Raw genomic sequence first — 56819 nt, 5'->3', positions numbered from 1 at the left:
CGAGCGGCGGCCCGTTCCGCGGCCGCACCCGCACACAACAGCAGGACGTGACGCCGGAGCAGGCGCTCGCGCACCCCACCTGGAACATGGGGCCGGTCGTCACCATCAACTCGGCGAACCTGGTCAACAAGGGGCTGGAGCTGATCGAGGCGCACCTGCTCTTCGACGTCCCGTTCGAGGCGATCGAGGTGGTGGTGCACCCGCAGTCGATCGTGCACTCGATGGTCGAGTTCATCGACGGGTCGACGATCGCGCAGGCGAGCCCGCCCGACATGCGCATCCCCATCGCCCTCGCGCTGTCCTGGCCCGATCGCGTCACCGACGCCGCGCCCGCGTGCGACTGGACGACAGCCTCGACGTGGGAGTTCGAGCCGCTCGACAACGAGGCGTTCCCGGCGGTCGAGCTGGCCAGGGCGGCGGGGCAGCGAGGCGGCCTGGCGCCCGCCGTCTACAACGCCGCGAACGAGGAATGCCTGGCCGCGTTCGTCGCCGGCCGGCTGCCGTTCGTGGGCATCGTCGACACCATCGACCGTATCCTTGACGAGTACGGTGGTGGTGACGCACGCAGCGTCGACGACGTGGCGGCCGCGGAGCACTGGGCCAGGGCCCGGGCGCGCGAGCTCGCCGGATCGGAAGAGGAACACTGATGGACCTGCTCGCCGTCGTCGGCATCCTGCTGTTCGCGGTCGGGCTCGTCGTCTCGATCGCACTGCACGAGATCGGCCACCTCGTGCCGGCCAAGCTGTTCGGCGTCAAGGTCAGCCAGTACATGATCGGCTTCGGCCGCACGGTGTGGTCGCGCAAGCGGGGCGAGACGGAGTACGGCGTCAAGGCCATCCCGCTGGGCGGCTTCATCCGCATGATCGGCATGTTCCCGCCCGAACCCGGCGGCGACGGCAGCACGCTGCGGCAGTCCAGCACCGGCCTGTTCCAGACGATGGCCCGCGACGCCCGCACCGCGTCGCGCGAGGAGATCGGCCCCGGCGACGAGAACCGCGTCTTCTACCGCAAGGCGTGGTGGAAGAAGCTCATCATCATGCTCGGCGGCCCGGCCATGAACGTCGTGCTGGCGATCGTGCTGGCCGGCGGCGTGCTGATGACGTTCGGCAACCCCGACAAGCCGGTGTTCGCCCCGGTGGTCAGCGTCGTCAACGAGTGCGTCATCCCGGCGTCGGAGAACCGCACCGAGTGCGGCGACACCGACCCCGCGGCGCCCGCCGCCGCGGCCGGCCTGCTGCCCGGCGACCGCGTCCTCGAGATCGAGGGCAACGCCGTCACCAGCTGGACCGAGGTCTCCGCCGCCATCCAGGACGCCGGCGCCGGCCCGATGCCCATGGTCATCGAGCGCGACGGACAGCGCATGGAGCTCGCGCCGGACCTCATCATGGCCGAGCGGCCCGACCCCGACGGCGCCGAGGGCGCCACCGTCGACACCAGTTTCCTCGGCATCGCCCCCACGCTCGACCACTTCGAGCAGGAGGACGTCGGCGGCACGCTCGCGTGGACCGGCGGCTTCATCAGCAACACCGCCGAGGCCATGTCGCGCATCCCGCAGCGCATGGTCGACGTGTGGGACGCGGCGTTCGGGGGCGGCGAGCGCAACCCCGAGACGCCGGTCAGCATCGTCGGCGCGGGCCGCATTGGCGGCGAGATCGCGTCGGCCGACGGGCTCACCGCGGCGCAGCGGGTGGCCACGTTCATCATGATGCTGGCCTCGTTCAACATGGCCATCGCCATCTTCAACCTGGTGCCGCTGCTGCCGCTGGACGGCGGCCACGCGGCCGGCGCCATCTGGGAGGCCATCAAGCGGGCCTTCGCCAAGGTGTTCCGCCGGCCCGAGCCGCAGCCGGTCGACGTCGCCAAGGCGCTGCCGCTGGCCTACGGCGTCGCCGTCGTGCTGATCGGCATGAGCGCGCTGCTGATCTACGCCGACCTCGTCAACCCCGTCCGGCTACTGGGCTAGGAGAGAGTGAACCGCATGAACGTCGCCCTGGGGATGCCGCCGCTGCCGCCGCCGGTGCTCGCGCCGCGCCGGCCGTCGCGCAAGATCCGCGTCGGCAAGGTCGAGGTCGGCGGCGACGCACCCGTCAGCGTGCAGTCCATGACGACCACGCCGACCACCGACATCAACGCGACGCTGCAGCAGATCGCCGAGCTCACCGCGGCCGGCTGCGACATCGTCCGCGTCGCCGTGCCCAGCGCCGACGACGCCGAGGCGCTGCCGATCATCGCGAAGAAGTCGCAGATCCCGGTCATCGCCGACATCCACTTCCAGCCCAAGTACGTGTTCGCCGCCATCGACGCCGGCTGCGCGGCCGTCCGCGTCAACCCGGGCAACATCAAGAAGTTCGACGACAAGGTCGGCGAGATCGCGAAGGCGGCCAAGGACGCCGGCATCTCGCTGCGCATCGGCGTCAACGCCGGCTCGCTGGACCCGCGGCTGCTGCAGAAGTACGGCAAGGCCACCCCGGAGGCGCTGGTCGAGTCCGCCGTCTGGGAGGCGTCGCTGTTCGAGGAGCACGACTTCCACGACTTCAAGATCTCGGTGAAGCACAACGACCCGGTCGTCATGGTCCGCGCGTACGAGCTGCTGGCCGAGCGCGGCGACTGGCCGCTGCACCTCGGGGTGACGGAGGCCGGCCCGGCGTTCCAGGGCACCATCAAGTCGGCGACGGCGTTCGGCGCGCTGCTGAGCAAGGGCATCGGCGACACCATCCGGGTGTCGCTGTCCGCGCCGCCGGTCGAGGAGGTGAAGGTCGGCAACCAGATCCTGCAGTCGCTGAACCTGCGCCCGCGCAAGCTCGAGATCGTGTCCTGCCCGTCCTGCGGCCGCGCCCAGGTCGACGTCTACACGCTGGCCGACCGCGTCACCGCCGGGCTCGAGGGCATGGAGGTGCCGCTGCGCGTGGCGGTCATGGGCTGCGTCGTGAACGGGCCGGGGGAGGCGCGCGAGGCCGATCTCGGCGTAGCATCCGGCAACGGCAAGGGCCAGATCTTCGTGAAGGGTGAGGTCGTCAAGACGGTTCCGGAGTCGGAGATCGTCGAGACGCTGATCGAGGAGGCCATGCGCATCGCCGAGTCGATGGACGCCGGCGACGGCGGGCCGGTGGTCACCGTCGCCTGAGGGCGGCGACCGGGGGAAAGGGGGTGACGTGCTCGGTACGTCGACGGCGGTGCGGCCGCTGAGCCAGGCCGACCTGGACGACACCGTCGCGCTGCTCGGCCGCGACCCCTACGTGGACGTCTTCGTCGGTGCCCGCGTGCACGCGTCCGGCCTGGCGCCGTCGAGGCTGGCCGGTGAGCTGTGGGGCTACTACGAGGAGAGCCGGCTGCGGTCGCTGTGCTACTCCGGCGCCAACCTCGTCCCGGTGGCCGCGTCGGCCCGGGCCGCCCGCACGTTCGCCGACCTCGCCGTCCGCCGCGGCCGCCGCTGCTCGTCCATCGTCGGGCCGGCCGACGCCGTGCTGTCGATGTGGGACCTCATCCGCCCCGAGTGGGGCCCGGCCCGCGAGGTGCGTTCCTGCCAGCCGGTCATGGCCATCGACACGGCGCCGGCCGTCCCGGCCGACCCGCTGGTGCGCCCCGTCCGGCCGGACGAGGTCGACGTGCTGCTGCCCGCGGCCGTCGCGATGTTCACCGAGGAGGTCGGCGTCTCGCCGGCCGGCACCGACGGCGGCGCCTACTACCGGGCGCGGCTCACCGAGCTGGTCCGGGCCGGTCGCGCGTTCGCCCGGTTCGAGGACGGCGAGATCGTGTTCAAGGCCGAGATCGGCGCCGTCACCCCGCACGCCTGCCAGGTGCAGGGCGTCTGGGTGCGGCCGGACCGGCGGGGTGAGCGGCTGTCCGTCGGCGGCATGGCGGCGGTCGTCGAGTACGCGCAGCGCGAGATCGCGCCGGCCGTCACGCTCTACGTCAACGACTTCAACGCCGCGGCCCGGGGCGCGTATCGCCGGGTCGGCTTCACCGAGGTCGGTCGTTTCGCCACCATCATGTTCTGACCGCGGGCACACTGGACCGCGATGAACCGCCGCCTCGCCACCATTGCCGCTGCCGCCGTCCTGCTCGTCGTCGTCGGCTGCGGCGATGACGACCCGGGCGCCGCCCCGCCCAGCACCCCGGCCGACGCCACGACGTCGCCGTCCGAGCAGCCGAGCCCCACCCCGTCGCCGACACCCGACCCGCGCACGTTCACGCTGGTCGCGACCGGTGACGTGCTGCTGCACGAGCGGTTGTGGACGCAGGCACGCAACGACGCCGGGCCGGGCGAGGAGATGGACTTCGCGCCGCAACTGGCGAACATCGCGCCGATCGTCCAGGGCGCGGACCTCGCCGTCTGTCATCTGGAGACGCCGCTGGCGCCGGCCGGCGGTCCGTACGAGGGCTACCCTACGTTCTCCGGCCCGCCGCAGGTCGTCACCGCGCTGGCGGAGACCGGCTACGACGCCTGCACCACCGCGTCCAACCACACCTTCGACCAGGGCGCCGGCGGGGTCGACCGCACCCTCGACACCCTCGACGCCGCCGGGCTGGCGCACGCCGGCTCGGCCCGCACGCCCGAGGAGTCGCAGACCATCACGCACGTCGAGGCCGGCACCGACGGCGACCCCGTCGACGTCGCGCTGCTCTCGTACACGTTCGGCTTCAACGGCATCCCGGCGCCGGACGGCGAGACGTGGCGCGGCAACGAGATCGACCCGGGCCGCATCCTCGCCGACGCCGCCACCGCCCGGGCCGAGGGCGCCGACGTCGTCGTCACCGCGCTGCACTGGGGCGACGAGTACGTGCACGAGCCGAACGACCTGCAGGCATCGCTGGCGCCGGAGCTGATCGCGTCGCCGGACATCGACCTGCTGCTCGGCCACCACGCGCACGTCGTCCAGCCGATCGAGAACATCGGCGGCGAGTGGGTCGTCTACGGCATGGGCAACCTGATGGCCAACCACGCCGAGCCGGAGGGCCCGAAGGCCGAGGGCCTGCTCACCCGGTTCACCTTCACCGAGTCCGCGGGCGGCGCGGGAGAGTTCGCCGTCACGGCGGCCGAGTACCTGCCGCTGTACCAGACCTACCAGCCGCCGGTCGAGGTGCTCGACGTGCCCGCGGCGCTGGCCAGCGGCGACACCGGCACGGCGACGGCGGCCCGGCTGCGGCAGGCGCGCGACCGCACGACCGAGATCGTGCTCGGCCGGGGCGGCGCGGCCGCCGGGCTGACCTTGCTGAATCCGACGTGACCGGCCGGTATCCTCGTCCTTCGTTGCCCGTTCCGTCCGTGGAAGCCTGGAGAGTCCCGTGATCCTGCGCATGTCGACGTTGTTCCTGCGAACCCTGCGCGAGGACCCGGTCGACGCCGAGGTGCCGAGCCACAAACTGCTCGTCCGCGCCGGCTACGTCCGCCGCGCCGCGCCGGGCATCTACTCGTGGCTGCCGCTGGGTTACCAGGTGCTGCGCAACATCGAGGCGATCGTCCGCGAGGAGATGAACGCCATCGGCGCGCAGGAGGTGCACTTCCCGGCGCTGCTGCCGCGCGAGCCCTACGAGGCGACCGGCCGGTGGGAGGAGTACGGCGACAACCTCTTCCGGGTGAAGGACCGCAAGGGCGGCGATTACCTGCTCGGTCCCACGCACGAAGAGATGTTCACGCTGCTGGTGAAGGACCTGTACTCGTCGTACAAGGACCTCCCGCTGTACCTGTACCAGATCCAGACCAAGTACCGCGACGAGGCCCGTCCGCGGGCCGGCATCCTGCGCGGCCGCGAGTTCGTCATGAAGGACTCCTACACCTTCGACGTCTCCGACGAGGCGTTCATGACGTCGTACCTCGCGCACCGCGGGGCGTACATCAAGCTGTTCGACCGCCTCGGGCTCGACTACGTCATCGTCAAGGCGACGTCCGGCGCCATGGGCGGCTCGGCCAGCGAAGAGTTCCTGGCCACCGCCGAGAACGGCGAGGACACCTACGTCCGCTCGCCCGGCGGGTACGCGGCCAACGTCGAGGCCGTCACCACCCCGGTCCCGGACCCGCTGCCGTACGACGACGTCCCCGCGGCGCACGTCGAGGACACCCCGGACACGCCGACCATCCAGACGCTGGTCGACCACCTCAACGAGCGGTTCCCGCGCGCCGACCGGCCCTGGCAGGCATCGGACACGCTGAAGAACGTGCTGGTGGTCGTGCATCACCCCGACGGCACCCGCGAGCCGCTCGCCGTCGGCGTCCCCGGCGACCGCGAGGTGGACGAGAAGCGGCTGCAGGCGCAGATCGAGCCGGCCGAACTGGAGCCGTTCACCGAGGCCGACTTCGCGAAGCACCCGGCGCTGGCGCGCGGGTACATCGGGCCGGGCGTGCTGGGGGAGAAGAACGCGTCCGGCATCCGCTACCTGGTCGATCCGCGCGTCGTCGAGGGCACCCGCTGGGTCACCGGCGCCGACGCCCCCGGCCGGCACGTCGTCGACCTCGTCGCCGGGCGCGACTTCACGCCTGACGGCACCATCGAGGCGGCCGAGGTGCGGGCCGGCGACCCCGCGCCGGACGGCTCCGGCCCGCTCGAGACCGCCCGCGGCATCGAGATGGGGCACATCTTCCAGCTCGGCCGCAAGTACGCCGAGGCGCTCGGCCTGCAGGTGCTGGACGAGAACGGCAAGCTGGTCACCGTCACGATGGGCTCCTACGGCGTCGGCGTGTCGCGCGCCGTCGCCGCCATCGTCGAGAACTCCCACGACGACGCCGGCATCATCTGGCCGCGCGAGGTCTCGCCGGCCGACGTCCACCTGATCGCGACCGGCAAGGACGACGCGGTGTTCGAGGCCGCGTCCTCGCTGGCCACGGAGCTGGACGCCGCGGGCGTGCGGGTGCTCTACGATGACCGGCGCGGGGTGAGCCCGGGCGTGAAATTCAAGGACTCCGAGCTGATCGGCGTGCCGACGATCGTCGTGGTGGGCCGCGGCCTGGCCGACGGCGTCATCGAGATCAAGGACCGCGCCAGCGGCGAGCGTCAGGAGGTCCCCGTCGCCGAGGCCGTCGACCGGCTGCGGGAGATCGTCGCAGAATAGGGGCATGAACCTGGGCGAGTACCCGGCCGGCGCGGCGCACCCCGCGCTGGCCGGGGACGTCGTCGGGTACTGCGGGTACGCCGAGCACTCGGCGACGCCCGTGCGGCGGCGCGAGCTGCCCGGCCCACGCGTGCCGGTCATCATCAGCTTCGGCGACCCGCTGTCGGTGCGGTCGCCTGGCGTCAGCGGCGAGCTGACCTCGTTCGTCGCCGGGTTCCACGACACCTTCGCCGTCACCGAGTTCGTCGGCGCCCAGTGCGGGCTGCAGGTCGACCTCACGCCGCTGGGCGCGCACCGCCTGCTCGGCCTGGCCGGCGACGACCTGCGCGACGGCGCCCTGCGGCTCGGGGACGTGTTCGGGCGCTCCGGCGACGAACTGGTGTCGCGACTGGTCGAGGCGCCGGACTGGGCGGCCCGGTTCGCGCTGGCCGACGCGTTCCTGCTGCGCCGATCCGTCGCGTCGTCCGGCCGGGCCGACCCCGTCGACGCCGAGGTGGGGTGGGTGTGGGAGCGGCTGTGGCGCTCGGGCGGGCGGGTGCGCGTCGGCACGCTGGCCGCGGAGGTCGGGTGGAGCCGGCGGCACCTGGCCGGACGGTTCCGGCGGCAGGTCGGCCTCGGCCCGAAGGAGGCGGCCCGCGTGCTGCGGTTCGCTCGCGCCGTACGGCGCCTCGACACCGCGCCGTCGCTCAGCGACCTCGCCGCCGACACCGGCTACGCCGACCACAGCCACCTCGTGCGCGAGTTCCATGCACTGGCCGGCTGCACCCCGTCGCAGCTGGCGGCCGAGCGGCGCGGTACGTCCGTCGTTCCCGTATGATCCCGTTCATGCATCGGACTCACCCGATCACCCCGCCCCCCGCTCTCTAGCGGGGCGCGTTCCAGCGCGCCGGCTGCCCCTCTGACGGGCGGCCGGCTTCTTCGCGCACTCCTGCGTGTCCCGCTCCCGCGCGCCGTCTTCCCCTCGTCGCAGGAGCTGATCCGTGGAACACACTCGAACTCTGGCCCCGTCGTCGCGGGCCGACCTGATGTCCGTCATGGGCGCCGGGGTCCTCTGGGGCACCGGCGGCCTCACGGGGGTGCTGCTCATCGACCGCACCGGCCTCGGCGTGCTCGCCGTGGCCGCGTTCAGGCTGCTGGTGGGCGGCGGGCTGGTCGTCCTCTGGCTGCTGGCCAGCGGCCGCCTGCACCGGCTGCGGACGTCCGCCCGCGGCGTCCGCCGGCTGCTGCTGCTCGGCGCGCTGGCCGCGCTGTACCAGAGCTGCTACTTCGCCGCCGTCTCGCTGACGTCGGTCAGCCTGGCCACGCTGGTGACGCTGGGCGCGGCGCCCATCCTTGTCGTCGCCGCCGAGAGCGTGGTCGGGCGGCGGCGGCCGGACGGGCGCGTCCTGGCGGCCATCGTGACGGCGCTCGCCGGGCTGGCGCTGCTGCTCGGCACGCCGTCGGCGGGTGACCCGGCGCAGGTGCTGGCCGGGACGGCGTGCGCGCTGGCCTCGGCGTCCGGGTTCGCCGCCATCACGATGCTCGGCGCCCGGCCGGTCGACCACCTCGGGGCGCTGCCGACAGCCGGGCTGTCGTTCTGCGCCGGCGGGCTGCTGCTGCTCCCGCTCGCGGCGCTGGCCGGCGGCGTCTCCGTCGACCTCGACGCCGGGACGCTCGGCCTGCTGGTGTACCTGGGGCTGGCCCCGACGGCGCTGGCCTACGGGCTGTACTTCACCGGCCTGCGCACCGTCGCGACCGGCTCGGCGGCGCTGTTCTCGCTGCTCGAGCCGCTGACGGCGGCCGCGCTGGGCGCCGTCGTGCTGGACGAACGGCTCGGCGCGACCGGACTGGCCGGCGCGGTGCTCATCGGCACGGCGGTGCTGATGACGGTGAGGGGTCGCCCTCGATAGCGTTGAGGTACCGGCGAGCTGGAGCGTGTGCATGGACGAACCCGAGTACGACTACGACCTCCTCGTCATCGGCTCCGGCCCGGGCGGGCAGAAGGCCGCCATCGGCGCCGCCAAGCTCGGCAAACGAGCCTGCGTCGTCGAGCGCCGGAACATGATCGGCGGCGTGTGCGTCAACACCGGGACCATCCCGTCCAAGACGCTGCGCGAGGCCGTGCTGTACCTCACCGGCCTGTCCATGCGTGAGCTGTACGGCCAGTCGTACCGCGTGAAGCACGAGATCACCGTGCAGGACCTGCTGGCCCGCACGCAGCACGTCATCGGCCGCGAGATCGAGGTGGTGCGGGCGCAGCTGTTCCGCAACCACGTCGATCTCGTGGTCGGCACCGCCCGCTTCGTCGACCCGCACACCGTCGCCGTCGACGGGCCGGGGGAGCACCGGCAGATCACCGCCGCGAACGTCGTCGTCGCCACCGGCACGACACCGGCCCGCCCGGCCCACGTCGAGTTCGACGAGGGCCGGGTGGTCGACTCCGACGGCATCCTCACGCTGGAGCGCATCCCCGACTCCATGGTCGTCGTCGGCGCGGGGGTCATCGGCATCGAGTACGCGTCGATGTTCGCCGCGCTCGGCACCCGCGTCACCGTCGTCGAGAAGCGGGCGCAGATGCTGGAGTTCTGCGACCCCGAGGTGGTCGAGTCGCTCAAGTTCCACCTGCGCGACCTCTCGGTGACGTTCCGGTTCGGCGAGGAGGTCGAGAAGGTCGAGATCGGGTCGCACGGCACCGTCACGACGCTGGCCAGCGGCAAGCGCATCCCGGCCGAGACCGTCATGTACTCCGCCGGCCGGCAGGGCGTCACCGGCGAACTGGGGCTCGAGAACGCCGGCCTCTCCGCGGACGACCGCGGCCGCATCACCGTCGACGGCCAGTACCGGACGACGGTGCCGCACATCTTCGCCGTCGGCGACGTCATCGGCTTCCCGGCGCTGGCCGCCACCAGCATGGACCAGGGCCGGCTGGCGTCGCTGCACGCGTTCGGCGAGCCGGCCAACGAGCTGCGCGAGATCCAGCCGATCGGCATCTACACCATCCCCGAGATCTCCTACTGCGGCCGCACCGAGGTCGAGCTGACGCAGGACGCCGTCCCGTACGAGGTGGGCATCTCCCGCTACCGCGAGTTGGCCCGCGGGCAGATCGTCGGCGACTCCTACGGCATGCTGAAACTGCTGGTCAGCCCGGCGACCCGGCACATCCTCGGTGTCCACGTGTTCGGGACGGGCGCGGCGGACCTGGTGCACATCGGGCAGGCGGTCATGGGCTGCGGCGGCACCGTCGACTACCTCGTCGACACCGTGTTCAACTACCCGACGCTGTCCGAGGCGTACAAGGTCGCCGCGCTCGACGTCACCAACAAGCTGCGCGCGCTGGACCGCTTCGATCTCTAGCTCCGTTTGGTCTCCGAGACTCCGGCACTCGAACCGAGTTTTGAACGGGCGTCGGGTGGCGGCGCGTCACTGGGTGGGATCGCTGTGTTTGGTGGGTGGCGTTGCTGTTGCCAGAGGAACAGTGATCCACCCCAGCCGGCGCAGCGATCTCACACGGTGAGGTGGGTTCATGTAACGGTTCGCCGTTGTCCCGCAGTTCGCCGCCTTGCGGTAGTGGGCCGTCCCCCTGCTGCCCATTTTCTTAGCCGCGCACGTGCGCCTCAAGCGGACTTGTGGGGCGCTTCGCGCCGGCGAAGGTCCGCTTGACCCGCACGCGCGCGGCCAAGTACGGGCAGCTATCAGGGGGACGGGGGAAGTGCAGGCACAGGCCCGCCCGGATGCACCGTTCGCCTGGCTGGCTGGCGTTCGTCGTTCGTGCCGGTGCATGGTTTGGTGTCCTCGACTCCCGGAGTCGTCTTCGATGGCGGGAGTGGTGTTCGAGGCGTCGTTCGGACGGTTCTCACCATCGAAGACGTCGGCCGGCATCGAGGTGTGCCCAGTCTTTCCCCGTCCCCCTGATAGGTGCCCGTTCTTGGCCGCGGGACCGCGGGTCAAGCGGACACCCAGCGCGCGAAGCGCCATCCGGGTCCGCTTGAGGCGCGGTCACGCGGCTGAGAGAATGGGCAGCAGGGGACGGCCAACTGCCGCAAAGCGGCGAACGTGGTAGACCCGGGCGCACGGTCGGCCAGCCAACGAGAAGCCCGGCCCGACCGAGTCGACCGGCCACACGGGGCGCGCCGCCACGCGACGCCCGTTCAAACTCGGTTCGAGTGTCGGAGCTTCGGAGACCCAGCGACGTTAGATGCGGCCGTCGAGGCCGGGGAACGCGGTCGGCGCGCCACCCCAGGCCACGGCCTGGACGGTGGCCGCGACGACGCCGCGGACGGCGAGCTCGCGCAGCTCGGGCGAGGTGGCGGCGCCGACGAGGTCGGCGTACAGCGCGCCGAGCCGCTCCTCCAGCAGCACCCCGAGGGCCAGGGCGGACGCCTCGTCGGTGACGGGGGAGGGCAGCGCGTAGCCGGGCTCGGCCGCGACCGGCTCGGCGCCCGCGGCCGCGATCAGCGCGGTCAGTGCGTCGCGGCGGGCCCGGTGCGACGTCAGCGCCGCCAGCGCGGCCGAGGCGTCGTCGGGCAGGTGCGCGCCGGCCACGCCGTAGCCGTAGACGCAGGCATGCTCGCCGGCCAGCGCCGCCTGTGCGGCCTCGATCGCGGGCTCGGCGGAGGCGGCGGACGGCGGCGGCGTCGGCGCCGGGGTGGTCGTCACGCCAGCACCACCCCGTGACCGGCCTCGGACGCGGCGATGGACGCCAGCACGGCGGCCAGCCGCGGCCCGGCGGCGCCCAGCGCGGCCACGACGCACGCGTCGGCGGCGGCCCGCTCGGCGTCGGCGACGGCGGCCAGTGCGGCATCCGCATCGGCGGCGACGGACGGGGCGGCGGCCGGCGTGCCGGCGCCGGGGCCGGGGCCGTACGGCAGCGGCCCGTCGGCCCGCAACGCGGCCAGGTGCTCGTCGTGGTGCGCGGTCAGGGACTGCAGCCGCTCGGCGAGGCCCGGATGCGCCGCGACGGTGGCCGCGTGCAGCGCCAGCAACGTCTGCTCGCCGTGCACCGCGCGCCAGCGCAGCTTCACGTCGGCGTCGAGGGTCGCGCGCGGCCCGGGCGCCGCCTTCGGACGCGGTTCGGCGCCGCACGCGGCCAGTGCCACGCCGAGCGCCGGAGCCCCGGCGACCAGCATGAGCAGCCGCCGCCGGCCCTCGTCCACCCTCTGCTTCACGGAGCACACCGTAACCGGTGCGAACGTGCCGTTGGATCGCCGGTCCGGGCTGTAGTCTTGGCTACTCTTGACGGCAGGACGTCAAGAACACGGTCATTGCGTGAGACAACTCGACATCGAGGAAGGGGCATCCGATGACATCGGCCTCCCATGACCTTCTGCACCAGGTCATCGAGCCCGTGGTGGTGTCGGAGGGGCTCGACCTCGAGCAGTTGGACATGACCCAGGCGGGACGCCGCAGCCGGCTGCGCATCATGGTCGACGCCGACGGCGGGGTCGACCTCGACCGCTGCGCCGAGGTGTCCCGGCACATCTCCAAGGCGCTCGACGAGAGCGACGTCATGGGCGACCGCCCGTACACCCTCGAGGTCAGCTCGCCGGGCGTCTCCCGGCCGCTGACCCTGCCGCGGCACTGGTCGCGCGCCACCGGCCGGCTGGTGCGCGCCGTCCTGCACGACGGCGACGACGTCACCGGGCGCGTCGTGTCGGCCGGCGACACCTCCGTGGTGCTCGACGTCGACGGCGCCACCCGCGAACTCGCCTACGCCGACGTCCGCAAGGCGAAGGTGCAGGTCGAGTTCCGCAAGACCGACGACACCGATCTCGACGATTTCGAGGAAGAGGACTGAGAGCGTGGACATCGACCTTTCGCTCCTGCGAGCACTGGAGCGAGAGAAGGACATCTCCTTCGACCTGGTCGTCGAGGCGACGGAGCGCGCTCTGCTGCTCGCCTACCAGCGCTCCGAGACCCACCAGCCGCGCGCCCGCGTCGAGCTGGACCGCAAGAGCGGCCACGTCACCGTCTGGGCCCAGGAGGTCGACGAGGACGGCGCTGTCACGCGCGAGTGGGACGACACCCCCGACGGCTTCGGCCGCATCGCCGCCACCACCGCGAAGCAGGAGATCCTGCAGCGGCTGCGCGACGCCGAGGACCAGAACACGTTCGGCGACTTCCTCGACCGCGAGGGCGAGATCGTCTCCGGCACCATCCAGCAGGGCCGCGACCCCCGCACCGTCATGGTCAACCTCGGCAAGGTCGAGGCGGTGCTGCCGCCGGCCGAGCAGGTGCCGGGGGAGCGCTACGAGCACGGCAGCCGCATCCGCTGCTACGTCGTGCAGGTGCGCAAGGGCCAGCACGGCCCCGTCATCACCGTCTCGCGCACGCACCCCAACCTGGTGAAGAAGCTGTTCGGGCTCGAGGTGCCCGAGATCGCCGACGGCACGGTGCAGATCGCCGGCATCGCCCGCGAGGCCGGCCACCGCACCAAGATCGCCGTCTACTCGACGGTGCCGGGGGTCAACGCCAAGGGCGCCTGCATCGGGCCCATGGGCTCGCGGGTGCGGGCGGTCATGACCGAGCTGCACGGTGAGAAGGTCGACATCGTCGACTGGTCCGAGGACCCCTCGGAGCTGGTGGCCAACGCACTTTCGCCGGCCCGGGTGCAGCGCGTCGAGATCGTCGATCTGGCCGCCCGGTCGGCCCGCGTGACGGTGCCGGACTTCCAGCTCTCGCTGGCCATCGGCCGGGAGGGACAGAACGCGCGGCTGGCCGCGAGGCTCACCGGATGGCGCATCGACATCCGCCCCGACACCGAGCCCGAGACCCCCGATCCGGGCGCCGACACGCCCGCGTGACCGTTCAGGCCCGAGAGACGCTAAACTGTTCGAGTGAATGACCGCGCGCCCGGCCGGTCACCTGTGCGCACCTGCGTAGGATGCCGGTCTCGTGTGGTGAAGTCCGAACTGCTCCGCGTCGTCGTGGGCGGTGCCGGCGCCGATATGGCGCTGGTTCCCGACCGCGACGGCCGGCTCCCGGGCCGAGGTGCGTACCTGCACCCGCGTCAGGGCTGTCTCGACCAAGCCGAGCGTCGTCGGGCGTTCTCGCGCGCATTACGCGCCGAGGGGCCGCTCGACGATACTGGGCTGCGTCGGTGGCTCGCAGAGCACGAGGATCGACCCGATCGGCCGCGACGGCCGGACGGAATGGATGAAGGAGACACGACGTGACGCTCACGAGCGCTCGATGAGCAAGCAGCGATGAGCACGCGCACCACCTAGCCGGTCCGAGCCGACACGCCCGGGCCGAGAAGGAGAGCAGTGGCAAAGGTCCGGGTACACGAGCTCGCGAAAGAGCTCGGTGTGACGAGCAAGGATGTCCTCGGCAAGCTGGGCGACCTCGGGGAGTACGTCAAGTCGGCATCGTCGACTGTCGAGGCCCCCGTCGTCCGCAAGCTTCGCGAGGCGTTCACCAATCAAGGAACCGGCAAGGGAGCGAAGCGGTCTCCCGGTCGCCCTGGCCCATCGGCCAGGCCGGCAGCCCCGATCCCCAGCACGCCCAGTGCGGCCGCGGCGGCGCCCGCCGCGCCGTCGGCCAAGCCTGCCCCGCGCCCGGCTGCGTCCGAGCAGCCGGTAGCGCCGGAGCAGCCGATCGCGCCGGAGCAGCCGGCCGCGCCCGAGCAGCCGGCGGCCTCCGCGCCTCCGGCGTCGCGTCCGACCCCCGGTCCGCGACCCAGCCCGGCGCCCGCGCCGGGCCCGCGCCCGGGTGCCGGCGACGGCCGTGGCGGCGACGGCCGTGGCCAGGGCCAGGGTCAGGGCTCGCGCCCCGGCTCCGGTCAGGGGCCGCGTCCCGACGGCGGCCAGCGTCCGGCCGGCGACCGTCCGCGCCAGGGCGGTGACCGTCCGCGCCAGGGCAGTGGCCCGAAGCCGGGTCCGGCCGCGCCGCGGCAGGCCGGCCCGCGTCCGGGCAACAACCCGTTCGGCGGCGAGAACACCGGCATGGGCCGGTCTCGTTCCGGCGGCGGCCCGCGTCCGGGCAACAACCCGTTCTCGTCCGGTGGCTCCACCGGCATGCAGCGTCCCGGCTCGCGCCGCGACGGCGAGGGTCGTGGCGCGCCCGGTCCGGGTGGTCCGCGGCCCAATTCCCCGGCGCCACGTCCGGGCGGTGGTGCGGGCTCCGGTGGCCCCCGCCCCAACCCCGGCATGATGCCGCCGCGCCCGTCGCAGCGGCCCGGCGGCGGTGGCGGTGGCGGCGGTGACCGTGGCGGTCGTCCTGGTGGCGGCGGCGGTGACCGTGGCGGTCGTCCCGGCGGCGGTGGCGGCGGCGGTCGTCCCGGCGGTGGCGGCGGCGGTGGCCGTCCCGGTGGCGGCTTCGGCGGCGGTCCGGGCGGCGGCGGTCGTCCGGGCGGTGGCGGCGGCTTCGGCGGCCCCGGCGGCGGTGGCCGTCCGGGTGGCGGCGGTGGCCGCGGCCGCGGTGGCACGGCCGGCGCGTTCGGCCGTCCCGGCGGCAAGCCGGCGCGGAGCCGTAAGAGCAAGCGTCAGAAGCGCCAGGAATACGACAACATGCAGGCCCCGACGATCGGCGGCGTGCGGCTGCCCCGCGGCAACGGACAGGTCGTCCGGCTGCCCCGCGGTGCGTCGCTGGCCGACTTCGCCGAGCGCATCGACGTCGACCCCGCGCAGCTGGTCCAGGTGCTGTTCGGCCTGGGCGAGATGGTCACGGCCACCCAGTCCGTCGACGAAGACACCTTCCGCCTGCTGGGCGAGGAGCTCAGCTTCGAGATCCAGATGGTGTCGCCCGAGGACGAGGACCGCGAGCTGCTCGAGTCCTTCGACATCGACTTCGACGCCGAAGTGGGCGACGAGGACGCGCTGGCGGCCCGGCCACCAGTGGTCACCGTCATGGGCCACGTCGACCACGGTAAGACGAAGCTGCTCGACGCCATCCGCAAGGAGAACATCGTCGAGTCCGAGGCCGGCGGCATCACCCAGCACATCGGTGCCTACCAGGTCTCCGTCGAGCACGAGGGCGAGCAGCGGGCCATCACCTTCATCGACACCCCGGGTCACGAGGCGTTCACCGCCATGCGTGCCCGTGGTGCGCAGGTGACCGACATCGTCATCCTCGTGGTGGCGGCCGACGACGGCGTCATGCCGCAGACCATCGAGGCGCTGAACCACGCCCAGGCGGCCGGCGTGCCGATCGTCGTCGCGGTCAACAAGATCGACGTCGAGGGCGCGAACCCGGCGAAGATCCGCCAGCAGCTCACCGAGTACAACCTGGTGGCCGAGGAGTACGGCGGCGACACCATGTTCGTCGACGTCGCGGCGAAGCCGGGGCTGAACATCGACAAGCTGCTCGAGGCCGTCCTGCTCACCGCCGACGCGGCGCTGGACCTGCGGGCCAACCCCGACATGCCGGCGCGCGGCGTCGCGATCGAGGGTCACCTCGACCGCGGCCGCGGTCCGGTGGCGACCGTCCTGGTGCAGCGCGGCACGCTGCGCCCGGGCGACGCCATCGTCACGGGTCAGTCCTACGGCCGGGTGCGTGCCATGCTCGACGAGTACGGCAAGCCGGTCGAGGAGGCCGAGCCGTCGCGTCCGGTCCTCGTGCTCGGCCTGACGGCGGTGCCCGGCGCCGGCGACAAGTTCCTCGTCGCCGACGACGACCGCACCGCGCGCCAGATCGCCGAGAAGCGCGAGGCCATGGAGCGCAACGCCGCCCTGGCCAAGGCCCGCAAGCGGGTCACGCTCGAGAGCTTCATGGCCGAGAGCAAGGTCGAGACGCTGAACCTGATCCTCAAGGGTGACGTGTCCGGCTCGGTCGAGGCGCTCGAGGACGCGCTGCTCAAGATCGACGTGGGCGACGAGGTCAACCTCAACATCATCCACCGCGGCGTCGGTGCCATCACGGCCAACGACGTCAACCTCGCCTCCATCGACCAGGGCATCATCATCGGCTTCAACGTCCGGCCGCAGAGCCGGACGGTCGAGGACCTGGCCGACCGCGAGGGTGTGGAGATCCGGTACTACTCGGTCATCTACTCGGCCATCGAGGAGATCGAGGCGGCCCTCAAGGGCATGCTCAAGCCGGAGTTCGAGGAGGTCCAGCTCGGCACCGCGGAGATCCGCGAGGTGTTCCGGTCGTCCAAGATCGGCAACATCGCCGGTTGCATGGTGCTCAACGGCATCATGCGGCGCAACGCGTCGGCGCGGCTGGTCCGCGACGGCGTCGTGGTGGGCGACAGCCTCACGGTCGTGTCGCTGCGGCGCGAGAAGGACGACGCCACCGAGGTCCGCGAAGGGTTCGAGTGCGGTATCAGCCTCGGCTCGTTCAACGACATCAAGGTCGGCGACCGCATCGAGACCTACGAGATGAAGGAGAAGCCGCGCGGCTGACGGCCGCCCGCGGGGACTGATGTGTTCGTCGGGACCATCGTGTTCGACCTGCTGCTCGGCGACGTGCGCTCGTTGAAGCAGAAGCGCGCCGTGGTTCGGCCCATCGTGGCCGAGCTGCGGCGCCGCTTCGACGTCGCCGTCGCCGAGGTGGGTCACCAGGACCTGCACCGCCGCGCGGAGGTGGGGGTCGCCGTCGTCGCCGGCGACTCCCGGCAGTGCATCGACGTGCTCGACGCCGTTGAGCGGCACGTCGCGTACCGGCCGGAGATCGAGTTGCTCTCCACCCGGCGACGGATCCACAACGACGAAGACGAGGAGTAGTCATGGCCGATCCAGCGCGGGCGCGCAAACTGGCCGACCGCATCCGCGAGATCGCGGCCGAGACGCTGGAGCGCCGGGTCAAGGACCCCCGGCTGGGGTTCGTCACGGTCACCGACGCCCGCATCACCGGTGACCTGCGCGACGCCACCGTCTTCTACACCGTGTACGGCGACGAGGAGGAGCGCACGGCCACGGCCGCGGCACTCGAGAGCGTCAAGGGCCTGGTCCGCTCCGAGGTGGGCCGGCGCACCGGCGTCCGGTTCACGCCGACGCTGGAGTTCGTGGCCGACGCCATCCCGGAGAACGCCGCGAACATCGACGACCTGCTGCGCACGGCGCGCGAGTCGGACGAGCGGGTGGCCCGGACGGCGGCCGAGGCGCAGTACGCCGGCGACCCCGACCCGTACCGCAAGCCGGCCGACGAGGACGACGACGTGGACGACGCCGAGGACTCCGCGGCGGACTCCGGGGACGAGGACGACGACCACCGTGGCTGACCCCGACGGCCTCGTCGTCGTCGACAAGCCCGGCGGCTGGACGTCGCACGACGTCGTCGCCCGCATCCGGCGGCTGGCCGGCACCCGCCGCGTCGGCCACGCCGGCACGCTCGACCCGATGGCCACCGGCGTGCTGGTGGTCGGCGTCGGCAAGGCCACCAAGCTGCTCGGGCACCTGGCGCTGACGGCGAAGGAGTACGACGCCACCATCCGGCTCGGCGCCGCCACGGTCACCGACGACGCCGAGGGCGAGGTGACGGCGACGGCCGACGCGTCCGCGGTGACCGATGACGCCATCGCGGCCGGCGTCGCCGCGCTGACCGGGCCGATCCAGCAGGTGCCGAGCGCGGTGTCCGCGGTGAAGATCGACGGTGTGCGCTCGTACCACCGGGTCCGCTCCGGCGAGGACGTCGAGCTGCCGCCGCGCGCCGTCGTCGTCAGCCGGTTCGAGGTGCTGGCCACCCGCCGCGAGGGGGAGCACACCGACCTCGACGTGTCGGTGGCCTGCTCGTCCGGCACCTACGTCCGGGCGCTGGCCCGCGACCTCGGCGCGTCGCTGGGCGTCGGCGGCCACCTGACGGCGTTGCGCCGCACCGCCGTCGGCCCGTACCGCCTCGACGTCGCCCGCACGCTGGACCAGCTCGGCGCCGAGTTCACCCTGCTGTCGCTGGCCGACGCCGCGGCCGCCGCGTTCCCGCGGCTGGACGTCGACGCCGAGACCGCCGGGCGGGTCGCGCACGGCATGCCACTGCCGGCCACCGGGCTCGGGCCCGGGCCGGTCGGGGTGTTCGGGCCAGACGGTACGCTGCTGTCCCTGGTCGAGGACCGGGGTTCCCGCGCGAAGCACCTGGCGGTGTTCGTATGAGCGATCGACAGCAGGTCAACGAGCAGCTCGAGGCCGAGCTCGCGTTCCTCTGGCGCCGGGTGCGCCGGCTGTCCATCGACCTCGCCCGGCAGGTCGACGAAGGCCTCGAGGCGGCCGCGTACGGGCTGCTCGGGTTGCTCGCCGACGGCGGCGACATCCGCGCCGCCGATCTGGTCGAGCGGCTGGGGCTGGACAAGTCCACCATCAGCCGACAGGTCACGCAGATGGAGTCGATGGGCCTGATCCAGCGGGTGCCCGACCCGCAGGACGGCCGGGCCCGGCTGCTGCACATCACCGACGCGGGCCGCGCCCGGGTCCAGCAGCTGCGCGGCGCCCGGGGGCGCTGGTTCGGCGCGGCGCTGGAGGACTGGCCCGACGCCGACGTCGACACCCTTGCCGTTCTGCTCGAACGGCTGAACGAGTCGCTCGCGCAGGAGTAACCTCTCAGGAATAAGTTGGTTGCTGCAACCATTAACCCCTATAGTTGCAGCGACCAACCAACTGAGGCGGTGACGCGCGCCATGCGCAGCGATGTCTGGAGCGAGCTGGTCGACCAGGGACGTCTCCTGGTCCGGCTGGGGAAGCTCCTCACCCACCGCCACGTCGAGATCTACGAGGGCGTGGGTCCGACCCTGGGCGGCATGCTCGCCGCGCTGAGCAAGGGCGGCCCCATGCGGCTGACGGCACTCGCCGACCAGCTGCAGGTGGACACGTCCGTCGCCAGTCGGCAGGCGGCCGAGCTGGTGGAGCGGGGGCTGGTGGAGCGCCGTCCGGACCCGGACGACGCGCGCGCCGGCATCCTCGCCCTCACCGCCGACGGTCACGCGGTCCTCCAGCGTGCCCGCGAGCGCAGCGGCGAGATCGTCGCCGCCGCGCTCGAGGACTGGAGCGAGGCCGAGGCCCGGCAGCTGGTTGACCTGCTCACCAAGCTGAACGGCGATCTCCGCGAGGAGCTCTGCGGGGGAAGGGAACGCGTCCGATGACGACAGAGGCTGCTGCGCCTACGACGATGAACCATCGACAGGTGCTGGAGGCGATGTCCGGGCTGCTGCTCGCCATGTTCGTGGCGATGCTGTCCGGGACGATCGTCGCCAACGCGCTGCCACGGATCATCGGCGACCTCGGCGGCAACCAGGACCAGTACACGTGGGTCGTGACGGCGACCCTGCTCGCGGCGACGGCCACCACCCCGATCTGGGGCAAGCTGGCCGACCGCATGAACAAGAAGCTGCTCGTGCAGCTGTCGATCACCGTCTTCGTGTTCGGCTCCGTCCTCGCCGGGTTCTCGCAGAGCACCGAGCAGCTGATCGGCTTCCGCGTCCTGCAGGGCCTCGGCCTCGGCGGCTTGCAGGCGCTCGTACAGATCGTCATGGCGTCGATCGTCAGCCCGCGCGAGCGCGGCCGGTACATGGGGTACTTCGGCGCCGTCATGGCGGTGGCGACGGTGGGCGGCCCGCTGCTGGGCGGCTTCCTCGTCGACTCCAGCCTCGGCTGGCGCTGGTGCTTCTGGGTCGGCGTCCCGTTCGGCATCGCCGCACTGGTGCTGCTGCAGCGGACGCTGAAGCTGCCGGTGCTGTCGTCCGACACCAAGATCGACTGGCTGGGCGCCATGCTGATCCCCGGCGGCATCAGCGTGCTGCTGATCTGGGTCACGCTGGCCGGGTCGAACTTCGCCTGGCTGTCGTGGGTGTCGGCCGCGTTCGTCACCGGCGGTGTGCTGCTGATCGCGCTGGCCGTGCTGGTCGAGCGGCGGGTCGCCGACCCCGTCGTGCCGCCGCGGCTGCTGCGCCAGCGCACCATGATCCTGGCGATCATCGCCAGCGTCGCCATCGGCATCGCGATGTTCGGCTCGTCGGTCTTCTTCGGCCAGTACTTCCAGATCTCCCGCGGCTACTCGCCGACGGCGGCCGGGCTGCTGACGCTGCCGATGATCGTCGGCCTGCTGCTCGCGTCGACCATCACCGGCCAGCTGGTCACCCGGTTCGGGCGGTGGAAGAGGTTCCTCGTCATGGGGACCGGGCTGATCGTCGTCGGGCTCGGGCTGCTGGGCACCATCGACCATGCGACGTCGCTGGTCCTGATCGGCGTCTACATGGCCATCCTGGGCGTCGGCGTCGGGTCGAGCATGCAGAACCTCGTGCTGGCCGTGCAGAACGGCCTCGACTACCGCGACCTCGGCGCCGGCACGTCCACGGTGACGTTCTTCCGCTCGCTCGGCGGCGCGGCCGGCGTCTCCGTCCTCGGCGCGATCCTGGCGACGCACGTCACGAACCTCATCTCGGACGGGCTGGCCGGCATCCCGGGCGCGGGCGCCGCCACCCAGAACGGCGGGTCGACGTCGCTGGACCTGAGCCAGCTGCCCGGCCCGGTGCGGACCATCGTCGAGCACGCCTACGGCGACGCGACGGCGCTGGTGTTCCTCATCTCCGGGGCGATCGCACTGGTGGCGTTCGTCGCCGTGCTGTTCATGCGCGAGACGTCGCTGCGCACCACGGTGGGCGACGCCGAGCTGGCGGAGCTGGAGGAGGCCAGCGCGCGGGCATAATGTGTAGGCAATCGACATCGAGCCCGGGAGAACACGCGTGCACCGCTGGACCGATCTCGACCAGGTCCCTCCCGGGTTCGGCCCGTCGGTCGTCACCATCGGCAACTTCGACGGCGTCCACCTCGGCCACCGGCAGGTCCTGACCCGCATGGTCGCCGACGCCGCGGCCGCCGGCGCGCAGTCCGTCGCCGTCACCTTCGACCCGCACCCGCGCCAGCTGCACCGGCCCGAGGACGCGCCGCCGCTGATCACCGGCGTGCGCGACAAGCTCGAACTGCTCGCGTCCACAGGCCTCGACGCCGTGCTCGTCCAGCCGTACACGTGGGAGTTCGCCCGCCAGTCTCCGGAGGAGTTCGTCCGCCGCTTCCTGGTCGACGGCCTGCGCGCCGTCACCGTCGTCGTCGGCCACGACGTCCGGTTCGGCTGGCAGAACGCGGGGGACCTGTCGACGATGCTGGCGCTGGGGTCGCGGTACGGCTTCACCGTCGAGGTGATCCCCGAGGTCACCACCCCCGACGGCGGGCGCCGGTGGTCGTCGACGTGGGTGCGCGAGCTGCTCGCCGTCGGGGACGTGTCGGGCGCGGGGGAGATCCTCGGCCGCCCGCACCGCCTGCGCGGCCTCGTCGTCGAGGGCGACAAACGGGGCCGCGAGCTCGGCTTCCCGACGGCCAACCTGGCCGCGGACGCCGACGGGATGGTGCCGGCGGACGGCGTGTACGCGGGCTGGTTGTCGCGGGTCTCGGACCGGGAGCGGCTCGCCGCGGCGATCTCGATCGGGACCAACCCGACGTTCGACGGCGTGTCCCGGCGGGTGGAGGCGTACGTGCTCGGCCGCACCGACCTCGACCTCTACGGCGACGAGATCCTGCTCGAGTTCGTCGAGCGGCTGCGCCCCACGCTCAAGTTCGACTCGGTCGACGACCTCGTCGCCACCATGCACGACGACGCCGCCAAAGCTCGCGTCGTGCTTGGCGCCTAGGCGAGTCCTCTTGATCTTGGCTACGCGGCCTGGGTGGCCGACCGTGCGCCCGGGTCTGCCGCGTTGGCCGTCCCCCTGCTGCCCATTTTCTTAGCCGCGTGACCGCGCCTCAAGCGGACCCGATCGGCGCTTCGCGCGTTGGGTGTCCGCTTGACCCGCGGTCCCGCGGCCAAGAACGGGCAGCTATCAGGGGGACGGGGGCAGTCTGGGCACACCTCGATGCCCGGAGTCGTCTTCGATGGCGAGAAACGTCCGAAACGCGCCTCGAACACGACTCCCGCCATCGAAGACGGCTCCGGGAGTCGAGGACGACCCAACGGCGCACCGGCACGAACGACGAACGGCAGCCAGCCAGGCGAACGGGGACGGCCCACGAGCCGCAAAGCGGCGAACTGCGGGACAACGGCGAACCGTTACACGATCCCCAACGCCACTGTGTGGATCCGCTGCGTCGGGTGGGGTAGATCACTGTTCCCCTGGCAACAGCAATGCCACCCAACACGCACAGTGATCCCACCCAGTGACGTGCCGGGGGCGCACAAGTGGTCGCGGCCGAGATCGATGTGAGATCGCTGCGGAAGCGACGCGGCATCACTGTCGCGGACACGACAGTGTTCCCACATCGATCACGCAGTAGTAGTCCCACACCGCTGCGCCGGCCCGGCGACCGAACGTGGCTGGTCAGATGCTGCGTCTACACCTGCGCAGCGGGACCAGCCACCCGACGCCCACTCAAACTCGGTTCGAGTCGGAGTTTCGGAGGCCAAGCGAAGGCTAGGCGTCCCGGCCCGGGACTCGGCTCGGGCCGGGGAAGTCCGCCCGCACCGCGTCCATCAGCAGCTCGTCGCAGGATTCGCCGTACCACCAGCCGGCCTGCCGCAGCCGTCCGGCCGGCCGGAACCCGGCCCGCTCGTAGGCGCGGATCGCGTGGGCGTTCGGCTCCAGCACCTTGAGCCACACCATCCGCACCGCCGCCAGGTGGAAGCCCCAGTCCAGCGTCAGCATGGCGGCGTCGGCGGTGTACCCCTGCCCACGCGCCTCCGGCGCCAGCAGCATCACGAACTCCGCCGTCGCGCGCCTGCGCCTCGTACCCCGCCGTCCGCGTCTCGATGCTCTGCGGCAGCTGGGTGCCGTACCCGAGAACGGTCGCGGGGTCACGGAGGTCAGCCTAGGGTCGATTGGGTCCTGGCTGGGCCGCGCTGGTATCCTTGGCGCCGCCGTCAGAACGGCCGCGGTTTCATAGTGCACCGGTGGACATGCCCGGATGCGCCGCGCAACGATTCGACAAGGAGTTCCGTGCCGACCGACACGAAGACCAAGCAGGCCATCATCGCCGACCACGCTCGTGGTGACGGCGACACGGGCTCGCCCGAGGTTCAGGTTGGGCTGCTCACGCACCGCATCAACCACCTCACCGAGCACCTGAAGGTGCACAAGCACGACCACCACAGCCGCCGCGGGCTGCTGTTGCTGGTCGGCCAGCGCCGTCGGCTGCTCAAGTACCTGCAGCGGGTCGACATCGCGCGCTACCGTGCGCTGATCGAGAAGCTCGGCCTGCGCCGATGAGCTGACGCCGTGGGAGCGGACTCCGAGACCGGATCCGCTCCCTCGGCATTTCAGCGACAATTGAACAACGCCCAACCGATCAGGGCGGCCGACTTGAACGCGGCAGGCCGGTCCTCGGTTGTGGCCCTCGGGAACAGACCCGCGGGCTTCCATCGAAGACCGGCGCGTACGAGATCTCATTCGAGCGGCCTCCCGCCAGCTCCAGGAGGACGACCCATGACGGGTCCCCAGATTCACAGCGCCGAAGCCGTCATCGACAACGGCAAGTTCGGCACCCACACCATTCGTTTCGAGACCGGTCAGCTCGCCCAGCAGGCGGCCGGCTCCGCCGTCGTCTACCTCGACGACGAGACCATGCTGCTCTCCGCCACCACGGTGTCGAAGAACCCGAAGGAACACCTCGACTTCTTCCCGCTGACGGTCGACGTCGAGGAGCGCATGTACGCCGCGGGCCGCATCCCCGGCTCGTTCTTCCGCCGCGAGGGCCGGCCCAGCGAAGAGGCCATCCTCACCTGCCGGCTCACCGACCGGCCGCTGCGCCCGACGTTCGCCAAGGGCCTGCGCAACGAGGTCCAGGTCGTCATGACGGTCATGTCGCTGCACCCCGACCACCTGTACGACGTCGTCGCCATCAACGCGGCGTCCGCGTCGACCCAGCTCGCCGGGCTGCCGTTCTCCGGCCCCATCGGCGCCGTCCGGGTCGCGCTGATCGACGACCAGTGGGTCGGCTTCCCGAACCACTCGCAGCTGGCCGAGGCGGTCTTCGACATGGTCGTGGCCGGCCGGGTGCTGCCCGACGGCGACGTCGCCATCATGATGGTCGAGGCCGAGTCGACCGCCGAGACGTGGGGCCTGGTCCAGGCCGGCCGCACGGCGCCCACCGAGGACGTCGTCGCCGCCGGGCTCGAGGCCTCCAAGCCGTTCATCACCGCGCTGGCCACCGCGCAGAAGCAGCTCGCCGATGCCGCGGCGAAGGAGACGGCGGAGTTCCCCGTCTTCCTCGACTACACCGACGAGATCTACGCCGCCGTCGAGAACGCCGCCCGCGACGAGCTGGCCAAGGCGCTGACGATCGCCGCCAAGCAGGAGCGCGAAGAGCGCCTCGACGAGCTCAAGTCCGAGGTCAAGGAGCGGCTGGCCGAGCAGTTCGAAGGCGCCGAGAAGGACATCAGCGCCGCGTTCCGGTCCGTCACCAAGGCGGTCGTCCGCGAGCGCGTGCTGCGCGACCAGGTCCGCATCGACGGCCGCGGCCTCACCGACATCCGCACGCTGTCCGCCGAGGTCGGCCCCATTCCGCGGGCGCACGGCTCGGCGCTGTTCGAGCGCGGCGAGACGCAGATCCTCGGCGTCAGCACGCTGAACATGCTCAGCATGGAGCAGAAGCTCGACACGCTCGCGGCCGAGAAGTCCAAGCGCTACATGCACAACTACAACTTCCCGCCCTACTCGACCGGTGAGACGGGCCGGGTCGGCTCGCCCAAGCGGCGCGAGATCGGCCACGGCGCGCTCGCCGAGCGGGCGCTGCTGCCGGTGCTGCCGGCGCGCGAGGAGTTCCCGTACGCCATCCGGCAGGTCTCCGAGGCGCTGAGCTCCAACGGCTCGACGTCCATGGGCTCGGTCTGCGCCTCGACGATGTCGCTGCTGAACGCGGGCGTGCCGCTGCGCGCGCCGGTCGCGGGCATCGCGATGGGCCTGATCTCCGGTGAGATCGACGGCGAGACGCGGTACGTGACGCTGACCGACATCCTCGGCGCCGAAGACGCTTTCGGCGACATGGACTTCAAGGTCGCCGGCACCCGCGAGTTCGTCACCGCGCTGCAGCTCGACACCAAGCTCGACGGCATCCCGGCCTCGGTGCTGGCCGCCGCGCTGCAGCAGGCCCACGACGCCCGGCTGACCATCCTCGACGTCATGGCCGAGGCCATCTCCGAGCCCGACGAGATGAGCCCCTACGCGCCGCGGATCATCTCCATCAAGATCCCGGTCGACCAGATCGGCGCGGTCATCGGCCCCAAGGGCAAGGTGATCAACCAGATCCAGGACGACACCGGCGCCGAGATCGCCATCGAGGACGACGGCACCATCTTCATCGGCGCGGTCGACGGCCCGTCCGCCGAGGCGGCCCGGACGCAGATCAACGCCATCGCCAACCCGACGATGCCCGAGGTCGGCGAGCGCTACCTCGGCACCGTCGTCAAGACGACGAGCTTCGGCGCGTTCGTCTCACTGCTGCCGGGCAAGGACGGCCTGGTGCACATCTCCAAGCTGCGGACCCTCGCGGGCGGCAAGCGGGTCGAGAACGTCGACGACGTCGTCTCGGTCGGGCAGAAGATCCAGGTCGAGATCACCGAGATCGACGACCGCGGCAAGCTCGCCCTGACGCCGATCGTCGAGGACGAGGCTCCTGCCGCGGCCGGCGAGGCGAGCGAGTCCTGACGATCGCGTGACAACCACGTCGACGCGGACGCTGCTGGGCGAGGACGAGGGCGGACTGGTCCGCCGTACCGTCCTCCCCGGCGGGCTGCGCATCGTCACCGAGGCCGTGCCGACGGTCCGGTCGGTCGCTTTCGGCATCTGGGTGGGCGTCGGCTCGGTCGACGAGCTGCCCACCCAGGCCGGCGCCACGCACTACCTCGAACACCTGCTGTTCAAGGGGACGCCGAAGCGCACCGCCCTGGACATCTCCGCGGCCATCGAGTCCGTCGGCGGTGAGATCAACGCGTTCACCGCCAAGGAGTTCACCTGCTACTACGCGCGGGTGCTCGACGCCGACCTGCCGCTGGCGGTCGACGTCGTGGCCGACATGGTCACGTCGTCGCTGATCACGCCGGCCGACGTCGAGAGCGAGCGTGAGGTCGTCCTCGAAGAGATCGCCATGCGCGACGACGACCCGTCCGACGCCGTGCACGATCTGCTGGCCGGGCACATGTGGGGCGACAGCCCGCTGGGCCGGTCCATCCTGGGCACGGTCGACAGCATCACCGGCATGGCCCGCGACACCGTCGACGACTACTACCGGCAGCATTACCTGGCCCGGAACATGGTCGTCGCGGTGGCCGGGAACGTCCGCCACGACGACGTCGTTGCGCTGGTCGAGAAGGCGTTCGGAGCGGCCGGCTTCCTCGACAGCGACGACGAGCCGGCGGCGCCGCGCACCGGCGGGGTCGCGCCGCCGTCCGGTCAGGGCGTCACGCTGCTGCACCGGCCGACCGAGCAGGCCAACGTCGTGCTGGCGGTTCCCGGGCTGGCCCGCAACGACGAGCGCCGGTTCGCGCTCGGCGTGCTGAACGCGGCGCTCGGCGGCGGCATGTCGTCGCGGCTGTTCCAGGAGGTCCGCGAGCGGCGCGGGCTGGCGTACTCGGTCTACTCGTACGCGGCGCAGCATGCGGCGGCCGGGCTGCTCGGCGTCTACGTCGGCTGCCAGCCGAAGAAGATCGACCAGGTGCTGGAGCTGTGCCGCGCCGTGCTGGCCGAGGTCGTCAGCGGCGGCGTCACGACCGAGGAGCTGGAGCGCGGCAAGGGCCAGGCCCGCGGCGGGCTGGTTCTCGGCCTCGAGGACACCAGCGCGCGGATGAGCCGGCTGGCCAAGGCCGAGCTGGTCTACGACGAGCTGCCCAGCGTCGACCAACTGCTTGCCCGGGTCGACGCCGTCACGATCGACCAGGTCACCGACCTCGCCCGGGCGCTGCTGCCGGCCTCGCCGACACTGGCGGTCGTCGGGCCGTTCGACTCGGCCGGCCGGTTCGAGGCCGTGCTGGGTTGATGGCGCTGTCGCCGCGCGAGCTGCTGTATCGGTGGTACGCGCGGCGGCTGACGGCGTCGCTCGCCGCGGGCCGGCTGCCGCGGCACGTCGCCGTCGTCATGGACGGCAATCGGCGCTGGGCCCGTGCGGCCGGCTACGCGGACCCGTCGATCGGGCACCGGTTCGGCGCCGAGCACGTCGACGACCTGCTCGGCTGGTGTTCGGCCGTCGGCGTCGGGCACGTGACGGTGTACGTGGCGTCGGCCGACAACCTGCGCAAACGCGGGTCGGACGAGGTCGATCACCTCATGCGGATGGTCGAGGAGGTCGTCGCGCTACGGCTGGCCGATCCCGCGCACGAGTGGCGGCTGCACGTCGCCGGCCGGCTCGACCTGCTGCCCGACTCCACCCGGCTGGCGCTGAAGTGGGCCGTCGGGGAGACGGCCGGGCGGACCGGGCCGGCGCTGACGGTCGCGATCGGCTACGACGGCCGCGAGGAGATCGTCGACGCCGTCCGCTCGTACCTCGACGACGGCGGCGACCCCGACCGGCTCACGCCCGACGACATCGCCCGGCACCTGTACACGCACGGTCAGCCGGATCCCGACCTCGTCATCCGGACCAGCGGCGAGCAGCGGCTGTCCGGCTTCCTGCTGTGGCAGTCCACCCAGGCCGAGCTGTATTTCTGCGACGCCTACTGGCCCGGCTTCCGCCAGGTCGACTTCCTGCGGGCGCTGCGCACGTACGCGCGGCGAGCCCGCCCCTCCTAGCCTTCGGCGTGCAGCCGCCGGCCGTGGGCGACGACGTCGTCCACCAGGGCCTCGACGTGTTCGGCCTCGGTGCGGTAGCTGATCAGGCAGGCGCGGATCGCGTACCGGCCCGCGACCACGGCGTTCGACGGGTAGACCCGGCCGGCCCGCTGGACGGCGTACAGGATGCGTTCGTTGAGGTCGTCGAGGTAGGCGGCGTCGTGCGGGCCCGGCGGGACGTAGCGGAAGCAGACGATGGACAGCTCGGGGTCGGCCAGCGCCTCCAGCTCGTCGTGCTCGCCGACCAGGTGGTGCAGCCAGCCGGCCAGCTCGACGTCGTGGCGGATGCGCCGCGCGCTCGCGTCCCAGCCCTGCGCGAGCAGCGACACCCAGACCGGCAGCGCGTCGAACGGACGGGTGAACTGCGGCGTCCACTGGTAGCGCAGCATCATGTCGCTCTCGACCTCGGCGTCGAGCTTGGTGTAGTCGGGCTGCAGCGTGAACGCGGCGACGTGCCGGGACGGGTCGCGGAACAGCACGAGGCTGGCCGAGATCGGCATGTTCAGCCACTTGTGCGGGTCGCAGGTGATGGAGTCGGCCCGCTCGATGCCGGCGAACGCCGGGCGTAGCTCGTCCACCATCGCCGCCGGCCCGCCGTACGCGGCGTCGACATGGAACCAGCAGCCGTGCTCTCGCGCGACGTCGGCCAGTGCCTCCAGCGGGTCGATCGCGCCCAGCTCGGTCGTCCCGGCCGTGGCGACGACGGCCAGCGGGCGGACGCCGTCGGCGAGGTCGCGCTCGATCGCCGCCGCGACCGCGTCCGGGCGGAGCCGGAACCGGTCGTCCGTCGCGATGCGCCGGACCGCCGCGGTGCCGAGCCCGAGCAGGTCGGCGGCGCGGTCGACGGTCTCGTGCACGTCGTCGGAGGCGTAGATCGCCAGCGGCGGCCCGGCCGAGACGCCGTCGCGCCGCACGTCCCAGCCGGCCAGCGCGTCGCGGGCGACCGCCAGCGCCATGAGGTTCGCGGTCGCGCCGCCGGTGACGAACGCGCCGGACGACTGCGCGGGCAGGCCGAGCCTGGCCGCGAACCAGGCCAGGACGTGGTTCTCGATCTCGGTCGCGGCGGGACCGAGCGGCCAGCCGCCGAGGTTCTGGTTGATGCCGGCCGCCAGCAGCGCGGCCGGCGCGCCCGGCACCGTGCCGGCGCCGGTGATGAACGCCATGAAGCCGCCGTGGCCCGTCTGCGCGCCGTGCTCGAACACGACGGTGCGCAGGTGGTCGAGGAGTTCGTCGTCGCCGAGCGGCTTGTCCGGCACGTCGCGCCCGGCGAGGACGGCGGCCCGGGTCTGCGCCGGCGTGTGCGGGTGCGTGACCGGCATCGCGGGCAGCCGCCGCAGGTATTCCGTCCACAACTCCAGCGCGCTCTGGCCGAACTCGGCGGCGCGGTCCGGGGTCCAGTCCAGGTCGGGGAGGGGCTCGGGACGTTCCATGGGCCGACCGTACTCCCGGGGGCGTGTGACGGACCGGGTGACCAAGGGTGTGCCTCCCAGGTCCGTGGCCTACTGCGCGGCGCCCAGGCGGCGCCTCGCTGCGTTCTCGTCGGTCGCCATAGAACCCCGCTATGACTCCTTCCTCGGCCTTGCGAGGCATCCACCTGGACGCCGCTCGCTACGGCCGAGACCCGGGAGGCACACCCTGGGCGCCGGCGTAGTCGTGCTGGCGCCACGCCTCGTAGACGGCGACGGCGGCCGAGTTCGACAGGTTGAGCGAGCGCCGTCCGGCCAGCATCGGGATGCGGACGCGGTCGGTGATCTTCTGGTCGGCGAGCACCTCGGGCGGCAGGCCGGTCGGCTCCGGGCCGAACAGCAGCACGTCGCCGGCCTGGTAGGCGATGTCGCTGTGCCTGGTGCTGCCCGTGGTGGCGAACGCGTAGACGCGGTCCGGCGTCAGCGCCGCCCAGGCCGCGGCGAGATCGTCGTGCACCGTCACGTCGGCGAGGTCGTGGTAGTCGAGGCCGGCCCGGCGCAGCTTGGCGTCATCGAGGTCGAAGCCGAGCGGACGGATCAGGTGCAGGTGCGCGCCGGTGGCCGCGACCAAGCGGATCGCGTTGCCGGTGTTCGGCGGGATGCGCGGTTCGTAGAAGACGACGTGGAACACGACGGGACGATCTCACGACCGGAACGTTCGGCGGTAGCCGGACGGCGACACGCCCAGGCTGGCGCGCAGGTGCTGGCGCATGGAGGCGGCCGTGCCGAAGCCGCAGCGGCGGGCCACCTCGTCGACGGCGAGGTCGCTGTCCTCGAGCAGGTGGCGGGCGCGGTCGACGCGCTGCTGGATCAGCCACTGGCCGGGGCTGACGCCCACCTCCTGGCGGAACCGGCGGGTGAACGTGCGGACGCTCATCGCCTGCCGTCCGGCGAGGTCGTCGAGGGTGAGCGGCTGGTCGAGATGCGCGAGCGCCCAGGCGCGGGCGTCGGCGGTGGTGGTCGCGGCCGGCTCCGGGACCGGCTGGTCGACGTACTGCGCCTGGCCGCCGTCGCGCCACGGCGGGACGAGGCAGCGGCGGGCGGCGCGATTGGCGACGGCGGTGCCGAAGTCGCGGCGGACGATGTGCAGGCACAGGTCGATGCCGGCGGCGACCCCCGCGGACGTCAGGATGTCGCCGTCGTCCACGAACAGGACGTCGGGGTCGAGCTTGACCTGCGGGAACAGCTCCGCGAAGCGCGCGGCGCCGCGCCAGTGCGTCGTCGCCGGGCGCCCGTCGAGCAGGCCGGCGGCGGCCAGCGCGAACGCGCCGGTGCAGATGGAGACGAGGCGGGTTCCCGGCGGCATCGCCGCGAAGGCCGCCGCGAGGTCGTCCGGGAGGGTGCCCTCGCGTGAGATGCTCGTCGTCTCGTACGACGCGGGGACGACGACGGTGTCGGCCGCCTCGAGTGCCTCGGCGCCGTGCCTGACGACCACGTCGAAGTCGGCCTCGGTGCGCACCGTCCCCGTCGCGAGGCCGCAGGTGCGCACGTCGTACAGCGCCCGGCCGTCCGCCGTCCGGGCCGCGCCGAAGATGCGCGCGGGGATGGACAACTCGAACGGGATCACGCCGTGCCGCGCCAGCACGACCACGCGATGCGTCATGGCTGGATCCTTTCACAGAGTGGCTGCCGGGCCACTGGTGCGCTTCGGTGGTCATGCCGCACGATCGTCGTCGTGACGCAGACCGTGGCCGCCCGCCCGACCTCCCAGCGTTCCCCCGGCCGCGTGCACCGCGCCTGGTGGGTGGCGCTCGTCGCATTCGTCGCGCTGGTCGGGGCGGCGGCGTTCCGGGCGACGCCGAGCGTGATGATCGAGCCGTTCCGTGACGAGTTCGGCTGGTCGCACGGCACCATCTCGTTCGCGATCTCCGTCAACATCATGCTGTACGGCCTGATGTCACCGTTCGCGGCCGCGCTGATGGAGCGGTTCGGCATGCGCCGGGTGGTCGCCGCCGCGCTGTCGCTGGTCGCGGTGGGGAGCGGGCTGACCGTCTTCATGACGGCGAGCTGGCAGCTGGTGCTCTGCTGGGGCCTGCTCGTCGGCATCGGGACCGGCTCGATGGCCCTCGCCTTCGTCGCCACCGTCACCGACCGCTGGTTCGTCGCCCGGCGCGGCCTCGTCTCCGGCATCCTCACCGCCGGCACGGCGACCGGCCAGCTGGTGTTCCTGCCGCTGCTGGCCGTCCTGGTGTCCGACCACGGCTGGCGGCCCGCTTCGCTGCTGGTCAGCGGGGTGGCGCTGGCCGCTGTGCCGCTGATCTGGTTCCTCCTCCGCGACCACCCCGCCGACGTCGGGCTGCTCCCGTACGGCGCCTCCGCGCCGGGTTCTGGCGCTACTCCCGCGTCCGCTGCGCCTGCTGGACCCGCTGGGCCTGCTGGGCCCGCTATGACTGCTGCGCCCGTCGCATCCGCGGCGGTCGCAAGCCCTGCCTCGCTGCCCACCTCATCCTCGTCCGGATCGTCCGCCGCGCCGCCCTCGGCCGTCCCGCGCTCGGCCTCGTCGGCGCCGGGCGCGGGCCGCCGGGCGATCACCGCCCTGACGACGGCCGCCCGCACCAAGGCGTTCTGGCTGCTGGCGGGCACCTTCGCCATCTGCGGCGCGTCGACCAACGGCCTCGTCGGCACCCACTTCGTCCCCGCCGCCCACGACCACGGCATGCCGGTCACGACGGCCGCGGGACTGCTCGCGGTGATCGGCATCTTCGACCTCATCGGCACCGTCGCCTCCGGCTGGCTGACGGACCGGTTCGATCCGCGGCTGCTGCTCGGCGTGTACTACGCGCTGCGCGGGGTGTCGCTGATGGTGCTGCCGTTGCTGCTGGCCGGGGAGGTGCACCCGCCGATGCTGTTCTTCATCGTCTTCTACGGCCTCGACTGGGTCGCCACCGTCCCGCCGACGATCGCGCTGTGCCGCGAGCACTTCGGCGCTTCCGGCCCGATCGTCTTCGGCTGGGTCCTGGCATCGCACCAGATCGGCGCCGCGCTGGTCGCGTTCGGCGCCGGCCTGACGCGTGACGCCTACGGCAGCTACGACCTGGCCTGGATCGGCGCCGGCGCCCTCTGCGCCATGGCCGCCGCGATGGCCCTCGCCATCCGACGTCGCGCCCCACGTCCGCCCGTCCCCGAGCGTGCCTGACTCCCGCGAGCGCCTGACCCTGCGAGCGCCTGACCCCGCGTTCCCCCGACTCCGTCCTAGAAGCCGTCCGCGCGCACGGCCTCGGCGATGCGTCGTGTCGCCCGGCTGGCGCGTTGACGAGCGGCGGCCCACCTGATGCCGTGTCGGTCGGCTGCCGCGCTGCCGCCCGCGTGGCCGGGAGCGGGCGCGTAGATGTCGATCAGCAACGCCGCATCCTCTCGGCTGACCGTTCCGTTGCCGACCGCCCAGGCGAGCAGGTCGAGCAGCTCCAAGTCAGGCGGGCCGCCCGCACGGGCTCGATCAGGCGGCGTCCCGTCGTCATCGGCCGGGTGCAGCTGCTCGGGGCTCGACGGCGTCTCGTGCCGCTGGTGCGCGAGCTCGTTCACCGTCAGCCGCAGCGTGTCCATCGCGATGTTCGCCGCGACCTTCACCGGCCGCCGCTCGACCGGATACCTCGCGATCACCGTCCACAGCGCCGTCACAGCGGCCTGCTCGAGGCTGGCCCGCGAGTCGCGCCCGGCGTGCGTGCCGGCGATGCGGACCGCCTTCCCCAGCATGAGCTGGAACACCGACCGCAGTGCCAGCCCGTCGCCGCTCTGACCGGCTCGCAGCATCGGCAGCAACACCCCGTCGGCGTCGCGCCGAACAGCCGCCTCGAGGTCGTCCAGCGAACGGACTCCGGCCAGCCGCCAACGCCCGGCCGCCGAACGGGAGGCCGGGTCGGAGCACAGCCGGAGCCATTCGGCGTTCAGCTGCCCGATCAGGCTGTCGTCGTTGCGCCGCGCCGGACCGTTCGGACGCCGGTAGCCAGCGCTCTGGCGTACGCCTTCTACGTCGGCATCCAGCCTGTCTCGGCCGAACTGGTTCGGCGCACCGGTCGCGGTCTGGATGTGGCCAGGCCCGGCCCCGGTCGAGAGGTGGTCGGGCCCGGGCCCGGTCCGGACGTGGTCGCCCCCGGCCCCGGTCGGGACGTGGTCTGGCCCGGCCTCTGTCTCGGTGTGGAGGCCGTCGCCGACCTCGACCGGCGGCGCCTTGCCGACTGCATCGATGGCATCGGTGGCAACCCCATGGCCGCCCCTCGCGGGCGCTGGGGCAGTGGTGGCTGCGGACACGGTGGCTCCCTCCGGGGTGGGACGCCTCCACGCTCGCGAATGGCACTTGCCCGGAAACTTGCCCGAACGGGGTGTACGCAGATCAGAACGGTTGCCCGAGTGATCCGGCCGATTGCCCGGCGGTCCGCTGGCCACGTTTGTCCACAGGCTCGTCGGATCCGCGGAGTTGTCCACATTCCGGCGGATCGCCGTTGAGCCGGTCAGCCCAGCGGAGCAGGGTCGAGGCATGACGAAGACACGCGCACACAAGCGCCGCAACAAGCGGCGAACCACCCGCCGGCCCGAAGCCGGCGGCGAGATCCGATTCAAGCCACGCGACCGCGAACTGGTCGTGGAGGCCATGCTTGCCGAACAGGACGGCGACATCGACCACGCCCTTGGCTGCCTGGTGCGAACACCTCATCGGCTCGGCAGTTCGTGGACGAATCAGCTCGCCGAAATGGTGACGCTGGGCGACCGGGTCGAGGTCTGGCAGTGGGCCAGGTTCGCCGTGGCCGCGGCGCAGCGGTGGGCCGGCGTCATCCCGAGCCCGGTCGCCGCCAAGGTCGAACGCGACGTCTGCGCCGGCGCGCAGATCGCACTCGTGCCCGACGCCGCCGAACATTCCTGGCAGGCGGTGGCTGAGCACGGCGCCGTCGCTCGCACCGCCGCGAACGTGCTGCTGTTCGACGAACTCTTGCTCGAGCTGTTCCTGGTCCGGGTCGCGCCCGGTCTCGATCGCCGCGGCGGTGGCGGCCAGGATTGGGCCAGCACCTCCGCGCGGGCGTACGAGCTGGGCAGCGTCACCGGGGTCGAGCTACGTGTCCGCGATCGCGAGACGGGGGAGTGGCAGGTCGTGCGGCATCTGGGCGAGTCTGTGGGCCTGCCGTCCGATGCGCTCCTCTACGGGCGCATCCTCCGGGTTCCCGGCGTGCCCGAGGCGGTCTTCGCCGATCCACCCGTCGTGATCGACGCGGCCGCGGCCGACCAACTGGCACAGCTGCCCGCGGCCGAGCTGCACCTCTCCGATCGTTGCATCGCGCTCGGCGCGGCGGTCCGGTCCGGCTTCAGGTATCTGCAGACGCCGCAGGAGTACGACGGTGAGCCGGCTGCCGGGGTGCTGATGCTGATGGAGCAGGGGCTCGATCGGCTGGCGGCCGAGCAGTTCGCGGAGGTGCAGTCGCTCGTGGCGATGTACGCGGTCGACGAGGGCTCCACTCCGGCCTATGCCTTCCGCGCGGCCGACGCGCTCGCTCACCCAGGGGTCGAGGCCGAGGTACGGCGACGGCTGGTCGGCCCGACCTACGCGGTGATGTGGCGGGCGCTGGCCCACGCGAGCAACGGGCTCGACCGGGAGCGCTTCCTCTCCCTCGCCGCCGCGGAACCGGCGAGCGTGGAGCGGTCGAGTGCGCAGCCGGTGCGATGACCTGGCGAACGGTACGGCCGACCAGGGCGGGAGGTGATCACTGACATACGAGAGACTGTGCCCATGACGTTGCGGGTTGCGGTGATCGGCGCGGCCGGTCGAATGGGTCAGCAGGTGGTCGAGGCGGTCGAACAGGCCGACGGTCTGGAGCTGGCCGGACGGTTCGACGTGGGCGACGACCTCGGCGACCTGGGTGGCGCCGACGTCGCGGTGGAGTTCACCGTGCCGGGCGCGTCGCTCGCCAACGTGCTGCACTGCGTCGAGCAGGGCGTGCACGCGGTGGTCGGCACGACCGGCTGGACCGACGTGTCGCTGGGCCAGGTCCGGGCGGCGTTGGCCGTGCAGCCGAAGGTCGGCGTGCTGATCGCGCCGAATTTCGCGATCGGGGCGGTGCTGACGATGCGGTTCGCCGCACAGGCGGCCCGGTTCTACGAGTCGGTCGAGGTGATCGAGCTGCACCACCCCGACAAGGTCGACGCTCCCAGCGGGACGGCGATCCGGACGGCCGAGGTGATCGCCGAGGCACGCCGGGCGGCGGACGTCCCGTCGGCGCCCGACGCGACGGCGAGCGGGCTCGACGGCGCCCGTGGTGCTCGCGTGGAGGGAGTGCCGGTGCATGCGGTCCGGCTGCGTGGCCTGGTCGCACACGAGGAGGTGCTGTTCGGATCGCCCGGCGAGACGCTGACGATCCGGCACGACTCCTTCGACCGCGCGTCGTTCATGCCGGGCGTGCTGGCCGGTGTGCGCGGTGTCGTCGATCGGCCCGGGCTGACGGTCGGACTCGAGGAGATCCTCGACCTGTGACAGGCGAACGGCGCGACCGTGTCTGGGCCGGCGGCATGGCGGCGCTGGTCGGCGCACTGCTGGTGCTGGTGCTGTGGCGGGGTGTGCTGCTGATCGGGTCCGGAACGGCGGCGGGCGTGGGCATCGGTGTGGCGGTCGTGGTGATCGCGGCGGTCGGCGCGTGGGTGCTGTGGCGGTCGGTGCGGTTCGGGCTCCGGACGCAGACGCTGGCGCGCGAGCTCGAGAGCGAGGGTGGCCTGCCGGTCGACGACCTGCCGCGTAGGCCGAGCGGACGAGCCGAGCGGGCTGCGGCGGACGAGCTGTTCGAGCGGCGGCGCGCCGAGGCCGAGGCCGATCCGGAGGACTGGCGGGTCTGGTTCCGGCTGGCGCTCGCCTACGATGACGCCGGCGATCGGTCGCGCGCACGTGAGGCCGCCCGGCGAGCGGTCGCCCTGCACGGCTGACGGCGGCTCGCTGCCAGCATCTCGCGCGAGGAGCAGGCCGTGCAGGCCGGCGACCTGCCGCTGCCAGCTACCTGCTGCCAGCTGCCCGCTACCTGCTGGTCGCTGCCTGCTGCGTGCTGCCGGCTACCTGCTGGTCGCTGCGTGCTGCGTGCTGCCGGCTGGTCGCTGCCTGCTGGTTGCTGGTCGCTACCCGCTCGCTGGTGTGGGGCTGGTGGGGATGCCGCCGGGGTCGGCCGGACGACGCGACCGGATGCACGACCGGATGCGCGACGGGTTGTGTGACCAGCTGGACGACTGGTGGTGACGACCCTCTTCTCACGGTGATCGAAACCGGGCAAGGTAGGCGGACGGGGGTGAGCCGAGGGAGCCGGGTGATGGGTGTGCAGCGGAGCAGACGGACAGCGGCCGCGGTGCTGGCCGGGGCGATCGCGGTGGCGGGAGCCGGGCTCCTCGCACCCGCGCAGGCGACCGAGACCCAGCGTTCCGGGCCGGCGGAACCGGCAAGGCAGGCCGAACGCGCCAGGCAGGTCGAGCGGACAGAGGCGTTCGAGCGGGCGGGGTGGTCGGAGCGGTCCGGGTCGTCCGCGCAGTCCGGGTCGTCGGCGCGGGCCGGGCTGTCCGAGCGGGCGGGGGTGTCCGAGCGGGCGGGGTCGTCCGAGCGGCGCCCGTCGCAGCCGGAGAAGCGGCCGACGGCGACGGGGTATGGCGGTGCGGTCGCGACCGTCGACGCCGACGCGACGGCGGCTGGGTTGCAAGTGCTGCGCTGGGGCGGGACGGCGGTCGACGCGGCGGTGGCGGCGGCCGCGGCGCTGGGCGTCAGCGAGCCGTTCTCCGCGGGCATCGGCGGCGGCGGGTTCTTCGTCCACTACGACGCCGGGTCCGGCGAGGTCAGCACGCTCGACGGGCGGGAGAGCGCGCCGGCGACGGCCACCGAGGACCGGTTCATCGACCCCGCGACGGGCACGCCGCTGGCGTTCGCCGACGCGCGGGTGAGCGGGCTGTCGGTCGGGACGCCGGGCACGCTGGCCACGTGGGCCGAGGCGCTGGAGCGCTGGGGCCGCTTCGACCTCGCCCGCAACCTACGCCCCGCCATCGATCTGGCCGAGGACGGGTTCGTGGTCGACGAGACGTTCCGGTCGCAGGTCGCGGCGAACGAGGCGATCTTCGCCGACTTCCCGGCGACGGCCGAGCTCTACCTGCCGGCCGGCGCGCCGCCCGCCGTCGGCACCGTCCTGCCCAACCCCGATCTCGCCGACACCTACCGGCAGATCGCCCGCCACGGCATCGACGTCTTCTACGAGGGCCCGATCGCTGGTGAGATCGCGGCGACCGTCCAGGACCCACCGGTCCGCGACGGCGCCACGCGCATCGTCCGCCCCGGCGACCTGACGGCGGACGAGCTGGCCGGCTACGAGGTGATCGAGCGCGAGCCGACCGTCGTCGACTACCGCGGCCTGCAGGTCTACGGGATGCCGCCGCCGTCGTCGGGCGGTTCGACCGTCGGCGAGGCGCTGAACATCCTCGAGAGCTTCGACCTCGGCGCGATGGACGAGGCGCAGGCGCTGCACCACTACCTCGAGGCGACGGCGCTCGCGTTCGCCGACCGCAACCGCTACGTCGGCGACCCCGACGTCATCGACGTGCCGTTGGACGAGCTGCTGTCGCAGGAGTTCGCCGACGAGCGGGCCTGCCTGCTCGACCCCGACGCGGCGGCGCCGAAACCGGTCGCGCCGGGCGTGCCGGACGGCGACTACGGCGACGGCTGCGCGACCGCCCCCGACCCGGCCGCCGTCGCCGACGAGGGCTCCACCACGCACCTGACCACGGCCGACCGCTGGGGCAACGTCGTCGCGTACACGCTCACGATCGAGCAGACCGGCGGCAGCGGCATCGCCGTCCCCGGCCGCGGCTTCCTGCTCAACAACGAGCTGACCGACTTCAACTTCGCGCCGACACAGGGCAGCGCGCCGGACCCGAACCTGCCCGGCCCGGACAAGCGGCCGCGCTCGTCGATGGCGCCGACGATCGTGCTCGACGAGGACGGCGAACCGCTGCTGGCGGTCGGCAGCCCCGGCGGCGCGACGATCATCGGTACGGTGCTGCAGACGCTGGTCAACCGCATCGACCTCGGCATGGACCTGCCCGGCGCGCTCGCCGCCCCGCGCCTGTTCCAGCCGAACGCCGTGAACACGTCGGCCGAGAACGCCATCGCGACCGGCCCGCTCGGCGCCCTCCTGCGTGACGAGTACGGGCACTCGCTCGCGGCGACGGCGGAGATCGGCGCCGCGACGGGGATCGAGTTCCTCGGACGGCATCGGCTGCAGGCGGTCGCGGAGCCGGTCCGCCGCGGCGGCGGCAGCGCCGGCGTCCTCGTGCCCATGCGCTGGCCACGGGACTGACGGCGAACGCCGTCGGACACGCTGATCATGTTCCCTGACGGTCGTATGGGCGCCTGTCGTATGGGCGCCGCCAGGGAACATGATCAAGGAATCGGGTCAGGTGAGCGCCCGCAGCAGCGCCGTCACCGCGGCGGCGACGACGATGACGACGAGGAACGACTGCCGCAGCAGCAGCGCCACCACCCCCGCCGCGACGCCGGCGAGGAGGCGCAGGTCGAGGCCGAGCGAACCGCCGGAATCGAACAGCTCGACGGCGACGAGGCCGGCCAGCATCGCGACCGGCAGCAGCGTCGCCACCCGCTGCACGTCGTCGCGCTCCAGGATCGACGAGGGCAGCGACACTCCCGCCAGTTTGAGCGCGTAGCAGCCGACGGAGGCGACGATCACGGCGATCCAGACTCCGGTCATCGCGCTGCCTCCTGGTCACGACGGGGGAGCAGACCGGCGACGACGGCGATCGGCGCGGCCGCGAGCACCGGCACGCCCGCCGGGACCAGCGGGATCAGGGCCGTCGCCACCAGCGCGCCACCGGCCGCGACCCAGCGGCCTTCGGTCGTCCGCAGCCGCGGCCACAGCAGCGCCAGGAACGCCGCCGGGATCATCGCGTCCAGTCCGAGCGTCTCCGGTTCACCGATCGCCGAGCCGCCCAGCGCGCCCGCCAGCGTCCCCGCGTTCCACAGCAGGAACAGCAGCACGCCAGTGGCCCAGAACGCGTACCGCTGCGCCGCCCGGCCCTCCCGCCCGACCGCCATCGCCGTCGTCTCGTCGATGACCAGGTGCGCGGTCGCCAGCCGGCGCGGTCCGGTCAGCGAGCGCCGGCCGAGAATCCGCGTCAGCGGCACCCCGTAGAACGCGTTCCGCACGCCGAGCAGCAGCGCCGTGGGCACGGCCGCCAGCCCCGCGCCGCCGGCGCCGATGACGCCGACCAGCGCGAACTGCGACGCGCCGCTGAACATCACCAGGCTCAGCACCATCGTCTGCCACACGCTCAGGCCGGACGCGACGGAGACGGCGCCGAAGGAGGCGCCGAACGCGGCGGCGTACGCGGCGATGCCGGCGGCGTCGCGCCGGATCGCGGAGCGCGATTCCTCGTTCATGCGGGCAGACAGTACTGAACCGCGCCGACAGTGATGAACCGATTCCGCATCGCGATACCGCCGGTTCCCTCTGACGCCGGACTCGCCGCTTCCTGGGGCCGCACGGCCGGCGCGACGGCTACGCTGATCCGGTGCTGTTCCAGAAGCGCTTCTGGGCGGGCATCGCCGACGGGACGGTGACGCTGGCGTTCCGGCGCTGGGCCCGCCAGCAGGTATTGCCCGGCCGCCCGTACCGAACGCCGGCCGGCCGCATCGACGTCATCGCGGTCACCGTCGTCGACCCCGCCGCCATCAGCGACGACGACGCTCGCGCGGCCGGTCATCCGGACGCCGCCAGCCTGCTGGCCGACCTCCCCGGCGACCCCGCCAACCCGACCTACCGCATCGAGTTCAGGCCCGCCTCCGACGCCGACCCGCGGGCCGAGCTGGCCGCCGGCGGCGACCTCGAGCCGGCCGAGATCGCGGAGATCACCAAGCGCCTCGACCGCCTCGACCGCGCCTCGTCCTACGGCGCCTGGACCCGCGAGACGCTCCGGCTGATCGAGCAGCATCCCGAACGCCGGGCCGGCGACCTCGCCGACCTGGTCGGCCGCGAACGCGCGCCGTTCAAGCTGGACGTGCGCAAGCTGAAGAACCTCGGGCTGACGCAGAGCTTCCCGATCGGCTACCGCATCTCGCCGCGCGGCCGCACCTACCTCGACGCGACGGCGGCCGACTGACGGCCGACGCGGCGGACGCACGACGGCGAACCGCCGACGCGGCGCACGCGCGCGCGACGGCCTCAGCGGCGCGGCTGGTCGGACGGCCCGACGTGGTCGTCGAGCCACCCCTTCAGCGGCGCCAGCTCCCGCCACGCCGCCGCGACCCGGACCGCCGCCGACGGCGTGTGCAGCCAGTCGGGCGCGCCGGCGTCGATCCAGCCGACCAGCGCCTTCTGCCGCAGCAGCTCGATGCGCGGGTGGTCGGCGTCGTAGCCGCGCGGCCTGGTCTTGAGGGCCTCGCCGTCGACGACGAACCCCGCGTCGCGGACGGACTCGACGATCTCGGCCAGCGCCGAACCGCGCCGGGCGTCGTCGACGGCGACGCGGTAGCGGGCGATCTGGTCGGGCGCCATCTGGTAGTGGCCGGCGGCGATGAACAGGCCGGCCGCCCCGACGTGCACGTAGTGGCCACCGACCACGACGCCCTGGTGCGTCTTGTACGGCGACTTGTCGGCGGCGAACCGGACGTCGCGGTAGGGGCGGAAGAACCGGACGTCGCCGAACTCGGGGGACAGCTCGTCGGCGAGGGCGCGCATCGGGTCGCGGACGGACTGCTCGTAGACCTGCTTGTGGGCGGCCCAGAACGACTTGGTGTTGTCGTTCTCGAGGTCCTCGTAGAAGTCGAGCGCCTCGACCGGGATGCCGGCGAACGTCACGTCCCGGCCTCCTCGTCCGCGAGCGACGTGTGCAACCGCACCTGCCGCAGCGTCGCCGTCCCGTCGCCGGTGAGGTCGAGCGTGCGGTGCGCGGTGTCGGGCGCCCAGCCGGCCGGCTCGAGGAACCGGCGAAGGGCGTCGTCGCCGACGACCAGCCAGATGCGGGCGCGGGTGAAGCCGTCGGCGCGCAGGGTGTCGGCGACGGCGGCCAGCAGCCGGGAGCCGTGCCCCTCACCGAGCGCGGCGGGGTCGATGTGGAACGCGACCACCTCGCCGTCGCCGGGCTGGGTGTCGGGGTCCTCGGACGGCGCCGTGGCGGCGAACCCGACCACCCGCCCCACCTCGAGCGCGACGAGCACCCGGTGGCGGGCGGACGGCGGACGAGTGACGGCCTCGCGCCACGCGGCCGCGAACGTCGGGGCGTCGACGTCGGCCAGCAGGGCTGGCGGCAACAGCGGAGCGTAGGACGCCGTCCATGCCCGGGCCTGCACGGCGCCGATGGCGTCGGTGTCGGCGGCCCAGGCAAGACGGACGGATCGATCGGCGACGATCTGGGGCGGCTCGGACACCCGCCCTACGATACGACGCGGCTACGCGCCGGTCTGCGCGTGGTGGGGGCACCCGGCCGGCGCGTCGTCGTCCTGCGGTGGCGTCCAGCCGGGGCTGGGCAGGAATCCGGGCAGCGCCGTGGCGTTGTCGAAGTAGCGGTGGTAGACGGGCGACGTCGTGCTGGCCAGCGGCGGGACGACCCACGACCACTCGGCGCGCGGGGTGCGTCCGGCCCGCTCCTCCTTCTCCACGAACCGCATGAACAGCTCGGACTCGTGGTGGTGGTCGGCGATCTTCACCCCGGCGGCGTCGAACGAGTGCAGCACCGCGCGGTTGATCTCGACGAGGACGCGGTCCTTCCACAGCGACCGCACGTCGTCGACGTCGAGCCCGAGCAGCCGGCCGACCTGCGTCATGCGGTCGTACCGGTCGGCGTCGACGAGGTTGCGCGAGCCGATCTCCGTCCCCATGTACCAGCCGTTGAACGGCGCCGTCGGGTAGGTGATGCCGCCGATGCGCAGCGGCATCGACGAGATCGCCGGGACCGCGTGCCACCGGAGATCGAGCTCGCCGAACCACGGGAACTCCGGGTGCGTGAGAGGTACCTCGAGGACGGCGTCGCCGGGGATGTCGAACAGCCGGACGCCGTCCTCGGGGGTCTCGATGGCCAGCGGGAGCACGTCGAAGTCGGTGCCCTTGCCCGACCAGCCCAGGCTCTCGGCCCAGCGGGTGAACTCGGCCTGCGCGGGGTCGCCGATGACGGAGTCCAGGCTCTGGTAGCCGGCGTACCGGATCAGCTGCGCGTTGCGCAGCCGCGGCGCCGGCCGGCCGGGCTGATCCGGGGCGAACAGCGTCAGGACCGGCCTGATCCGCCCGCCGTTCGTGGCGACGCGCAGGTGTTCGACGCACTCGGCGGCGACGCCGTCGGCGGTGCGGACGTCGCGGCGGTCGCGGACGATCAGGCTGCGCCAGTAGAGCCGGCCGATGCAGCGGTTGGCGTTGCGCCAGGCCAGCTGGGCGCCGAACTCCAGTTCCGCGGTGGTGTGACTGAACGTGCCGCGCCGGCCGAACTCGACCAGCGCTTCGCTGAACCGCTCGTCGGGATCGGGGGCGTGCGGGTTCTCGGCGGCGTGCTGCCGGAAGAACGTCTCGGCTTCGCAGAGGTCGACGGAGTGGATCGGAACGTCTGGAAGGCCTGGATGGTGGTGCGTCCCATCGGTCGTCACAGGGTCAGCTCCTCCGCTGTCGAGGTCACGGGTGGCGGGTACCGGCTCTCCAGATGCAGACATTTCCGGCAAATCGCCCCGAACATGATCATCGTGCCGTGAAAATGACGCACCGTCACGAATGATCTCAGAAGGCGGACGGCGTCGTCGGGTGTTCCACGGAATCCGCTGAAGTCGTGCCTAAACGGGCGTTCGTCGATCGGTGCAGGTCACTGGAGTGACGAGCTGCGCGCGGCGCGGTGACCAGGGCCGGGGCCGTTCGCAGGCGGGACCGTGACGGCCGTCACGCTGCGTGACGGTGCGCGCGGTCGCGGCGAAAACCGGTGGACCGTCGCGGCCGGCGCCGGTTAGTCATGGGGGATGACGGAGAGCGGGTCGCGCGCGGCGCTCGACCGGGTCGTACGGCGGGCCGGCGGCACCAGCGTGTTCGAGGCGCTGGCGGCGCTGCCGGGATCGGACCTGACGACGCTGCAGCTCGAGCTGGCGCGGCGCCGGGCGGCCGGGCTGTCGCCGGCGACGGTGCTGGAGCGGTATCGGCGCGACCGGTTCACCACGCCGTCGCCGCTGCCCTTCGCCGCGTTGCGCCGGGTGGAGGACGTGCTGCTCGCGACGCTCGCGGCCCGGCCGGAGCCGGTCGAGGTGGTGACGCTGGCCCCGCTGGCGCCGCTCGGGACGCACTCCGCGCTGGCGACGGTCGACCAGAACAAGGTGGTGTCGACGGTCCGCGGGACCGACGTCGCGGCCGATCCGACCAACGGGCTGGCGCTCGAAGCGGCGGTCCGGCGGCGGGAGGGCGATGCGCCGTCGACGGGGGTGGTGCGGCTGGCGGCGATCCAGCGGGTCGTGCGCGCCCAGTACGTCAGCGGCCCGGCGATGTTCGCGCACTTCTCGCTGTTCGCGCAGGTCACCGCGGGGCGCGATGTCGGCGGGCTGGGGTTCGAGCGGGCCGCGCTGGTCGAGCAGCTGACCGTCCTCGTGTCGGCGCTGCCGCTGCTCGGTGCGGAGGCGGTCGAGGTGCGGCTGACCGTCCTCGATCCACGGTTCGCGCCGGTCGCCGACGCGGCGCGCGGTGACCTGGCTCGCGTTGACCTGGCGAGCGGCGACGCCGGCGAGGTCCCCGTCACCGCGGTGCCGGATCCGGGCCGGCCGACCGGGCGCGGCTACTACGAGGGCCTCTGCTTCAAGGTCATGGCCCGGCTCGACGGCGAATGGGCCGAGGTCGGCGACGGCGGGTTCACCGGCTGGAGCCGGGAGCTGCTCAGCAACCAGAAGGAACGCCTGCTGATCAGCGGCCTCGGCATCGACCGCCTGGCGGCGGCCCGCCGGTGACGCGTCAACGGTGTTACATAATGACAGCAGTAATGCTGGACAGGTGTCACATCCGGACCTAGCCTGGGACCATGGCGCCAACCGACCAGCGAACCGACGACCGCGAGGCGGCGTTCTACGCGATCGTCGACTCCGACGGGCGCATCGAGCCGCGCGACGACATGCCGGAGGCGTACCGCCGCTCCCTCGTCCGCCAGATCGCCCAGCACGCGCACTCCGAGATCATCGGCATGCAGCCGGAGGGCAACTGGATCAGCCGCGCGCCGAGCCTGCGCCGCAAGGCGATCCTGCTGGCCAAGGTGCAGGACGAGGCCGGGCACGGGCTCTACCTCTACGCCGCGGCCGAGACGCTCGGCGTCTCCCGCGACGAACTGCTGGAGCTGCTGCACACGCGGAAGCAGAAGTACTCGTCGATCTTCAACTATCCGACGTTGACGTGGGCGGACGTGGGTGCGATCGGTTGGCTGGTCGACGGCGCGGCGATCACGAACCAGGTGCCGCTGACGCGGTGCTCGTACGGCCCGTACGCCCGGGCGATGGTCCGCATCTGCAAGGAGGAGTCCTTCCACCAGCGGCAGGGGTTCGAGTCGCTGCTGACGCTCACCCGCGGCACCCCCGCGCAGAAGGCGATGGCCCAGGACGCGCTGGACCGGTGGTGGTACCCGAGCCTGGCCATGTTCGGCCCGCCCGACACCGGCGAGCAGGTGTCCGGCGGCCACACCGAGCAGTCCATGCGCTGGGGCATCAAACGGTTCAGCAATGACGAGCTGCGGCAGCGGTTCGTCGACATGACGGTGCCGCAGTCGGAGGTGCTGGGGCTGACCGTCCCCGACCCGGACCTGCGCTGGAACGACGAACGCGGCCACTACGACTTCACCCAGCCCGACTACGACGAGCTGTTCCGCGTCATCAAGGGCGACGGCCCGTGCAACGAGCAGCGGCTGCGGCACCGGGTCGCCGCGCAGGAGGACGGCGCGTGGGTGCGCGAGGCGGCCGCGGCGTACGCGAGCAAGAGGAAGCAGGCGGCGGCATGAGCGAGTGGCCACTCTGGGAGGTCTTCATCCGGGCCAGGCGCGGCCTGTCGCACCAGCACGTCGGCAGCCTGCACGCGCCCGACGCCGCCATGGCGGTCCGCAACGCCCGCGACGTCTACACGCGTCGCGGCGAGGGCGTCTCGATCTGGGTGGTGCCGTCCGGCCAGATCACCGCGAGCAGCCCGGACGAGAAGGACGCGTTCTTCGACCCCGCCGCCGACAAGGTCTACCGGCACCCGACGTTCTACGAGGTGCCGGCGGAGGCGAAGCACCTGTGAGGGGCCAGTACGCCCTGGCGCTCGGCGACGACGCCCTGGTCCTGGCCCAGCGGCTGGGGGAGTGGGTGGCCCGCGCACCGGAGCTGGAGGAGGACATCGCGCTGGCGAACATCGCGCTGGACCTGCTGGGCCAGGCTCGCACCCTGCTCAGCTACGCGGGCGAGCAGGAAGGAGAGGGCCGCGACGAGGACGCGCTCGCGTACTGGCGCGACGACCGCGAGTTCCGCAACGTGCTGCTGGTCGAGCTGCCGAACGGCGACTTCGCGGCCACCATGGCCCGCCAGCTGGTTTTCGCCGCCTACCAGTACGAGCTGTACGACCGCCTGCGCGCCGGCACCGACGACACGCTGGCCGCCATCGCGGGGAAGGCGGTCAAGGAGGTCCACTACCACCGCGACCACGCGACCCAGTGGGTGCTCCGCCTCGGTGACGGCACGGACGAGAGCCGCCGCCGCATGGTCGCCGCCCTCGACGCCGTCTGGCCGTACGCCGGCGAGCTGTTCGAGCCGTTCGACGGTGCCGACGTCGACCCCGCGACGCTGCGGGAGCCCTGGACGGCGTACGTGCACGGCGTGCTGGCCGAAGCCGGCCTCGACGTGCCCGAGCCGACGGCGGCGAGACGCGGTGGCCGGGCCGGCCTGCACACCGAGCACCTCGGTTACCTGCTCGCCGAACTGCAGCACCTGCACCGTTCCCACCCGGGGGTGACCTGGTGAGTGTGCGGGAGATCGTCGCCGCGGTCGCGGACCCGGAGCTGCCGGTCGTCACGATCGAGCAGCTCGGCATCCTGCGCGCCGTCCGCGTCGACGACGCCGGCGCCGTCACCGTCGACATCACGCCGACCTACTCCGGCTGCCCGGCGATGGACGCGATCCGCGCCGACATCGTCGCGGCGCTGGCGGGGGAAGGGGTCGGCGACGTCGAGGTGCGGACGGTGCTGGCGCCGGCCTGGACGACCGACTGGATCACCCCGGACGGCCGCGCCGCCCTGGAGCGGCACGGCATCGCCCCGCCGCACCCGGCGGGGACGGTCGCGCTGACGCTCAGCGTCCGCTGCCCGCAGTGCGGCTCGCCGGACACCCGCGAGCTGGCCCGGTTCGGCTCGACGGCGTGCAAGGCGCTCTGGGTCTGCCGGGCCTGCCAGGAACCGTTCGACCACGTGAAGGCGCTATGACGACGACCACCGAGGCGCCGCGCGAACGGCGACGGCACTCCGTCACCCACCGGCTGCGCGTCGCCGCCGTCGACCGGCTGACCGACGACGCCGTCGCGGTCACGTTCGCCGTGCCGGCCGAGCTGGCCGCCGACTACGAGTTCGCCGCCGGCCAGCACGTCAACGTCGCCCTGCCCGGCGGCGACGGCGTGCGGCGCAGCTACTCGATCTGCTCGCCGGCCGGGTCCGGCGTGCTGCGCATCGCGGTGAAGCGCATCCCCGGCGGCGCGTTCTCGTCGCACGCCCTGGAGACGCTGGCGGCCGGCGACGAGGTCGACGTCATGACGCCGGCCGGGCGGTTCACGCCGCCGTTCGAGCCGGGGCAGGCCAAGCACTACGCGCTGGTCGCGGCCGGCAGCGGCATCACGCCGGTGCTGTCGATCGTCGCGACGGCGCTGGACACCGAACCGGGCAGCCGGGTCACGCTGCTCTACGGCAACCGGACGTCGTCGTCGGTGATGTTCCTGGACGAGCTGGCCGACCTCAAGGACCGCCACCCGGGCCGCCTGCAGCTGGTGCACGTCCTGTCCCGCGAGCCCGGGTCGACGCAGCTACTGTCCGGCCGGCTCGACGGCGACCGCCTCGGCCGGGTGCTCGACACCCTGCTGCCGCCGGACACCGTCGACGACTGGTACCTGTGCGGCCCGTACGACCTGATCACCACCGCCCGCGGGGTGCTGGCCGCCCGCGGCGTCGACCGCGCGCACGTCCACGCCGAGCTGTACCACGTCGGCGACCCGCCGCCGGCGATCCGCGAGGAGGCCCGGCAGCAGGCCGTCACCTGCGCCGTCACCGCGTCGCTGGACGGCCGCCGCACCGAGGTCACCGTCGACGACCCGGACGAGACCGTGCTCGAGGCCGTGCTCCGGGTCCGCAACGACGCGCCGTTCGCCTGCAAGGGCGGCGTCTGCGGCACGTGCCGGGCGAAGGTCCTCGACGGCGCCGTCACGATGGAGCGCCGCTACGCGCTGGAGGACGACGAGATCGCGGCCGGCTACGTCCTCACCTGCCAGTCGCACCCGACGACGCCGACGCTCGAGGTCGACTACGACGCCTGACCCACCAACCCGTTCTCGTACGCGGCGATGACCAGCTGCGCGCGGTCGCGGGCGGCCAGCTTGGCCAGCAGGTGACCGATGTGCGTCTTCACCGTCTTGATCGAGATGGTCAGCGCCGCCGCGATCTCGTCGTTGGACAGCCCGGCCGCCACCAGCGCCAGCACCTCGGTCTCGCGCTCGGTCAGCACGTCCAGCCGGGCGCCGGCCGGGCCCGCGGCGGGCCGGCCGAGGTAGTGCTCGACCAGCCGGGTCAGGATGCTCGGCGCGAACAGCGACTCGCCGGCGTGCGTGCGCCGGACCGCGTCCAGCAGCTGCTCCGGCCGGGCGTCCTTGAGCAGGAAGCCGCTGGCCCCGGCCCGCAACGCGGCGTACACGTACTCGTCCAGCTCGAACATGCTCAGCACGAGGACGCGGACGGCGGCCAGCTCGGGGTCGGCGGTGATGCGGCGGGTCGCCTCGATGCCGTCGCCGCCGGGCATCCGGATGTCCATCAGGACGACGTCAGGGCGCAGGTCCGCGGCGAGGGCGGCCGCCTCGGCGCCGGTCGCGGCCGTCCCGGCGACGGCGAGGTCCGGCGTGGCGTCGAGCAGCAGCGCCAGGCTGTGCCGCAGCAGCGGCTGGTCGTCGGCGATCAGCACGCGGACGGGGGTCACGACGACGGCCCGCGGTCGGGGAGGGCGGCGGTCACGCCGAACCCGGCGCCGGCCGGGCCCGCCGCGAGCGTGCCGCCGAGCGCCGTCACCCGCTCCCGCAGGCCCGCCAGCCCGTGCCCGGCGCCGGGACGCGGCTCCCAGCCCGGGGCCGGGCCGTCGTCGCCCACCGTGACGACGACCGACCCGCCGTCGCGGCGCACGCCGACCCGGACCCGGGTCGGGCCGGCGTGCCGGGCGGCGTTGCTCAGCGCCTCGCGGACGACGGCGCAGACGGTGAGCTGCGTGCCCGGCGACACGCCGTCGCCGGCGGCCGCCTCGAGCGTCGCGTCCAATCCCGCGCCGCGGGCCGCCGCGACGATGCCGGGGAGGTCGGCCAGCGACTCCGCCGGCCGCAGCGTCGCCGCGGCGTCCGGCGTGCGCAGGACGGTGAGCATGCGGCGCAGCTCAGTAGTGGTCTCGCGGCTGACCTCCTCGATGTCGACCAGCGCGGTCGCCCGTTCGGACGGGTCGTCCAGCCGGGCGGCGACGGCGGCGCGGACGGTGATCAGGCCGAGCCCGTGCGAGACGAGGTCGTGCAGGTCACCGGCGATGCGCAGCCGCTCCGCCTGGGCGGACCGCTCGCCGGCCCAGGCCGCCAGCCGGTCCTCGTGAGCGCGCCGGTCGCGGCGGGTACGCAGCACCGCCCACACCGACACCAGCACCGCGAGTCCGACGACGACCAGCGGCAGCAACTGCGTCGCGGGGTTCTGGTTGCCGATCGTCATGAGCCCCGACACCAGCAGGAACAGCGCCGCCCAGGCGATCGGCCAGGCCCGGGAGCGCCAGGTCGGGCGGCCGGTCTCCATGCCCCGAGTCTAGGAAAGTCGTCGGCGCCGGGCATCGGACCACGGTCCGAGCGACCGTGGTCCGATGACAACGCGCGCCCGCTGGGCTGACATGGGCGCATGCTCACTTTCGACGATCTGGTGAAGCGCCGCGGCTCGCGCGACATCCTCTCCGGCGTGACGTTCCGGGCCGAGCCGGGCCGCGTCACAGCCTTCCTCGGCCCGAACGGCGCGGGCAAGTCCTCGACCTTGCGGATCCTGCTCGGCCTGGACCGGCCGACGTCCGGGACGGCGCTGGTGGACGGGCAGCCGTACGCGTCGCTGCGGCGGCCGCTGCGGGTGGTGGGCTCGGTGCTGGACGGGTCCGGGGCGCACCGGTCCCGGCCGGCGCGGCAGCACCTGGCCTGGGTGGCGCGCAGCAACGGCATCCCGCGGCGGCGGGTCGGCGAGGTGCTGGAGCAGGTCGGGCTGGCCGACGCGGCGCGCGTCCGGGCCGGGCGGCTCTCGCTCGGCATGGGCCAGCGGCTGGGGCTGGCCGCCGCGCTGCTCGGCACGCCGTCGGCGCTGGTGCTGGACGAGCCGGTCAACGGGCTGGACCCGGAGGGGATCCGGTGGATCCGCGGGCTACTGCGCTCCTTCGCCGACGACGGCGGGACGGTGCTGCTGTCCAGCCACCTGATGGGGGAGGTCGCCTCGCTGGCCGACGACCTCGTGGTGATCGCCGGCGGACGGATCGTGGCGACGGGCCCGCTGGACCGGGTCACCGCCGGGTACCCGTCGCTGGAGGACGCCTTCTTCGCGCTTACGAGCGGCGGCGCGCGATGAGCGCGGCGCTCGACGCCGTCGCGGCGGAGTGGCGCAAGGCGCTCACGCTGCCCGCCACGCTCATCGCGCTCGCCGTCGCCGTCGCCGGGCCGGTCGCGCTGGCCGCCCTCAACGCGAGCCAGAACGCCACCGACTCCGCCGCCGAGGCCGTTCTGGCCGCGTCGCCGCTGCTCACCATCGGCGCGATCGTCCTCGGCGTCGTCACCGCCGGCAGCGAGTACAGCGCCGGCCGGCCGGTCGCCGTCACGTTCGCCGTCATGCCGCGCCGCGCCGTCGTGCTGGTGGCGAAGGCAGTGGTCGTGACCGGGCTGGTCCTGGTGGGCTCCGCCGTCGCGATGCCGGGAGCGCTCCTCGCCGCGCGGGCGGCCGGCGGCGGCCCGGGGGAGACCGAGCCCGGGCGCTGGCTCGGCGTCGCCGTCTACGCGGCGCTCATCGCGCTCATCGCACTCGGCATCACCACGCTGACCCGCAGCACCGTCGTCCCGCTGATCGTGCTGGTGGCGAACGGGACCGTCGTGTCGCTGGCGTTCCTGTTGTACCTGGTGACGCCGCTCGCCCGGTACCTGCCGGACCTCGCCGGCATGCGGATGCTCGCCGGCGACGACCGGATCGCGATCGACGACGCGCTCGCCCCGCTGCCCGGCGGGCTGGTGATGGCCGCCTGGACGGTCGCGCTGCTGGCCGTCGCGGCCGCCGTGCAGCGCCGCCGGGACGCCTGACCCGGGCCGCGCGCCCGGTACGCTGCCGTGGTGGTGCTGAAAGCCGATGCGATCCTGCTCGACCTCGACGGGACCCTGGTCGACTCGACCGACTCCATCGCGCGCTGCTGGCTGCGCTGGTGCCGTCAGTACGACGTCGACCCGGCCCGGCTGGCCGACGCGCACGGCCGCACCACCGCCGACATCGTCGCCGACCTGCTGCCCGGGCCGATGGTCAGCGCCGCGCTGGCCCGCGTCGACGAGCTGGAGATCGCCGACGCCGGCACGGTCCGGGCCATGCCCGGCGCGGCCGAGCTGCTGGCGTCCATCCCGGCCGATCGCCGCGCCGTCGTCACGTCCGGCAGCGCCGTCATCGCAGCCGCCCGCATGCGCGCCGCCGGGCTGACGCCGCCCGGCGTGGTCGTCACCGCCGACGACGTGCTGCGCGGCAAGCCGCATCCGGAGCCGTACCTGCTGGGTGCGCAGCGGCTGGGCGTCGAGCCCGGCCGCTGTGTCGTCGTCGAGGACGCGCCCAGCGGCATCGCCGCGGCCCGGGCGGCCGGCATGGCCGTCGTCGGGATCGTGTCCACGCACGAGGCGCGCCAGCTGGAGGCCGATCTCGTCGCCGGCAGCCCCGCTCACCTGCGGATCGACGGAACCGGCCCGCTGCTCGTCGACGTCGTAGCTCAGTGACCACCGCACTCGCGCCGCACCAGCCGTGGAGCCGGCAGCAGCGCCGCCGCGTCCTCTGGCCGATCCTCGGCCTGGTCGCGGCGGCCGGCTGCGCCGTCGTGGTGCTCGGGCTCGCGGTCGGCGACCTCGCGCCGTCCACCATCGCCGTCGCCACGTTGTTCGCGCTGCTGCCGGTCGTCGTGGTCGTCGGCGCCTTCCTCTGGCTGGACCGCTGGGAGCCCGAGCCGGGACGGACGATGCTGGCCGCGTTCCTGTGGGGCGGCGGCGTCGCGACACTCGGCGCGCTGGTGGTGAACTCGCTGGTCGCGGTCACGTACGGCGACTACACGTCGTCCGTGGTGTCGGCGCCGTTCGCCGAGGAGGCGCTGAAGGGCGCCTTCCTCGTCGGCCTGCTGTGGCGCCAGCGCGACGAACTGGACGGGCTGGTCGACGGCATCGTCTACGCGGGGCTGGTCGCGGCCGGGTTCGCGTTCGTCGAGAACATCCTCTACCTGGGCCGGGCCTTCGACACCGCGTCGATCGACGGCTACAGCGTGTTCGTCGTGCGCGGCATCTTCTCGCCGTTCGCGCACCCGCTGTTCACCGTGTTCATCGGCATCGCCGTCGGCCTCGCCGCGGGCCGGCGCTCCGTCGCGGCGCGGGTGCTGCTGCCGCTCGTGGGGTACCTGCTGGCGGCCGGGGTGCACGCGCTGTGGAACGCGTCGGCGCTGTGGGACGACGGCCAGGGCTTCATCGCCGTCTACGTCGTCGTCATGGTGCCGGTGTTCGCCGCGATGCTCAGCATCGCGCTCTGGCAGCGCCGCCGCGAGCAGCGCGTCGTCGCGGCCCGGCTGGACGAGTTCGTGCAGGCCGGGTGGATCCCGTGGTACGAGGTCGACCTGCTGTCGACGATGCGCAGCCGGCGCCGCTGGACCAGGGCGATGAAGTCGCAGTACGGCCGCGACGCCGCCCGGGCCGTGCGCGCCTACCAGGTGGCCGTCACCGAGCTGGCGTTCCTCGTCAACCGGCCGCGGCACGGCCGCGGCGACCATCGCGCCAACGCCCGGCTGGCCGAGGTGCTGGCGTTCGTCGGCGAGACCCGCGCCCGGGCCGTCGCGCTGACCAGCGCCGGACGGTGAGGCGAGTCGGCTCGCGGGCCAGGATCACGGTAACCTTCATCCATGCCTGACGAGCTCTTCACCCTCGCCGCCGCCACATCCGGCGCGCCGGGGGCCGCACCCTTCGGCCGCGTGTCGGTCGCCATGGTCACCCCGTTCCTCGACGACGGCGGCCTCGACCTCGAGGGGACCGCCGCGCTGGCGGAGAAGCTCGTCGCCGACGGCGCCGACGGCCTGGTGGTCGCCGGCACCACGGGCGAGAGCCCCACCACCTCCGACGCCGAGAAGGACCTCGTCCTGCGCGCCGTCGTCGAGGCCGTCGGCTCCCGTGCCCGCGTCGTCGCCGGCGTCGGCACCTCCGACACCCGCCACACCGGCGAGCTGGCCCAGGCCGCGCAGAAGGCCGGCGCCCACGGCCTGCTGGTCGTCTCGCCGTACTACAGCCGCCCGCCGCAGGAGGCGCTGTACCAGCACTTCGTCGCCGTCGCGTCGGCCACCGACCTGCCGGTCATGCTCTACGACATCCCGGCCCGCACCGGCGTGCCCATCGCCACCGAGACGCTGGTCCGGCTGGCCGAGCACGACCGCATCGTCGCCGTCAAGGACGCCAAGGGCGACGTGTTCGCGTCGTCCGAGGTCATGGCCCGCACCGGGCTGGCCTACTACTCCGGCGACGACGCGCTCAACCTCGCCCTGCTCACGCACGGCGCCGTCGGCATGGTGAGCGTCGTCGGCCACGTCGCGGCGGCCGAGTACGCGACCATGGTGCGCGCCCTCGACTCCGGCGACCTCGTACGCGCGCTGCAGCTGCACCGCCGGCTCATCCCGGCCGTGCGCGGCATCATGGGCACCGGCCAAGGGGCCACCATGGCCAAGGCCGCCGTCGAGCTGCGTGGCGTCATCCGCAGCCGCACGGTCCGCTCGCCCCTCATCCCCGCCACCGACGAGCAGGTCGCGCAACTGCGCGCCGACCTCGCCGAGGCGGGGCTCGCATGAGCCATCCGCACCCCGAGCTCCCCTCGCCGCCTCCGCTCGACCCCGCCGCGCTGCGCGTCATCCCGCTCGGCGGACTCGGCGAGGTCGGCCGCAACATGACCGTGTTCGAGTACGGCGGCCGGCTGCTGATCGTCGACTGCGGCGTGCTGTTCCCCGAGGACAACCAGCCCGGCGTCGACCTCATCCTGCCCGACTTCGAGTACATCCGGGACCGCCTCGACGACGTCGAGGCGATCCTGCTGACGCACGGGCACGAGGACCACATCGGCGCGGTCCCGTTCCTGCTGCGCGAGAAGCAGGACATCCCCGTCGTCGGCTCCCGGCTGACCCTCGCGCTGATCGAGGCGAAGCTCAAGGAGCACCGCATCGACGCCTACCAGCTGCAGGTCCGCGAGGGGCAGTCGGAGCGGTTCGGCCCGTTCGACGTCGAGTTCCTGGCCGTCAACCACTCCATCCCGGACGCGCTGGCGCTGGCCATCCGCACCCCGGCCGGCGTCGTCCTGCACACCGGCGACTTCAAGATGGACCAGCTGCCGCTGGACGGCCGGCTCACCGACCTCAACGGGTTCGCCCGGCTCGGCGACGCCGGCGTCGACCTGTTCATGACCGACTCCACCAACGCCGAGGTGCCCGGCTTCACGCCGCACGAGCGCGACATCGCCGACGTCCTCGACGGCGTCTTCACCCGCGCGCCGCGCCGCGTCGTCGTCGCCTCCTTCGCCAGCCACGTCCACCGCGTGCAGCAGGTCCTCGACGTCGCCGTCGCGCACGGGCGCAAGGTCGCCTTCGTCGGCCGGTCGATGGTGCGCAACATGGGCATCGCCCGCGACCTCGGCTACCTCACCGTCCCCGGCGGCACCCTCGTCGACCTCAAGTCGATCGACGACCTCCCGCCCGACAAGGTCGTGCTGATGTCGACCGGCTCGCAGGGCGAGCCGATGGCGGCGCTGTCGCGCATCGCCAACCGCGACCACCCGGCCATCCGCATCGAGCCCGGCGACGTCGTCGTGCTGGCGTCGTCGCTGATCCCGGGCAACGAGAACGCCGTGTCCCGGGTCATCAACGGGCTCACCCGCGAGGGCGCCACCGTCGTGCACAAGGGCAACGCCAAGGTGCACACGTCCGGGCACGCCTCCGCCGGCGAGCTGCTGTTCGTGTACAACCTGGTCAAGCCGCGCAACGTCATGCCGATCCACGGCGAGACCCGGCACCTGTTCGCCAACGCCGACATCGCCGTCGCGTCCGGGGTGCCGCGCGAGCGGGTCGCGCTCGCCGAGGACGGCGTCGTCATCGACCTCCTCGACGGCGTCGCGAGCGTCGTCGGCGCGGTGCCGTGCGGCTACGTCTACGTCGACGGCTCCAACGTCGGCGGCGTCGCCGAGGCGTCGCTGAAGGACCGCCGCATCCTCGGCGAAGAGGGCTTCATCTCCGTCGTCGTGGTGGTCGACTCCGTCACCGGCAAGGTCACCGGCGGGCCGGAGATCCACGCCCGCGGGTTCGCCGAGGACGACAGCGTCTTCGACGCCATCCGGCCCGAACTGGTGGCGGCGCTGGAGAAGGCGGCCGAGGGCGGCAACGCCGACACCTACCAGCTGCAGCAGACGGTGCGCCGCACCATCGGCCGCTGGGTCGGCGGCCGGCTGCGCCGCCGTCCGATGATCATTCCGGTGGTCGTGGAGTCGTAGCCGCCACCGCCCCCAGCGCGGCCAGGATGCGGGGCCAGCCGTTGCCCATCATCGTGCGGGACAACTGGGCGCTGGGGGAGTCGGGGTCGAAGCCGCGGTGGGTGAACAGCACCCGGGTGCCGCGGCCCTCCCGGCGCAGCTCGAAGCTGACCACCCAGCCGCTCGGCCCGTCCGCCGCGGCGTCGTCCCAGCTGAAGCTGAGCAGCTCCGGCTCGACCAGTTCCAGCACCTCGCAGGCGACCGTGCCGGAGAAGCCGACCGCGCCGATCGGCTTCGCCGCCATCGTGAACCGGGCGCCGACCCGCGGCTCGAACCCGTCCGGGCGCATCAGCCAGCGGGCCAGCAACTCCGGCGTCGTCAGGGCACGCCAGACCAGGTCCGGCGGGTGCGGGTAGAACTGGTCCAGCTCGATCGTCGTGCGCGTCACGTCGCGTCCTCACCCGCGATGTCGTCCAGGACGTCGCCGAGGTCGGTGAGCCGGGCCCGCCAGTACCGCTCGTACGGCGACAGCCAGTCGCGGACGCCGACCAGCGGGCCCGCGTGGACGGCGTAGTAGCGGTGCCGGCCGCGCTGCTCCTCGCGCACGAGGTCCGTGTCGCGGAGCACGCGCAGGTGCTCCGAGACGCTCGGGCGGGCCATGTCGAACCGGTCGGCGATGTCCTGGACCGTCTGCTCGCCGTCGAGCAGCAGGT

At 72.9% G+C, this 56819-nt stretch carries 58 protein-coding genes (2 of these 58 cut by a window edge); 42 read left to right on the top strand and 16 right to left on the bottom strand.

Annotation, left to right across the window (positions count from 1 at the left end; genetic code table 11):
• The 9 genes from dxr to sthA all read left to right on the top strand — a co-directional run.
• A protein-coding gene (dxr, locus tag ACW62_RS24860) for a 1-deoxy-D-xylulose-5-phosphate reductoisomerase (RefSeq protein ID WP_053206795.1) crosses the window boundary here: on the top strand, positions 1–647 show its 3' portion. 559 nt of this gene lie to the left of the window's left edge; the window shows 647 of its 1206 coding nt (coding positions 560–1206); the start codon falls outside the window, past its left edge; the stop codon is at positions 645–647.
• The gene (locus ACW62_RS24855) at positions 647–1963 is read left to right on the top strand and encodes a M50 family metallopeptidase (protein WP_053206794.1); all 1317 of its coding nucleotides are present in this window, start codon (positions 647–649) and stop codon (positions 1961–1963) included. The genes dxr and ACW62_RS24855 overlap by 1 nt, the downstream gene beginning before the upstream one ends.
• 15 nt (positions 1964–1978) lie before the next feature.
• Positions 1979–3124 carry a flavodoxin-dependent (E)-4-hydroxy-3-methylbut-2-enyl-diphosphate synthase gene (gene ispG / locus ACW62_RS24850; protein ID WP_053206849.1) on the top strand — a complete coding sequence of 382 codons (1146 nt, stop codon included), beginning with the start codon at positions 1979–1981 and terminating at the stop codon, positions 3122–3124.
• 28 nt (positions 3125–3152) lie between these two features.
• Positions 3153–3998, top strand: a complete 846-nt coding sequence (locus ACW62_RS24845; RefSeq protein ID WP_053206793.1) for a GNAT family N-acetyltransferase — start codon at positions 3153–3155, stop codon at positions 3996–3998.
• 21 nt (positions 3999–4019) lie between these two features.
• Entirely contained in the window at positions 4020–5228 is a 1209-nt protein-coding gene (locus tag ACW62_RS24840) for a CapA family protein (RefSeq protein WP_053206792.1), read from the top strand.
• Between the two features lie 58 nt (positions 5229–5286).
• The gene (locus tag ACW62_RS24835; protein ID WP_053206791.1) at positions 5287–7047 is read left to right on the top strand and encodes a proline--tRNA ligase; all 1761 of its coding nucleotides are present in this window, start codon (positions 5287–5289) and stop codon (positions 7045–7047) included.
• A 4-nt stretch (positions 7048–7051) separates the two neighbouring features.
• Positions 7052–7864, top strand: a complete 813-nt coding sequence (locus tag ACW62_RS24830) for a helix-turn-helix domain-containing protein (RefSeq protein ID WP_053206790.1) — start codon at positions 7052–7054, stop codon at positions 7862–7864.
• A 163-nt stretch (positions 7865–8027) separates the two neighbouring features.
• On the top strand, positions 8028–8936 hold the full coding sequence (locus tag ACW62_RS24825; RefSeq protein ID WP_205629576.1) for a DMT family transporter: 909 nt from the start codon (positions 8028–8030) through the stop codon (positions 8934–8936).
• Between the two features lie 31 nt (positions 8937–8967).
• Positions 8968–10380 (top strand): Si-specific NAD(P)(+) transhydrogenase, encoded by a 1413-nt coding sequence (gene sthA, locus ACW62_RS24820; protein WP_053206788.1) that lies wholly within the window; start codon positions 8968–8970, stop codon positions 10378–10380.
• An 837-nt stretch (positions 10381–11217) separates the two neighbouring features.
• On the opposite strand, the gene ACW62_RS24815 is transcribed toward sthA, so the two are convergent.
• Together ACW62_RS24815 and ACW62_RS24810 are read right to left on the bottom strand one after the other, a co-directional pair.
• Positions 11218–11682, bottom strand: coding sequence for a ferritin-like domain-containing protein (locus ACW62_RS24815; RefSeq protein ID WP_205629575.1), 465 nt, complete (start codon positions 11680–11682; stop codon positions 11218–11220).
• Complete coding sequence (locus tag ACW62_RS24810) at positions 11679–12191, bottom strand: hypothetical protein (RefSeq protein ID WP_157574960.1); 513 nt, start codon at positions 12189–12191, stop codon at positions 11679–11681. Before ACW62_RS24810 ends, ACW62_RS24815 begins: the two co-directional genes overlap by 4 nt.
• Positions 12192–12325: 134 nt before the next feature.
• Between ACW62_RS24810 and rimP the strand changes: the two genes are divergently transcribed.
• The 11 genes from rimP (at position 12326) to ACW62_RS24760 (ending at position 22573) form a co-directional block, all read left to right on the top strand.
• The gene (gene rimP / locus ACW62_RS24805) at positions 12326–12820 is read left to right on the top strand and encodes a ribosome maturation factor RimP (protein WP_053206786.1); all 495 of its coding nucleotides are present in this window, start codon (positions 12326–12328) and stop codon (positions 12818–12820) included.
• A 4-nt stretch (positions 12821–12824) separates the two neighbouring features.
• The gene (gene nusA / locus ACW62_RS24800) at positions 12825–13826 is read left to right on the top strand and encodes a transcription termination factor NusA (RefSeq protein ID WP_053206785.1); all 1002 of its coding nucleotides are present in this window, start codon (positions 12825–12827) and stop codon (positions 13824–13826) included.
• Positions 13827–13859: 33 nt separating this feature from the next.
• On the top strand, positions 13860–14198 hold the full coding sequence (locus tag ACW62_RS33380; protein WP_083460139.1) for a DUF448 domain-containing protein: 339 nt from the start codon (positions 13860–13862) through the stop codon (positions 14196–14198).
• Positions 14199–14288: 90 nt separating this feature from the next.
• Positions 14289–17366 (top strand): translation initiation factor IF-2, encoded by a 3078-nt coding sequence (infB, locus tag ACW62_RS24795; RefSeq protein ID WP_053206784.1) that lies wholly within the window; start codon positions 14289–14291, stop codon positions 17364–17366.
• A 21-nt stretch (positions 17367–17387) separates the two neighbouring features.
• Positions 17388–17687 carry a DUF503 domain-containing protein gene (locus ACW62_RS24790; protein WP_053206783.1) on the top strand — a complete coding sequence of 100 codons (300 nt, stop codon included), beginning with the start codon at positions 17388–17390 and terminating at the stop codon, positions 17685–17687.
• Positions 17688–17689: 2 nt separating this feature from the next.
• Positions 17690–18184 (top strand): 30S ribosome-binding factor RbfA, encoded by a 495-nt coding sequence (gene rbfA / locus ACW62_RS24785; RefSeq protein WP_053206782.1) that lies wholly within the window; start codon positions 17690–17692, stop codon positions 18182–18184.
• Complete coding sequence (gene truB / locus ACW62_RS24780) at positions 18177–19049, top strand: tRNA pseudouridine(55) synthase TruB (protein ID WP_053206781.1); 873 nt, start codon at positions 18177–18179, stop codon at positions 19047–19049. The genes rbfA and truB overlap by 8 nt, the downstream gene beginning before the upstream one ends.
• Positions 19046–19489, top strand: a complete 444-nt coding sequence (locus ACW62_RS24775; RefSeq protein ID WP_053206780.1) for a MarR family winged helix-turn-helix transcriptional regulator — start codon at positions 19046–19048, stop codon at positions 19487–19489. Before truB ends, ACW62_RS24775 begins: the two co-directional genes overlap by 4 nt.
• 81 nt (positions 19490–19570) lie before the next feature.
• Positions 19571–20032, top strand: a complete 462-nt coding sequence (locus ACW62_RS24770) for a MarR family winged helix-turn-helix transcriptional regulator (protein WP_157574959.1) — start codon at positions 19571–19573, stop codon at positions 20030–20032.
• A 26-nt stretch (positions 20033–20058) separates the two neighbouring features.
• The gene (locus ACW62_RS24765; protein ID WP_053206778.1) at positions 20059–21594 is read left to right on the top strand and encodes an MFS transporter; all 1536 of its coding nucleotides are present in this window, start codon (positions 20059–20061) and stop codon (positions 21592–21594) included.
• 37 nt (positions 21595–21631) lie between these two features.
• Complete coding sequence (locus ACW62_RS24760; protein WP_053206777.1) at positions 21632–22573, top strand: bifunctional riboflavin kinase/FAD synthetase; 942 nt, start codon at positions 21632–21634, stop codon at positions 22571–22573.
• 774 nt (positions 22574–23347) lie between these two features.
• On the opposite strand, the gene ACW62_RS33375 is transcribed toward ACW62_RS24760, so the two are convergent.
• A complete protein-coding gene (locus tag ACW62_RS33375) occupies positions 23348–23629 on the bottom strand; it encodes a GNAT family N-acetyltransferase (RefSeq protein WP_205629574.1) in 282 nt (93 codons plus the stop codon).
• Positions 23630–23869: 240 nt separating this feature from the next.
• Here ACW62_RS33375 and rpsO point away from each other — a divergent pair, with 240 nt between their 5' ends.
• From rpsO to uppS, 4 genes are all read left to right on the top strand, one after another.
• Positions 23870–24139, top strand: a complete 270-nt coding sequence (gene rpsO / locus ACW62_RS24750; protein ID WP_053206776.1) for a 30S ribosomal protein S15 — start codon at positions 23870–23872, stop codon at positions 24137–24139.
• Between the two features lie 216 nt (positions 24140–24355).
• A complete protein-coding gene (locus tag ACW62_RS24745; protein ID WP_053206775.1) occupies positions 24356–26575 on the top strand; it encodes a polyribonucleotide nucleotidyltransferase in 2220 nt (739 codons plus the stop codon).
• Positions 26576–26582: 7 nt separating this feature from the next.
• Positions 26583–27902: a M16 family metallopeptidase gene (locus ACW62_RS24740; RefSeq protein ID WP_053206774.1), complete on the top strand. Its 1320-nt coding sequence runs from the start codon at positions 26583–26585 to the stop codon at positions 27900–27902.
• Positions 27902–28651, top strand: coding sequence for a polyprenyl diphosphate synthase (gene uppS, locus ACW62_RS24735; RefSeq protein WP_205629573.1), 750 nt, complete (start codon positions 27902–27904; stop codon positions 28649–28651). The genes ACW62_RS24740 and uppS overlap by 1 nt, the downstream gene beginning before the upstream one ends.
• On the opposite strand, the gene ACW62_RS24730 is transcribed toward uppS, so the two are convergent.
• The 3 genes from ACW62_RS24730 to ACW62_RS24720 form a co-directional block, all read right to left on the bottom strand.
• A complete protein-coding gene (locus ACW62_RS24730; protein WP_053206773.1) occupies positions 28648–30120 on the bottom strand; it encodes a pyridoxal phosphate-dependent decarboxylase family protein in 1473 nt (490 codons plus the stop codon). The two genes, uppS and ACW62_RS24730, sit on opposite strands and share 4 nt — an antisense overlap.
• 178 nt (positions 30121–30298) lie before the next feature.
• Positions 30299–30787: a tRNA (cytidine(34)-2'-O)-methyltransferase gene (locus ACW62_RS24725; protein WP_053206772.1), complete on the bottom strand. Its 489-nt coding sequence runs from the start codon at positions 30785–30787 to the stop codon at positions 30299–30301.
• Between the two features lie 12 nt (positions 30788–30799).
• Positions 30800–31759, bottom strand: a complete 960-nt coding sequence (locus tag ACW62_RS24720) for a GlxA family transcriptional regulator (RefSeq protein WP_053206771.1) — start codon at positions 31757–31759, stop codon at positions 30800–30802.
• 72 nt (positions 31760–31831) lie between these two features.
• Between ACW62_RS24720 and ACW62_RS24715 the strand changes: the two genes are divergently transcribed.
• Positions 31832–33292 (top strand): MFS transporter, encoded by a 1461-nt coding sequence (locus ACW62_RS24715; RefSeq protein ID WP_205629572.1) that lies wholly within the window; start codon positions 31832–31834, stop codon positions 33290–33292.
• 56 nt (positions 33293–33348) lie between these two features.
• Here ACW62_RS24715 and ACW62_RS24710 read toward each other — a convergent pair whose 3' ends face one another.
• A complete protein-coding gene (locus tag ACW62_RS24710; protein WP_157574958.1) occupies positions 33349–34578 on the bottom strand; it encodes a hypothetical protein in 1230 nt (409 codons plus the stop codon).
• A 52-nt stretch (positions 34579–34630) separates the two neighbouring features.
• Here ACW62_RS24710 and ACW62_RS24705 point away from each other — a divergent pair, with 52 nt between their 5' ends.
• The 4 genes from ACW62_RS24705 to ggt all read left to right on the top strand — a co-directional run bounded on the left by ACW62_RS24705 (position 34631) and on the right by ggt (position 39455).
• Positions 34631–35809 carry a hypothetical protein gene (locus ACW62_RS24705; protein ID WP_053206769.1) on the top strand — a complete coding sequence of 393 codons (1179 nt, stop codon included), beginning with the start codon at positions 34631–34633 and terminating at the stop codon, positions 35807–35809.
• A gap of 63 nt (positions 35810–35872) precedes the next feature.
• Positions 35873–36613 carry a 4-hydroxy-tetrahydrodipicolinate reductase gene (gene dapB / locus ACW62_RS24700; RefSeq protein WP_053206768.1) on the top strand — a complete coding sequence of 247 codons (741 nt, stop codon included), beginning with the start codon at positions 35873–35875 and terminating at the stop codon, positions 36611–36613.
• On the top strand, positions 36610–37056 hold the full coding sequence (locus tag ACW62_RS24695) for a hypothetical protein (protein ID WP_240477408.1): 447 nt from the start codon (positions 36610–36612) through the stop codon (positions 37054–37056). Before dapB ends, ACW62_RS24695 begins: the two co-directional genes overlap by 4 nt.
• A gap of 374 nt (positions 37057–37430) precedes the next feature.
• On the top strand, positions 37431–39455 hold the full coding sequence (ggt, locus tag ACW62_RS24690) for a gamma-glutamyltransferase (protein ID WP_083460136.1): 2025 nt from the start codon (positions 37431–37433) through the stop codon (positions 39453–39455).
• Positions 39456–39551: 96 nt separating this feature from the next.
• Here ggt and ACW62_RS24685 read toward each other — a convergent pair whose 3' ends face one another.
• Positions 39552–39863 (bottom strand): AzlD domain-containing protein, encoded by a 312-nt coding sequence (locus tag ACW62_RS24685; RefSeq protein WP_053206767.1) that lies wholly within the window; start codon positions 39861–39863, stop codon positions 39552–39554.
• Positions 39860–40552, bottom strand: a complete 693-nt coding sequence (locus ACW62_RS24680) for an AzlC family ABC transporter permease (RefSeq protein ID WP_053206766.1) — start codon at positions 40550–40552, stop codon at positions 39860–39862. Before ACW62_RS24680 ends, ACW62_RS24685 begins: the two co-directional genes overlap by 4 nt.
• 131 nt (positions 40553–40683) lie before the next feature.
• On the opposite strand from ACW62_RS24680, the gene ACW62_RS24675 reads away from it, so the two are divergent.
• Complete coding sequence (locus ACW62_RS24675) at positions 40684–41271, top strand: ASCH domain-containing protein (protein ID WP_053206765.1); 588 nt, start codon at positions 40684–40686, stop codon at positions 41269–41271.
• Between the two features lie 62 nt (positions 41272–41333).
• On the opposite strand, the gene ACW62_RS24670 is transcribed toward ACW62_RS24675, so the two are convergent.
• The 3 genes from ACW62_RS24670 to ACW62_RS24660 are packed head-to-tail and all read right to left on the bottom strand — an operon-like array spanning position 41334 to position 43744.
• Positions 41334–41969 carry a DUF2461 domain-containing protein gene (locus tag ACW62_RS24670; protein ID WP_053206764.1) on the bottom strand — a complete coding sequence of 212 codons (636 nt, stop codon included), beginning with the start codon at positions 41967–41969 and terminating at the stop codon, positions 41334–41336.
• Complete coding sequence (locus ACW62_RS24665; RefSeq protein WP_053206763.1) at positions 41966–42538, bottom strand: GNAT family N-acetyltransferase; 573 nt, start codon at positions 42536–42538, stop codon at positions 41966–41968. Before ACW62_RS24665 ends, ACW62_RS24670 begins: the two co-directional genes overlap by 4 nt.
• A 21-nt stretch (positions 42539–42559) precedes the next feature.
• Complete coding sequence (locus tag ACW62_RS24660; protein ID WP_205629571.1) at positions 42560–43744, bottom strand: nitric oxide synthase oxygenase; 1185 nt, start codon at positions 43742–43744, stop codon at positions 42560–42562.
• Between the two features lie 360 nt (positions 43745–44104).
• Between ACW62_RS24660 and ACW62_RS24655 the strand changes: the two genes are divergently transcribed.
• The 6 genes from ACW62_RS24655 (at position 44105) to paaE (ending at position 48656) form a co-directional block, all read left to right on the top strand.
• Positions 44105–45073 (top strand): hypothetical protein, encoded by a 969-nt coding sequence (locus ACW62_RS24655; RefSeq protein WP_053206762.1) that lies wholly within the window; start codon positions 44105–44107, stop codon positions 45071–45073.
• A gap of 71 nt (positions 45074–45144) precedes the next feature.
• Positions 45145–46107: a 1,2-phenylacetyl-CoA epoxidase subunit PaaA gene (gene paaA / locus ACW62_RS24650; protein WP_053206761.1), complete on the top strand. Its 963-nt coding sequence runs from the start codon at positions 45145–45147 to the stop codon at positions 46105–46107.
• A complete protein-coding gene (gene paaB / locus ACW62_RS34320; RefSeq protein ID WP_053206760.1) occupies positions 46104–46385 on the top strand; it encodes a 1,2-phenylacetyl-CoA epoxidase subunit PaaB in 282 nt (93 codons plus the stop codon). The genes paaA and paaB overlap by 4 nt, the downstream gene beginning before the upstream one ends.
• Positions 46382–47101 carry a 1,2-phenylacetyl-CoA epoxidase subunit PaaC gene (gene paaC / locus ACW62_RS24640; RefSeq protein ID WP_053206759.1) on the top strand — a complete coding sequence of 240 codons (720 nt, stop codon included), beginning with the start codon at positions 46382–46384 and terminating at the stop codon, positions 47099–47101. Before paaB ends, paaC begins: the two co-directional genes overlap by 4 nt.
• On the top strand, positions 47095–47559 hold the full coding sequence (paaD, locus tag ACW62_RS24635; protein WP_053206758.1) for a 1,2-phenylacetyl-CoA epoxidase subunit PaaD: 465 nt from the start codon (positions 47095–47097) through the stop codon (positions 47557–47559). The genes paaC and paaD overlap by 7 nt, the downstream gene beginning before the upstream one ends.
• Positions 47556–48656 (top strand): 1,2-phenylacetyl-CoA epoxidase subunit PaaE, encoded by a 1101-nt coding sequence (gene paaE / locus ACW62_RS24630; protein ID WP_053206757.1) that lies wholly within the window; start codon positions 47556–47558, stop codon positions 48654–48656. The genes paaD and paaE overlap by 4 nt, the downstream gene beginning before the upstream one ends.
• On the opposite strand, the gene ACW62_RS24625 is transcribed toward paaE, so the two are convergent.
• Positions 48644–49309: a response regulator gene (locus ACW62_RS24625; RefSeq protein ID WP_053206756.1), complete on the bottom strand. Its 666-nt coding sequence runs from the start codon at positions 49307–49309 to the stop codon at positions 48644–48646. The two genes, paaE and ACW62_RS24625, sit on opposite strands and share 13 nt — an antisense overlap.
• Complete coding sequence (locus ACW62_RS24620; RefSeq protein WP_053206755.1) at positions 49306–50154, bottom strand: sensor histidine kinase; 849 nt, start codon at positions 50152–50154, stop codon at positions 49306–49308. The genes ACW62_RS24625 and ACW62_RS24620 overlap by 4 nt, the downstream gene beginning before the upstream one ends.
• A gap of 99 nt (positions 50155–50253) precedes the next feature.
• Here ACW62_RS24620 and ACW62_RS24615 point away from each other — a divergent pair, with 99 nt between their 5' ends.
• From ACW62_RS24615 to ACW62_RS24590, 6 genes are read left to right on the top strand one after another with little or no spacing between them, the layout of a single operon-like run.
• Entirely contained in the window at positions 50254–50958 is a 705-nt protein-coding gene (locus tag ACW62_RS24615) for an ABC transporter ATP-binding protein (RefSeq protein ID WP_053206754.1), read from the top strand.
• Positions 50955–51677, top strand: coding sequence for a hypothetical protein (locus ACW62_RS24610; RefSeq protein ID WP_053206753.1), 723 nt, complete (start codon positions 50955–50957; stop codon positions 51675–51677). The genes ACW62_RS24615 and ACW62_RS24610 overlap by 4 nt, the downstream gene beginning before the upstream one ends.
• A 33-nt stretch (positions 51678–51710) precedes the next feature.
• Positions 51711–52349: an HAD-IA family hydrolase gene (locus ACW62_RS24605; RefSeq protein WP_205629570.1), complete on the top strand. Its 639-nt coding sequence runs from the start codon at positions 51711–51713 to the stop codon at positions 52347–52349.
• A complete protein-coding gene (locus ACW62_RS24600; RefSeq protein WP_053206751.1) occupies positions 52346–53467 on the top strand; it encodes a PrsW family intramembrane metalloprotease in 1122 nt (373 codons plus the stop codon). The genes ACW62_RS24605 and ACW62_RS24600 overlap by 4 nt, the downstream gene beginning before the upstream one ends.
• A 42-nt stretch (positions 53468–53509) precedes the next feature.
• Positions 53510–54442, top strand: coding sequence for a 4-hydroxy-tetrahydrodipicolinate synthase (gene dapA, locus ACW62_RS24595; protein ID WP_053206750.1), 933 nt, complete (start codon positions 53510–53512; stop codon positions 54440–54442).
• The gene (locus ACW62_RS24590) at positions 54439–56127 is read left to right on the top strand and encodes a ribonuclease J (protein ID WP_053206749.1); all 1689 of its coding nucleotides are present in this window, start codon (positions 54439–54441) and stop codon (positions 56125–56127) included. Before dapA ends, ACW62_RS24590 begins: the two co-directional genes overlap by 4 nt.
• Here ACW62_RS24590 and ACW62_RS24585 read toward each other — a convergent pair.
• On the bottom strand, positions 56102–56554 hold the full coding sequence (locus ACW62_RS24585; RefSeq protein WP_053206748.1) for an SRPBCC family protein: 453 nt from the start codon (positions 56552–56554) through the stop codon (positions 56102–56104). The genes ACW62_RS24590 and ACW62_RS24585 overlap by 26 nt on opposite strands.
• Positions 56551–56819: the 3' portion of an ArsR/SmtB family transcription factor gene (locus ACW62_RS24580; protein WP_053206747.1), read on the bottom strand. 79 nt of this gene lie beyond the right edge of the window; only the last 269 of its 348 coding nucleotides appear in the window; the start codon falls outside the window, past its right edge — the gene reads right to left on this strand; its stop codon occupies positions 56551–56553. Before ACW62_RS24580 ends, ACW62_RS24585 begins: the two co-directional genes overlap by 4 nt.

It is taken from the genome of Jiangella muralis (genome assembly GCF_001270745.1).
Taxonomy (GTDB): domain Bacteria; phylum Actinomycetota; class Actinomycetes; order Jiangellales; family Jiangellaceae; genus Jiangella; species Jiangella muralis.
The sequence above is the reverse complement of the archived record's forward strand: the minus strand, read 5'-3'. Positions and strand labels throughout refer to the sequence as shown.

Bases quoted from the DNA above. Each gene is read 5' to 3' on its own strand.
- ACW62_RS24855 (WP_053206794.1), top strand. From the start codon at position 647: ATGGACCTGCTCGCCGTCGTCGGCATCCTGCTGTTCGCGGTCGGGCTC.
- ispG (WP_053206849.1), top strand. From the start codon at position 1,979: ATGAACGTCGCCCTGGGGATGCCGCCGCTGCCGCCGCCGGTGCTCGCG.
- ACW62_RS24840 (WP_053206792.1), top strand. From the start codon at position 4,020: ATGAACCGCCGCCTCGCCACCATTGCCGCTGCCGCCGTCCTGCTCGTC.
- ACW62_RS24830 (WP_053206790.1), top strand. From the start codon at position 7,052: ATGAACCTGGGCGAGTACCCGGCCGGCGCGGCGCACCCCGCGCTGGCC.
- sthA (WP_053206788.1), top strand. From the start codon at position 8,968: ATGGACGAACCCGAGTACGACTACGACCTCCTCGTCATCGGCTCCGGC.
- rimP (WP_053206786.1), top strand. From the start codon at position 12,326: ATGACATCGGCCTCCCATGACCTTCTGCACCAGGTCATCGAGCCCGTG.
- rbfA (WP_053206782.1), top strand. From the start codon at position 17,690: ATGGCCGATCCAGCGCGGGCGCGCAAACTGGCCGACCGCATCCGCGAG.
- ACW62_RS24775 (WP_053206780.1), top strand. From the start codon at position 19,046: ATGAGCGATCGACAGCAGGTCAACGAGCAGCTCGAGGCCGAGCTCGCG.
- ACW62_RS24770 (WP_157574959.1), top strand. From the start codon at position 19,571: ATGCGCAGCGATGTCTGGAGCGAGCTGGTCGACCAGGGACGTCTCCTG.
- ACW62_RS24765 (WP_053206778.1), top strand. From the start codon at position 20,059: ATGAACCATCGACAGGTGCTGGAGGCGATGTCCGGGCTGCTGCTCGCC.
- ACW62_RS33375 (WP_205629574.1), bottom strand. From the start codon at position 23,629: ATGCTGCTGGCGCCGGAGGCGCGTGGGCAGGGGTACACCGCCGACGCC.
- ACW62_RS24745 (WP_053206775.1), top strand. From the start codon at position 24,356: ATGACGGGTCCCCAGATTCACAGCGCCGAAGCCGTCATCGACAACGGC.
- uppS (WP_205629573.1), top strand. From the start codon at position 27,902: ATGGCGCTGTCGCCGCGCGAGCTGCTGTATCGGTGGTACGCGCGGCGG.
- ACW62_RS24730 (WP_053206773.1), bottom strand. From the start codon at position 30,120: ATGGAACGTCCCGAGCCCCTCCCCGACCTGGACTGGACCCCGGACCGC.
- ACW62_RS24720 (WP_053206771.1), bottom strand. From the start codon at position 31,759: ATGACGCATCGCGTGGTCGTGCTGGCGCGGCACGGCGTGATCCCGTTC.
- ACW62_RS24705 (WP_053206769.1), top strand. From the start codon at position 34,631: ATGACGAAGACACGCGCACACAAGCGCCGCAACAAGCGGCGAACCACC.
- dapB (WP_053206768.1), top strand. From the start codon at position 35,873: ATGACGTTGCGGGTTGCGGTGATCGGCGCGGCCGGTCGAATGGGTCAG.
- ggt (WP_083460136.1), top strand. From the start codon at position 37,431: ATGGGTGTGCAGCGGAGCAGACGGACAGCGGCCGCGGTGCTGGCCGGG.
- ACW62_RS24685 (WP_053206767.1), bottom strand. From the start codon at position 39,863: ATGACCGGAGTCTGGATCGCCGTGATCGTCGCCTCCGTCGGCTGCTAC.
- ACW62_RS24680 (WP_053206766.1), bottom strand. From the start codon at position 40,552: ATGAACGAGGAATCGCGCTCCGCGATCCGGCGCGACGCCGCCGGCATC.
- ACW62_RS24655 (WP_053206762.1), top strand. From the start codon at position 44,105: ATGACGGAGAGCGGGTCGCGCGCGGCGCTCGACCGGGTCGTACGGCGG.
- paaA (WP_053206761.1), top strand. From the start codon at position 45,145: ATGGCGCCAACCGACCAGCGAACCGACGACCGCGAGGCGGCGTTCTAC.
- paaB (WP_053206760.1), top strand. From the start codon at position 46,104: ATGAGCGAGTGGCCACTCTGGGAGGTCTTCATCCGGGCCAGGCGCGGC.
- paaE (WP_053206757.1), top strand. From the start codon at position 47,556: ATGACGACGACCACCGAGGCGCCGCGCGAACGGCGACGGCACTCCGTC.
- ACW62_RS24620 (WP_053206755.1), bottom strand. From the start codon at position 50,154: ATGGAGACCGGCCGCCCGACCTGGCGCTCCCGGGCCTGGCCGATCGCC.
- ACW62_RS24615 (WP_053206754.1), top strand. From the start codon at position 50,254: ATGCTCACTTTCGACGATCTGGTGAAGCGCCGCGGCTCGCGCGACATC.
- ACW62_RS24610 (WP_053206753.1), top strand. From the start codon at position 50,955: ATGAGCGCGGCGCTCGACGCCGTCGCGGCGGAGTGGCGCAAGGCGCTC.
- dapA (WP_053206750.1), top strand. From the start codon at position 53,510: ATGCCTGACGAGCTCTTCACCCTCGCCGCCGCCACATCCGGCGCGCCG.
- ACW62_RS24590 (WP_053206749.1), top strand. From the start codon at position 54,439: ATGAGCCATCCGCACCCCGAGCTCCCCTCGCCGCCTCCGCTCGACCCC.